We start from the raw sequence: 44,963 nt of genomic DNA, 5'->3' as shown, positions 1-44,963 counted from the left end.
CGCTCGTCGCGCTTGCCGCACGCAGGGAGCGCGCAGAGGGCGAGGAGGAGCAGGGCCGAGGCGTATGGAGCTCGAGGGGACGCGATGGCTGATCTTGGGTGCGGCCGACGGAGCTTGTCAACGCGCGTCGCCGCGGGCGTGGTGGGAGCGCTGGCCTGGGTCCTGGCCTGGGTCGGGTGCGCGACGCGTCCGGCGGAGGTGGCCGAGGAGGCTCCGGCCCTGCACCGCGCCGCCGCGCGCGGAGAGCTCGCCCCCCTGCGCGAGGCGGAGACGAGAGCGCTCGGCGCCGGCGGGCCGCACGGCTTCACCCCGCTCCACTACGCCGCGATCCACGGGCAGGCTGCCGTGGCGGACCTGCTGCTCCGACGGGGTGCGCCCCTCGAGGCGCGGGACGAGGCGGGCATGACGCCGCTCCACTGGGCGGCGCGCAAGGGGAGGCGCGAGGTGGTGTCGCTCCTCTTGTCGCGGGATGCGAGCGTGCAGGCGCGGAACCGGTTTCTCATGACGCCGCTCCACGAGGCGAGCACCGAGGCGGTGGCGGAGCTCCTGCTGCGTCGAGGGGCCCGACTCGACGCGCAGGACGTGGACGGGATGACGCCGCTCCACACCGCGCCGAACCGGATGGTGGCGCACTACTACATCAAGCGCGGGGCCCCCATCGAGGCGCGCGCGCGCGATGGGCGGACGCCGCTCTCCATGCCGCCGGCCGTCCGGCCGCGGACGAGGTGAGCGTGGGCGCGACACCCTCCTTCCTCGGTGGCCTCTTACTCGGCCTCGCCTCGGGACCGCACTGCTTCTGGTCCTGCGCGCTCGTGCTCGGCCCGTATCTCGTGACGACCGAGGGGGGGGCAGACGGCGCGCGTTTCGCGCAGCTCCCCGCGCGGGCGCGGACGCTCCTCTGGTACAACCTGGGGCGCTTTCTGGCCTACCTCGCCGCGGCGACGGTGGTCTCGGCGGCGGGTGCCGAGCTGCGGGCGCTCCCCGCCTCCGTCGGCGCCGCGACGCGCCTCGCCTCGGCCGCGCTGCTCCTCCTCTGCGTGCTCCGGCAGCCGGCACCGCTCTGCGGGGCGCGGGCGGGACGCTTCGGCGGGGCCTTCGGACTCGGACTGCTCCAGGGGCTCGTCCCCTGTCCCCCCTTCGTCAGCGCGGTGGGCCTGGCCCTCGCGGGGAGCTCGGTCCCGGGGAGCGCGCTCCTCTTCGCGGGGCTCTTTCTCGGCACGGCGCTCTACACGCTGCCGCTCGCCCTCCTCGAGCCGCTCGCCCGGTGGCCGTGGCTCAGCCGTCTTGGCCGCGTGGCGGGTCTGCTCGTCGCGCTCTACCTCGGGGCGACGGGAGCGGCGCTGCTCTGGAGCGCTCCCGTCGCCGCTCCGCGCGGGTGAGGGCGTAGGCCAGCAGCCCCACGCCGAGGAGGACGAGGGGCAAGGTCACGAAGAAGGCGCGGTTCGAGCTCTCCTGCGTGGCGCTCGTCTGCGAGGCCTCGGCCAGCTCCAGCGCGTGGAGCGTCCCGGCGTAGGAGCCGAAGTAGACGAGCGCTGTCCCGCCGAGCTCGGCCGCGATGGGGCTCGACCAGGTGCTGTCGCCGAGGAGGAGCGAGTCCCAGATCGGTCGGCCCATGAAGCGGCGGAAGCGAACCTTGCCGCTCGCCGCGGAGAGCGCGTGCAGGTGGTGGTCCCAGGCGGCGGCGAAGACGAGGGTCTCGCCGTGGTGCTGGAGGAGGGCGGGGCTGCCGTAGAAGCCCGCGGACGTGCGGTAGCGCCAGCGCTCGTGTCCGCTCTCGCCATCGAGGGCGTAGAGGTGGTTGTCGTACGAGCCGACGAGGACGAGGGGGCGTCCCTCGAGCCGCGCCACCGCGGGGCTTCCGTCCACCCAGTGGGCCGTCTTGAAGCGCCAGACGGGGCGTCCGGTGCGGGCGTCCAGCGCGCGCACGATCCCCTGCTTGGTGCCGAAGACCAGGCGCGGTCCATCGGCCGCACGATAGACGGCCGGAGCGCTCTTGATCGTAGCCGGTTCGGTGTGCGTCCAGAGTCGGGCTCCCGTCCGCGCGTCGAGGGCGTGGACGCTCCCGTTCTCGGAGGCCACGAAGACTCGCGGCGGCTCCCCGGGGTTCGTCGTCGCGGCGAGGACGGGGGCGGCGAGCTGGTTGTCCCCGAGCGAGACCTGCCAGAGGGCGCGGCCCGTCGTCGCGTCGAGCGCCGCCAGGCCGGCCGACTGGAGGTGGTGACCGACCGACTTGTCGAAGGCCCAGTGCGCGACGAAGACGCGGAGCTCGCTCCCCAGCCTGCCCACGGCCGGCGCCGCGAGGCGGGCACCCCCAAGGGTGGGTCGGTAGGGGACCACGCTGTGGCTCCAGAGCCGGCGTCCGTCGTGCGCGTCGAGCGCGTAGACCGACCGGTCGGTCGAAGCCACGTAGAGCACCTCGCGGTGGAGCGTCGGCGTGCCGTAGACCGGGCCCCCGGTGACGAAGCGCCAGCGCTTCTTCCCCGTCGCGGCCTCGAGCGCGTAGACCGACCGGTCGTAGCTCCCGATGAAAAGCAGCGCGTCGCCCCGCACCGCGCCGAGCGAGGGCGAGGACCAGACCGTCATCCCCGGCTCGTAGCTCCAGACCGTGCGGCTCGGACGGAAGTGCCACGACGAGGCGAGCGGGCCGCTCCCTCGGGGAAGCGCGGTGGCGGCGGTGTTCTCCGGGTCCCGACGGGCCTGGGGCCAGTCGTGGGGCTCGGCCCAGGCGGGGGTCGCGATGGGCGCGAGGAGAAGGGTCAGGGAGGCGAGAAGGGCGAGCGCTCGCGCGAGGCGAACGGGGGGGCGCGGGCCGCCACGCCCTTCGTTTCGCGGCCTCACCGCTTCTCGACGGAGAGCGGCGCGGCCGGGCACCAGGTGTCCGTGACCTGCATCGCGCCGCGCTGGCAAGCGTCCACGCAGGCGTAGCAGAACTGGCACTGGTCGAGGGCCACCTTCCCGAGCTCCGGACGCCCCGGCACGATCGTCACGGCCTCGACCCGGCAGGCGTCCACGCAGCGGCGGCACTGGGTGCAGCTCGCCGGGTCCACCTCGATGCGCTGCCGCGAAAAGCGATGCACGAGGCCCATCACCATCCCCCAGGGGCAGAGATACCGGCACCAGGCGCGGGCCACCACGAGCGACGCGCCCGCCAGCACCAGCGTCGTGATCGCCGAGGCGGGGTCCACGATGTCCATGAAGGCGAAGTGCATGGGGGAGGTGATCCCCACCTTGAAGACCACGCTGAAGAGGATCGCGCCGAGACTGAGCCAGCGCAGCGAACGCGCGGCCGAGTCCGTGGCCACGCGGGTCATCACGAGAAGGGGGAGAAAGAGACTCGCCGCCGCCCAGTAGAGGCTCGAGTCCTCGACGAAGAGCTTGCGCTCCTCGCTCACCGAGAAGACGAGGTAGAGAAACGCCGTGGCGAGGGGGGCGACCAGCAGCGCCGTCCTCGGGTCGACGGGGAGGCGGGGCCTGCGGGTCAGCGCCTCGCGCAGCAGGGCGAGGAGCTCCTGGATCGTGCCGGTGGGACAGATCCAGCCGCAGAAGAAGGGGCCGGTGATCAGGGTGAAGGCCAGCACGCAGACCGGGAGGCTCATCCAGAAGAAGGACTCGGTCTGCACCGTGCCGATGAGCGAGATGCCGTGGAAGGTGTTGCGGATCAGCCCGAAGACCCCGAGGCAGGAGAAGACCACGTAGAAGAAGACGAGGAGCGCCGAGACCTGCACCAGGTGCCGGACGAGCTGGCGGCGTTTCCGCACCGACATGACCACCAGCGTGCCGAGGAAGAGCAGGAGCAGCGAGAAGAGCTCCACGTGCGTGCCGTCGAGCGAGAAGATCGGCTGGTCGAGCGCCTTGGCCAGGGGGAGTGGGTTCTTCTTCAGCCCCTCGTCGGCGTGGGCGAGCCCCCCGAGCCCCGTGGCTCCGCCGAGGAGGACGAGGAGGACGACGAGCCAGCGCAGGAGGAGGGGGGCGGCGGGCGCGCATAAGAATCTAAACATTCTAGAATGTGACGACGCTTTTCCTTCGGCGCGGCGGCTCATCCCTCGGCCCTCCGACGGTCGCAGTGACCGGGGCGAGCGAGGCAGGCCTCGCCGCAATCCGAGGGGCTCGCGGGGCGCGCGCTCAGGCCGAGGAAGCGGGCCACGAAGGCGCAGTGGGGGGACTCGAGGAGCGCGTCGATGGGGCCCTCCTGCACGATGCGTCCGCCCAGCATCACGGCGCAGCGACCCCCGAGGGCGCGGGCTTCCTCCCGGTGGTGGGTGACGTGCAGCGCGGTGAAGCCGAGCAGCCCGTGCAGCCGGCGGAGCTCTTCCTGGAGCTCGAGGCGCGCGTTGTGGTCGAGGAGGCTCAGCGGCTCGTCGAGGAGCAGGACCCGGGGCTTCACCGCGAGCGCCCGCGCGAGAGCCACGCGCTGGGCCTCGCCTCCGGAGAGGGTGGTGGTCTGGCGATCGAGGAGCTCCCCGAGGCCGAAGGTCTCGACGAGCTCGTCGACGCGGGCGGCCACCTCCGGGCGGGGGACGCCGCGCACGCGGAGCCCGAAGGCGAGGTTCTCGCGCACCGAGAGGTGCGGAAAGAGCGAGCTGCGCTGGAAGACCAGCCCCACCTGGCGCCGCTCGGGAGGCCACGCGGTGACCTCCTCCCCGTCGAGCAGGATGCGTCCCGTGGCCGGGGCGTAAAGGCCGGCGACCGTGCCGAGGAGGAGCGACTTGCCGCAGCCGCTCGGTCCGAGGATCACGAGGTAGGCCCCCGTCTGCGCCTCCAGGTCCACCGAGAGGCGGAAGGAACCGAAGCGCTGCTCGACGGCAGCGAGGCGGATCACGGGGACCCCTCGCGGGAGACGGGGTCCCGCCGCAACGCGAGGGGCAGGACGGCCTGGCCGAACTGGAGCAGCACGAAGACCCAGAGGCAGACGAGGAGCAGGAGCGTGGCGATAGGACGGCTCTCGCTGACCCCGGCCTTCATGAATTCAGTATGCACGAGGACCGGGGCGGTGAGGGGGGAGCTGGCGAAGAGGACGATCGCGCCGAACTCGCTCACCGCGCGGGCCCACGAGAGGGCGGCTCCGGTGAGGAGGCCCCGCGAGGCCAGGGGGAGCGTCACGCGGCGGAAGGTGACGGCGGGCGAGGCGCCGAGGGTGCGCGCGGCGCTCTCGAGCTCGGTGGGGACGCCGTGGAAGGCCGTGCAGGCCGTCTTGATCAGAAAGGGGCAGGAGACGAAGACCTGGGCCAGGACGAGGCCCGAGAAGCGTCCGGCGACGGCGAGACCCAGGCGGTCTTCGAGGAAGGCTCCCGCGGGACTACCGGGCCCGAGGAGCGAGAGGAGCGCGATGCCGACCACGGACTGCGGCACGAGGATCGGTAGATCGACGAGCGTCTCGACCAGCCGGCGCCCCCGGAAGGGGAGGCGGGCGAGGGCGTAGGCGAGGGGGATGCCGAAGAGGGCCACGACGAAGGTGGCGACGGTGGCGCTCGAGAGAGAGACGAGGAGGGCCGAGCGCACGTCCGAGCGGTCGAGGAGCTGCCCGAAGGTGCGGGGAGAGTCCTGGATCGCGAGGTGCACCAGGGGAAAGAGCACGAGGAGGAGAAAGCCGAGCCCGGCAGCGAAGCAGCCGAGGAGGAAGCGCGAGGCCCCGGCGCGGTGCGCGCGGACGAGGAGCGCGTAGCCGAGCGCGGCCGGGATAAAGACCTCCGTGCCGTAGGGCTGCAGGACCACGAAGGAGAGCACGAAGAGGGCGAAGAATCCGAGGAGGTAGGGGACCGAGAAGACGCTCGCGTAGAAGACGGCGAGCAGGATGAAGAGGGCCTGCCGCTCGAGGAGCACCATCACGAGCGCGAAGAGGACGAAGTAGCCGAGGGCGAAGAGGCCCACCCGGCCGGGGGAGCCCCGTCGCGCCACGAGCTGCGCGGCGTAGAGGACGTAGAGGTTGGCGGCGTAGAAGACCGCATTCGTGGTGGGCGAGAGGACGCCTCCGAGGAGCGCGCCGAGTCCGAGGTGGGCGAGGCCGAGGGCCAGCGCCACCGCGAGCGCGCGGAGCGTGGTGCGAGTCCGGGCCGGAGCGGGGGGTGGAGCCGGGGACTCGCTCATGGCGCGGACGAGGGGTCGGCGCGGACCAGGCCGCGGAGGGGTTCGGGCAGGGGGTCGGCCGGGCGGACGCGCGCCGGCGAGAGCGGACGGAAGCCGCTCCGCTCGAGGAGCTTGTGCCCGCGGGGGCCGAGGAGCTCGCGCAAAAAGAGCGCGCCGAGGGCGGAGTGCGGCGCGTTCAGCGGGATGGTGACCGCGTAGGTGATCGGCGCCCCTGGAAGGCGAACGGTCGTTCCTTTTGGTCCGCGGAGGGTGGCCGCCACCCGGGCGTAGCGCGCGCTCTCCTCGGGGACCCCGAGGTTGTAGCGGCCGGGGAGCGCCACGGACTTCAGGTTGTGTTCCTCGGCGGCGCTCCGGTAGACGAAGGCGTAGTCGATGGCCCGGGCCTGGAGGAGCTTCAGGAGCTCGGCCTCGTGGGCCGCGACGTGCTCGGGGGCGCAGCGGGCCCGGAGGCGCGCAGAGAGGTCCGGGCCGGTACGAGCGCGACCGAGCTCGAGCTCCGCGAGCTGCCAGAGGAGGAGCGTGCGGTAGCCGAGCGGCGCGAGGTCGGGGCTGACCATGCCGAGCCGCACGTCGGAGCGGCTGAGGACCTCGGGCCAGTTCTGCGCGGTGAGCTCGTCGGTGTACCGGCTGTGCTCGAGGTGAGCCAGCACGAGCTCGTTGGCCGCGAAGTGCACCGCGAAGCGGGCGTGGCTCGGGCGGAGGAGCTCGTCGATGAGGCGGCCGTCGGCCACGGCCACGACGTCCACGCGCGCGCCGAGCTCGGCCACCTTGCGAACCGCGGTTTGCGAGCCGGCCACCTCGAGCTGCACGTCCAGACCCGGGTGGGACTGCTCGAGCTCCTCCTCGAGGCCGCCGAAGACGCGGGCCAGGCTGGCCGCCGACAGCACGAGGAGCTCTTGCGGGCGATTCTTGCAGCCGAGCGCGGGGAGCAGCGCCAGCATGGCGAGGAGGGACGAGCGCAGGGCCTCGGCGCGCCGCCGGGGGAGGAGGCGGCGGGTCGAAGGAGCCCCGAGCCGGGTCAGGGCAGGGCCTTGGCCAGCGCCTGCACGAACTCCAGCACGGAGGTCTTGAGGGCGTCCTTCTGGGCCACGTTGCCGAGGGAGGCGAAGACCTCGTAGATGAAGGGTCCCTTGTGTCCGAAGACCTTCCACTGGGGCTGATCGTAGGCGATCACGGCCGTGTCGGCTACCTGCGCGACGGGCTCGAAGATGAGCCCCGCGTTCGTCTCGGCGTCCTTCTTGTTGGCGTCGAACATCTTCTTCGCCCCGGCGGCGGTCTTCATCTGCCAGAGCTTGAGCAGGAGCTTGTGCCCGTCCTTCTTGTAGTCCTGCTTGGCGAAGCCCACCGTCCCTTCGGCGGCGTAAGGGGCGTTCTCCCCGTCGATGATCTTCTCGATGTCCACGTCGGTGTAGGCGGCCTCGACCCCCGCCTTGCCCGCGGCCGTGTCCTCCTCCCAGGCCGCGCCCGGAGCCGGGACGTAGTCCTCCACCTTCTTCGCCGCGGCGCCGTCGGCCTTCGCCGCCGCCACGTCGCCCTTCGTGCCGCCGTCCTTCGAGGGAGTCGAGGTGCTGCTGCCGCAGCTCGCGAGGAACAGGGTCGCCGCGAGGGCGAGGGCACCGCGCCCAGAGCTTCGTCTCATGGTAGGTCTCCAGTCCGTTAGTCGTTCAAGCGTCGCAAGCGTAGTAGACCGAGCAGGAGCAGGGCCAGAAGAAGCCCCGGTGGTGCCAGGGTGTCCGGCGTGACGGCGCAGCCGCCGCGGAGCTGCTCGCGGCCGTTCTTGGCGGGCGCGCCCCCGTCGAGGGTGGGGGTGACGAGCTGCGCGTCCACCAGGGGGACGCCCGCCTCCGAGCGGGGGAAGCCGTCGCCGAGCTGCACCGGGCCGGCCTCGGTCTGGATGAAGTAGGCATCCGTGCGCAGCGGCGGCGCGGCGTCCTGCGGTGGCGCCGCTCCGTCACGGGGTGGCGTCGTGCCGCGGTCTCTCGCGACGCCGGTGTCGCGCGGGGGCGTGACGCCGCTGTCGCGCGGAGGCGTGACGCCGCTATCGCGTGGCGCCGTTCCTCCGCTGTCCGGGTAGAAGGACACGCCCCCCGAGGCGGCCTGCCGCACGCCGGCCACGAGCGAGAGCATGTAGGCGAAGTAGAGCCCGTTGTACCCGTTGCTCTCGCCGTCGGTGGCGCCGGGCATGAGCACGCTCCGCACCGGTCCGTCGTTGCCGCGCAAGCCCTGGGCCGCGGCGCAGGCGGCCTGCGTGTGCGGCTGGGTCCCCGGGCAATCGCCCGTCAGCGCGGCGCCGGTGAGCACGTGCATGCCGGCGCTGCGGCACGCGGGGGGCACGGCGTTGTTCGCGTCGTTGAGCGCCGTGGTGAACGGATCGGTCGAGCTCGCCCCGACCCAGAGGTGCGCCCCCGCCACGGCGGCCATGCACTTGTGCGGCGCGCTCCCCTTGAGGGTGTTGCTTCCGTTGCCGGGCTTGAGCGCGTTCACCGCGGCCGCACGGGCGAAGTCCAGGTCCCCCTGGTTCAGGCGGCTCTTGCGGATCGCGAGCTCCGAACCGGCGCGCATACAGTTCTGCCCGAACTGATCGGTGTTGTCCCACGCCGCCCCTTCGGCGACGGCGCCGGGGCAGTCCTGCCCGGGGTTGCGCCAGGTGCCATTACCGGCATAGCAGAACCGATAGCCGAAGTAGTGCGCGGCCTGGCGGATCCCGCTGCGGCCGAAGGTCGGCTCCCCGCCGGGGAGCGCCGCCCCCTGGTTGCGGTCGAAGAGCGTGGCCGCGGCGAGCGACGCGCTCTGGTTCGGGCCGCAGTTGCCGCCGTTGCCGTTGCCGTAGACCGCGCGCTGCGCAAGCAGGCTGTCGGAGGCGTTCGGGTCCACGCGACAGTCCGAGCCGGCGAGCCAGCCGTAAGGGCTCGACGCCGACCGGAAGCGGACCTGCAGGTTCAGGTTCGTGACCGGGACGCTCCCGCCGGACCCGCCGCTCGAGCGGATGGAGAAGACGAACGGCACCTCCTGGCCGGGATAGATCGCCTGCGGGTTGCCCGCGGTGACCTGCACGGTGTAGCCCGACGCGGACCCCTGCATCTCCACGTTGACCAGCTTGTAAGGGAAGTTGTTGCGGACGTAGACGCGCAGGGTGGCGGCGTTGCTCCCGCTGATCACCACCGTCGAGGTTTCGGGCTTGACCACCATGCGGGCGGGGGCCGACCAGATGTTGTTGCACCAGTGCGCGTCGGCCGGGTGCGTGGCGAAGAGGGCGGCGGTTACGAGGCCGGCGAGGCCGGTGAGGCGTCCCGTGGTGCTCATGATGAACCCCTCGAGCGTAGCACAGCCTCGAGCGCAGCCCCGTTGACGGAGGTCAACCGTTGCGGGGCGCATGGGGCCTCAAGCCCCAGGGGGAATAGTGGCCACCGCCAGAGGTGCGAGGCGGCTAGAGCTGGGACGCGGCCTCGCTCACGCTGGGCACGCTCGCGGCGCGCTGCTTGAGCGCCGTGAAGCGCGCCGTCTGCTTGGCCGAGAGCATGGGGATGGAGTTCGCCGCCTTGGTCACGTTGGCGAGAGTGCCCCGCGCGACGGCGATGGCTTCCTCGCTGTTCGGCGCGCGGTCGAGGGCGGCGACGGCCGTCTCGGCGCGGCCGAGCGCGCGATTGAGGCGGCTGTTGAAGTACGCCTTGGGCAGCAGGTGCTCGACCACGGAGCCCACGACCCCCATTCCGGCGCTCCAGGCCAGCGCACCCGGCACGATCAGGTGCGCGTGCTCGGGCCCGAAGAGGGCCGTGTTGATCCCCAGATTGAAGACCAGGTTCGAGGCGAAGTAGCCCACCGCGCGATGCGCGAGGCCGAGGGTGCGCTGCTTGAAGGCCTCCTTGCGGTCGCCGCGCAGGACGGCCAGGTCGGCGAGCGCGTGGTGCTTGTCGGCCGGGCTCTGCAGCTTCTTGGTGGTGCTGAAGCGGAGGCCTTCGATTCCGATCATGGCAGACATGGCGCGCGGGGTGATGCCGAACTGCCCGCGCGTGACGACGTCCGCCGCGACCGCCGCTCCTCCGATCAGGATGGTGCGCGGGCGAGCCACGTTCTTCACGAGCGCCTTCAGGTAGCCGCCCACGCCGCCCCATCGCTCCTGCAGCACGGCGACGCGGTAGGCGGCGCTGGCGTTCTTCTTGGCCGAGGGGCTGACGCGCCGGGAAGCGGACTCCGCCGCGTGCGACGGGGCGCTGGAGATGGCCAGGGAAGCCGTCAGGACGGCGATTCCGAGAGAGCCGTGAAGGAGCCGGGTGGTGCGAAACATGGTGCAACTCCTGGTCAGAGGTTGTTTCGGTGTCGAGTGCGAACCTCGCATGAGCAAGAGTCCTGCCGAACGAGAGAGCCGGGTCGTGGCCGCTCGGGTCAATGGCTCGCGGCGTCCGGGGTGAAAGCCCCCCTAGCCGCTCGGGCGAGATCCCCTGGGTGGCTAGGTCGCTGAAATCATACGAGGCGACTGCCGACGCACCCGCCGCGCGTTGGCCTTCGACTGGCCCGTACGTTGCACAATGCAGCCTCGCACTTACGCGAGGAGTCGGTTCCCATGGCGCTCGGGGCTTCGCCTGATCAGCTCATCCGTCCGTCGGCGCGCCGCGCGCGGAGGCGCCGCGCCTTGGCCTGCGGAGCCCTGCTCGCGCTGCTCTGCAGCGGTCCGGCCCTCGCCCGTGCGGCGGAGGACGCCGCGAAGGAGCGCGTGCTTCGGCGGGCCGAGGCCTGGATCGCTCTGCGCGGCGGGAAGGAGCGCTGGCAGCTCCGACGGAGCGCGGTCGTGACGCCGAGCGGGAATCGACTGGTGACGGCGCACGCCCTCGTGAGCGGCTCGACGCGGAACGGGCTCGTCCAGCGTCTCTTCATCAACGAGGTCACCGGCAAGCTCGTCACCTCGCACCGGGTGCCGGTGCAGGTCGTATCGGGCGCCGAGCTCATGAAGCGCGTCGAAGGGGCGGGGAGCGCCTCTGCGCAGACGCTGCTCGCCTACCTGCGCGACAACGGCGAGGTCGGCGGGAGCATCAATGTGGAAGCCACGCTGCGCGCCATCTCGCAGCTCCCCAAGGAGAGCCTCCGGCTCTACAAGCGGCGGCTCGTGCAGACCGCCCGCCGGGCCGCCGAGCTGCAGCAGCGCAACCAGCAGGAGCGCGACCTGGCCGACTGGAACCAGCTCCTCGTGCGGCTCGGAGCGGCGCCCGTCGCGCCGTGACGGTCGCGGCCGTCAGTACCTCACCCGCGCGAGCAGGTGCGGCGTGAGAAGGAACTTGTCCTGGCAGAGCGCCCCCGACGCCGGCCGGATGCAGTCGTAGTAGCTCCCCGTCAGGTCCAGGTCGATGAAGAGGTTCTCGGCGTGCACCCAGACGGCGCCGACGGAGAGCGAGTAGGTCTGACTCGTCTCCGAACCGTTCGCGAGGCAGGGGTCGCCGGGCCGGCACTCCCGCGAGTCGATGCGCGAGCGCAGGCCGGAGCCCCACTGCAGCTTGTAGGTGGCGCGGGCGTAGGGGCGCACGCTGAAGCGCCCTTGCGGGTCCTCGAAGCGGCGACGCACCTCCAGGCTCGGCTTGAGCGCCCATTGGTCGTAGTCGCGACGCTCGAGGTCTCCCTTCTTGCCGAAGGCGTCCTCCACCGTGCGAATGTGGGGCAGGTCCCGGAACTGGTTCACCGACAGCGCGAGCTTGGCCCAGTGCCACCACCTCGGGGACCAGCGCCTGCGCCACTCGAGCGCCGGCTCGTAGACCGTCTGCATCGCCTCGATCGCCGGGAGGATGCCGTCGTATTGATCGGGACGCTTCATTTCGCGCACCAGGTCGAAGCGCGCGGTGATGGGCGAGGGATAGATCGGCCGCCACACGAGCTGGGAGCGGAGCTCCTGCCGCGTGCTGCGCAGCACTCGGTCCCGGTCCGAGAAGCCCCACCGCAGATCGCCGAAGAGCTCGACGAAGAGCTTGCCCGGCGTGTCCCACGAGAGGGTTCCGTAGCCGCGGTGGCTCTCGAGGCGGCTCGTACGCAAGAGGCACTGATCGGCCAGCGCGCAGTCGGGGTCGGCGCAGTCGGCCAGCCCGTCGCCGTCCTCGTCCCCGACCACGTCGCAGCGTTCGACGCCGCGCGCGACGGTGGCGCGGATGCGGCCCTGCGCGGCGGCCTGCCGCGTGTAGGTGTAGGCCCCGCTGAACTTGAGCGGGCCGAGGCGCTTCAGCCATTCGCCCGGGAAGAGGTCCAGGATCCCCGAGAGGCGCGAGTCCGCCTGCTGGTTGCGCTCCGGGTCTACGGGCGGGAGCGTGGCCGCGGCCGGCGCCCCGGGCTCGGTCGAGACGAGCGGCCGGTCGTCGCCGAACCAGAGGGTGCTGTCGAAGCGCAGGGCCAGCCCCCGCACGAACCCGCTCGAGGCCCCGGCGTCGAGCCGCCAGTAGGTGAGCTGATCTGCGAGCTCGCCGCTCGCGTCGAGCACGCCGCGCAGTCGGTGCAGGTCCACCGTCGCGTAGGCGTTCTCGGTGAGCGTGGGCGCGAGGCGCAGCTCGCCGACGGCGTGGTGCAAGACCTGGTGCCGGTCCCGCTCGTCGCCCGCGCTCCGCCGCCGCTCGTCGATGTCGGCCTGGCCGTGCTCGTAGAGGCCGCGCAGGAAGAGCTTCTTCAGCCGCAGCGCGCGCAGGTGCCCCGCGAGGTCCGCCTCGAGCGCCGAGGAGGCGCGCCACTCGAGCTGGCGGGCGAAGGGGTCGGCCCGGCGCAGGAGGTCGGCTCCGACGGAGAGTCGGGGCAGGCCCGCCCGGTCGAGCGTCACCTGCGCGCTCGCCACGTCGCGGCTCCCCTCGCCCGGGCCGCCGGCCGGGGCGTCGGCGTAGTCCTCGCCGAGGCGCGTGACCTGCCGCTGGTAGGCCAGCCGCACGGGCAGAAAGCTCGCCGGACGCACCGTGCTCTCGAGCCCTGCTTCGTAGTCGAGGTGGCTCGAGAAGGGGGCCACGCACTGGCGCGTGGCCGTGCGGCAGAACTCGGTCTGCCGTGCGACTCCGAGGCCCAGGTACTCGGGGGTGAACTTGCGCCCCGTCGCCGAGAGGACGAGGCGCGGGCCCGAGACGAGCAGTCGGCCGTCCACCGCCGCGCCGGAGACGTAGCCCTGCTGCCAGGCCTGACTCCCGGCCCCCTGCAGCCGTGCGTCCAGCCGGTAGCGCTTGCCGAGGGGGCGCACGTGCTGGGCGTGGGCCGAGAAGACGTCCCGCGCCAGCTCCTCGAGCTTCTCGCGCGCGCGGAGCTCCGGGTCGTCAAGGCTGCGCGTGCTGTAGTAGGCCAGCCCCACCTGGGTGCGATCGGTGAGCTTCAGATCGAGGGAGGCGCCGCCGATCAGGTCGCGGAGCTGGTCGGCCGAGGTGCCGCCCGAGGCCGAGAGCTTGCTCACGAGCCACCCGGCGATGGAGAGCAGCTCCTGTTCCTGGCTCGCCTGGTCGATGCTCACCTCCACGTAGAAGCTCCCCCGGACCAGCTTCACCGTCAGCCCCGCGGTCTGCTTCTCGACGAAGACGTCGTCCATCCCGGGGACCGGCTTGGCCTCGGGGAGCTTGCGCACGATGAAGATGGAGCCCGCGTTCTTGTCGTCCCCCATGTCGTAGATGCGTAGCGAGACGCCCGAGCTCCCCCACTCGAAGTCCTGCGAGAGCGTCTTGACCCAGCCGCGATTGATGAACTGGTCGGCGCCGCCGTCGATCTCGTCGAAGAGCCCCTGCTCGTCCTTGGCCCAGCGGGCGCGCCCCGTGCGCTTGAGCTGCCCGAGTGTGCCGTCGCGCGGCAAGAGGTCGGTCATGGCCACGGCGCCCACGTTCTTGCGCGGGATCTGCTCGTATTCGAGCTCTACTTCTACAACCCGGGTCGGGTGCAAGAGGTCCGTGTTGCGCAGCCAGAGCACACCGTTCTCGTGGTCCATGAAGTAATCGACGTTGCGTTCTAATTCGCGTCCGTCGAGGAGCACGCGCACGCTCTGCGGGATGACGTAGCGGAGCTCGCGCGGCGTGCCGTCGGGGCCCGGACGGCTCAGCTTGAGGCGCTTGACCTGGAGCGACTCCACGCTCGGACGCCGGAGCACCAGGCGGAGCGGCGTGCCGCGGCGTACGCCGGCGGTGGCCTGCAGCGTCGCGAAGCGCCCGCCGGCTCGCGGCGGTCCGGCGGAGAGGACCAGGCGTCCCCCCTCGAGCTCGGTGCGCTCGGTGAGGGGGCCCCCGCTCGGTTCCAGCCGCACCTGATGGCCGAAGAGCGCCTCGCGCACGAAGTCGCGCTCGAGGCCCAGGTAGCGCAGCTCGAGCTCGTAGCGCTGAAACGAGCGCAGCGTCGCCCCCTGGCCGAGAAAGAGCGGCGAGATGTCGCCCCAGTCGAGACTCCCGGAGAGGTCCACCTTGCGGCCGCTGGCGAAGGCGGCCCCGGCGCCGAGGCGCAGCGTGTTCACGAGCCAGTAGCCCTCGCGGTCGGTGCGCGGGGTGGCCGTCGGGCGGTAGGTGAGATCCTGCTTGAGCTCGGTGTCCAGCTCGGCGCTCACGCTGAGCTTGACGCGCGGGGGGGCAGTGGGCCTTGCCGGAGCCGAGCTGGGCGCGGACGCCGGCCCCGAGGTTGGCCCCGCCCCCCTCGGCTCTCCCGCCGTGCGGTCCGCCCCCGCGCCGAGCAGCCCCGTGCGCTCGAGCCACTCGTCCTTCTTGTGGTCGTAGCTGTCGAGCTCCCCCTTGCCGCCGAAGATGAGGAGCGCGCTGCCGGCCACCGTGAGCTCGCGCGCGTCGGTGGTGCTCAGCCCGTCCTCGGTCTTGTAGTAGGCCCAGACCTTCTTGGCCGGGTCGAAGCGGCTCAGGCCCTGCGAGGTGGCGAACCAGGCGTACCCCCCGGTGGCGGCCACCGCGCGGACCCGCGCGCCGAGGAGCCCCTTCTCGTGCCGGAAGGGGACCAGCACGTCGGCGCTCACGTCGTAGGTCACGAGCCCCTGCGCCGTGACCACGTACAGCGTGTTCTCGAGGCGCGCGAGGGCGAGGAGCGGTCCGCCCGGGAGCCCCTGCTTCGGGCCGAAGCCGGCGAAGGTGCGGCGCTGCAGGCTCATGCGCGCGAGGCCTCCGTCGCAGGTCAGCCAGAGGTCCTGCCCGAGCTCGTCCAGCTCGAGGACGCGGTCGCCGGGGAGACTGTGCTGCCTCGAGTAGAGCTTCGCGCTCCCGAGGGCGGGCTCGTACGCGGCGAGGCCCGCGTCGGTCGCGACCCAGACCGTGCGGCCGCGCGCGTGCACGTCGTGGACTTTCCCCGCGGGGAGGATCCCGTCGGGGACGCGCGACCAGCTGTTCGTGCGCACGTTGTAGTGGGCGAGCCCCTTCGCGGTGCCGACCCAGAGCTGGTCCGGTTCGCTCGGGTCGAACGACACAGAGGTGGTCTCCACGGACGGCAAGGGTGGCGCCGCGACGGTCTCCCAGCGCCGGGAGCCCTTGTCGAGCCGGGCGAGCCCCCGCGGGGTGGCTACCCAGACGGCACGAGGGGTGAGCTCCAGGTCGTTCACCACGGGGGAGGGGAGCCCCGACCGCTCGTCGGTGCGCTTCCAGAGCTCTCCCACACCGTGGAGCAGCCCCCGGCGCGTGCCGATCCAGGTGCCGCTCTCATCGGCCTTGGTGATCGGGTAGCGGCGCGCGTGCGCGGGGCCCGGGAGGGCGACGGCGAGCACGGCGACGGCGAAAAGAGCGCGGAAGAGCAGGGCGAGGCCTCTCGCGGGCGAAGGGAAAGGGGCTAGCGAAGCACGTCGTGGTGCGCGGCCAGAGCGTTCATCCTCACACGCGCTTCTTGATCACCTTGATGCGTGACAGGTCCGCTACCCCGACGCCGGCGGCCGCGGCCAGGCGCAGGTGCTCCACGTCCTTGGGCTCGAGGGTCTGCCCCCTCCACTTGGTGAGGCCGAGCGCGACGGCGTCGGTGGCCACGGGGTCTAGGCCGACCACGATGGTCTGCAGCTTCTCGACGGTTCCCGGCCCCTGCGGGCCGTTGTTCACCATCACGCGGGTGGCGTCGATCACGGTGAGGCGCGGAGTGAGCAGGGTCGAGAGGTCGGCGATCCCCTGGTGCAGGTTGATCAGCTCGTGGAAGTACTTCCTGTCCCACACCAGCCCCATCAGGTTCTTGAGGCCGAAGGAGACGCGCGACTCGTTGTGCTGTTTCGCGTTCGGGATGTTGATGAGCAGGTCGGCGTTCGCCACCACGCGCGGGACGTAGGTGCTCTTGAGCTGCTTGCCCTTCGGTACCGCGCGCTCCACGTAGTCGCTGCGCAGGTGCGCCGAGAGCACCTGCACGTGGCCCACCTTGGCCAGGGCTGGCCCCACGCCGCAGGCGGTGATCGACTGCGGGGAGCTCAGGATGTGGTCCACGGCGGTGATCTGCGCCGCCCCCCACTGCCGGCAGAGCTCCGCCACGGCGGCCGCCACCTCGGGGCTCGTGTTGTTGCCCCACGCGGCGGGGTTGCGGAAGGACATGTTGGGCTTCAGGGCCACCTTCTTCCCCTTCACCGCGCTCTCGAGCTCGGGGAAGACCTTGAGCGCCGCCTTGAGCATGGCCAGCGGGTCGGTGCCGCGCACCACCACCACGCGGGGCGTGGCGGCCTCTGCCGTCCCTTCCACGAACGGCCCGCCGAGGAGCCCCGCCCCGGCGGCCCCGGCCCCCATCGCCTTCAGAAAGGTTCGTCGGTCGAGCTTGCGCATGGTGCGTCTCCCTCCGTGCGGCGCCGCTTCGCTACGAAGCGGGTTCGAGCTTCACCTTGGGGCTACCGAGGCCCGCGCGCTCCGCGGCGGCGAGCCAGCCACTGCTGATCGTCTCGGTCGAGGGGCCGAGCCTCGGCCCCCGCGCCTCGTCGCGGAGCTGCCGTCCCCGCACGTCGAGCGCGACCGGGTCGAGGGCCGCGAGCAGGCGCGCCGGGGTGCAGTCGGGCGGGTCGCTCGTGTCCCCCTTGCAGACGCCGATCAGCGCGTCGAGCAGGTAGAGTCTGGTCTTGCCCCCCACCTCGGGCAGGGCGTTAATCGCCGGGATGGCCTCTTCGAAGCGGCGTTCTAGAACAGCCTCTCCACTTTTGCGGTCGTGAAAATCTCCGGGGTTGTCGATGAGACCGTAGACGTTCTTCAGCACCCCCGTGAAGCCCGCCGCCTTGTGGTTCTTCATCACGGCCAGGTTCACCAGGTGGTCCACGCGCCGGGTCACGATGTTGGAGAGGTGGGTCGAGCGTCCGCCGATGCAGGTGGCGCCGAGCTCGTAGCCGCGCCCCGCCCCCTTCCCCTCCGGGGTCTCCCAGGTCCCCTCCACCGTGGCGCCGAGGGCGCCGGGTCCGAGCTGGACCTGTCGGAGCTCGTCCAGGCGGCGGTCCCAGACGAGGAGCTGCTCGGGGGCGAGGCCGAGGCCGCTCCGCAGCGCGTCGACGAGGGCCTTGACCAGCGCGGGCTGCGTCGGAACGCGCGCGTTCAGCACGTTCACCTTGATCCCCACCACCTCGCCGGGCTTGTAGCTCGGGAAGAGGGCGCGGCAGGCGGCCCGCAGGTCGGCGGCGCGCGCCAGGGCCAGGAGCACGCGGGTGAGCGCCTCGCCGACGCGGCGGGCGTCCACGGCGGTCTCCGAGACGAGCGCCGGGTCGTGGAGCTCGACCACGCGCCCCGCGTTCGGGCCGAGGGCGGGGAGGGCGCGGGCCGGGCTCTCCCCGCAGGGAGCGACGGCCTCCCCCTTCCAGAGGCCGTCCACGTCGGGGAGGCAGCCGGTGAGCGCGGCGGCGCCGAGGGCCGCTCCCCCCTGCAGGAAGCGGCGGCGGGACGGGCCCCGGGAGGGGGACGAGCTCGGGGGCCTGCGGGAGGTCATGACGGTGCGCGCCTCCTCCTCAATAGGACCGGATCAGCATGCGGTTGTCGAGCGAGCGGCTCTCTCCGACGCTGCTCACCCGGATCGCCGCCTCGGTGCCCACCGGACAGCGATACTGACAGGTGCCGCAGCCGATGCAGCGCTCGGGGTCGAGGTGCGGGAGCTGCACCTTCACGGTGCTCCCGTCGCGACGCTTGACCTCGGCGTCCTCGAGCCAGATGGCCTTCGGCGAGGTGGGGCAGACCTCCTCGCAGACGATGCAGGGGGTGGCCATGGACCAGGGGAGGCAGCGCCCGCGGTCGTAGAAGGCGGTGCCGAGCTTGAGCGGCTCGCTGTAGGGGGGCTCTCCGCTGCGCTCGGCCGCGGTGACCGGGCGGATCGCCCCCGTCGGGCAGACCTGGCTGCAGAGCGTGCACTCGTGGCTGCAGAAGCCCTGGTCGTAGCGCAGGATGGGGCTCCAGAGCCCCTCGAGCCCCGCCTGCAGGCCCGCGGGCTGGAGCACGCTCGTCGGACAGGCGCGCATGCAGAGGCCGCACTTCACGCACTTCGCGGCAAAGTCCTCCTCGGAGAGCGAGCCCGGCGGACGGATCACGTCGTGCGCGGCGCCGCGGAGCACCCCGTTGCTCGTGCGCAGCACGGGCAGGAGCGCCACGCCGCTCGCGAGGGCCGCGGCGGTCTGCCGGCGCCCGAGGTCGGGCGAGGCGACCTCGGTGGGGGTCGGCGGCAGCAGGCCGTAGCGCATCCCGCCCGACTGGGGGCAGGCGCTGAAGCAGTTGAGGCACATCACGCAATCGGCGAAGCGCAGCTTGCCGTGCGGGTCGCAGGCCCCGTGGCAGGCCTCGTTGCACTTGTGGCAGTCGAGACAGACCTTCGGGTCGCGCCAGACGCGAAAGAGAGAGAAGCGCGCCACGAGCCCGAGGAGGCCGCCGAGGGGACAGAGGGCCCGGCACCAGAAGCGCATGATCAAACGGTTCGAGAAGAGGAGCAGCACGAAAAGGCCGCCAACGATCCAGCCGTGGAGGTAGCTCGGCTGCTCGGCGTAGAGCGGAACCCCGGCGAGCTGGAGCCCGGGCAGGAGCGTCACCGCGGCGGTGCGCACGGTGAGCGCGATCGGGTCGAGGAGGCCGACCTGCAGCACCCCCAGGGCCGCGCCGACGAGCAGCGCGAGCAGCACGTAGTACTTGAGCTGGTAGAGCGGTCGCCATTCGTTGGCCTTCTGGCGCTCGCTGCGCTTGAAGACCGAGGGGAGCGCGCTGACGGCGTGGTTCAGGATGCCGAGGGGGCAGATGAAGGAGCAGAAGACGCGGCCGAAGACGAGCGTGAGCAGCACGACCACCAGCGCCAGGATCGTGCCGCCGAAGACCACCTTGCCCCCGAGCGCGGCGCCGAGCGCGATCAGCGGGTCCGCCTCGAGAAAGAGCCCCACGGCGTGGCGGTGGTGCTCGAGGTAGGCGTTGCTGGCGAGCAGGAGCAGGAGCGCGAAGAGGCCGAGGAAGAAGACCTGATAGATGCGCCGGACGGCGATCCAGAGGGGCACGGTGCTCTTCTTCGGCTCCTTCATGCGCCTATCCGGTCGTCAGCTCGAGGGGGTTCAGGACCCGGTAGTCCACGCGCCCGAGCTTGCGCTCCTCGGCCAGCCGCAGCCAGGCGAGGGCCTGCGGGTCGGCCTCGAGCAGGCTCGCGGCCCACGCGTCGGCGGCCACCGGGTCGAGCGAGATGGCCAGCGCGTCCCCCCGCTTCACGTCGGCGAGGCTCCCCCCCGTGGGGCCGTTGCGCATCAGCAGGCGCGTGGCGTCCACGACGGTGAGGGTGGGCTTCATCAGCGCCGCGAGCTCCACGATCGACTCGTCGATGCGCTGGTGCAGCCGCGCGCGTCGCCCGCCCAGGATGCCGTACCAGTTCTTCAGCCCGCAGGTCACGCGCGTGAGCGAGTGGTGCTTGGCCACGGGCACGTTGATCACCTTGGTGGCGGTGGCGAAGGGCTCGAGCACCGGCCAGCGCCCGAGCTTGCCGGGGATGGTGACCATCACGTGGCGCGCGCGGCTGGGCGAGACGACCTGGGCCCCCTCGCGCGTGGCGGCCTCGAGGATCCCGCTCCGCCCGAAGCAGCTCTCGGGGTTGTTCACCGGACAGTCGGCGACGAGGACCTTCTTCGCGCCGGCCTCGCGACAGGCGCGGACCACCGCGGCGATCACGCGCGGGTCGGTGTTGGCCGCCTGCTCGGGAGTGCGGTCCCAGCCCGCGTTGGGCTTGACCAGCACGACATCCTCGCGCGTGACGAAGCGGCCCATCCCGCCGAGTCGCTCGAGCGCGGCGACGACGTTTCTGCCCGGGTCCTTCCCCCGGGCGATGACGAGGCGGGGGGTGCCGGCGGGAAGCTCCACGGCGTGGCTCGGCACGACGCGGTCCCGCTCGCGGTGCTCGCGCACCGGCTTGCGCCGGTCGTAGAAGGCCACGGCGCCGAGCGTGGCCGCCGTTCCGACGAGGAGCGCGCTGCCGATCCGGGTCAGCGCCTCGCGCCGCGTCGGGCCGAGGGGGGGCGCAGCGCCGTCCGGGGCATCGCGCGGCTCGCTCACTTGCGGCCCTTGCGGGCCCGGGCGGCGGACAGGGTGGCGGCGAGGTCCGCGCCGAGCCCCTCGAGCGCGGTCTCGGCCTCGGGGCCTTGCTGGTGCGCGGCCAGCTTCACGTAGTACCTGCCCGAGAGAAAGCTCAGGCCTCCCCCGGCGGCGTAGCCGTCCTCGCCGAGCTTCACCACCTTGAAGCCCGCGTAGCGCTCGGCGAGGTAGAGCGCCTTCGCCTGCGCGGGCGTGCCGAGAGCGAAGAGGTCCGCGGTGGCCGAGAGCTCCGCGCCCTTGCGGTACTCGGCGCCGAAGGAGAAGCGGAAGCCCGCCTCGAGGTAGGTCGGGGCCGCGCCGTTGATGCGGTCGAAGAGGGTCTTCGCGTCGTAGCGCTGCGCGGGGCTCGCCAGCCGCCAGCCGGAGCCGGTGGTCTTCGGGAGCGCGAGCTCGGCGGTGGCACCGCGCTCGGTCTTGGCCTTGCGCGCCGGCGGGGGGGGCGCGGGTCGACGGCTGGCCCACCCGACCAGCGCGGTGATGGCGAGGAGGGGGAGGAGCGCCAGGTACGGCAGGGCTCTCGACACGGACTTCATTATACAGGAGGGCGCCGGGCGGGCCCTGCGCCATGACTTGATGGTGGTCAACTCATCGGGTCGCTGCCCCGTGGAGCGTCAGCGGGAGGCCGCGACCGAGGTGTGTCTCGGCGCCCTTCCCGCCGCTATGGCGCGGGGGAGGCAGGCGTGAGCTGCCCGCGGAGCTCGCCGCCAGGGTTTGCCTGCGTGTGCACGTTGACGTAGGTCTTCCCCTCGACGATGGCACGCAGCGCTTCGGCGAAGGTCCCACCTCCGGAGAGGTCGGCAGCCTTGAGGGTCTTCGTGAGCGGACTCGCGAAGGAGGCCAGGGCCAGGGGGAAGAGCACGCCGCCGCTCGTCCCTTTCGCGCCCGCATGGATGTGGGCGGCCGTGATGTTGCTCAGCCCCGAAGCGGTCAGGGTCACCTCGATGCGACTATGGTCGGAGGGGACGAAGAGCGCGGCCGAGCCCAAGCCCGACGAGGTCACGGGCGGCACCTCCTCGGCTCCCGTGAGCGTGGCGGCCAGGTTGAGCGGGCCGCACTGCCCGCGGATCTCTCCGCCCGTATTGGTCTGGGTGTGCACGTTGACGTAGATGCGTCCCGTGAGGAGGGCGTCGATGACCTGCGGCATCGTGTACTCGCCCTGCAGGTCGCCCTGCTTGAAGGCCTTCTTGACGGGACTCGTGAAGGTCCCCGAGGAGATGGTGACCAGGACGGGGCCACTTACACCCAGACCACCAACGTGCAGGTGCGCGCCGGTGATGGTGCCGAGTCCCGTGACCGAGAGGCTCACCTCGAGCTGCGACCCGTCGTCGCTGACCGTGACTGTGGCCGACCCCGAGGCGGTGGTGGTGACCGGGGGCACCTCCTGGCCACCCGAGAGCTCCACTGTGAAGTTCAGCTTGCCGACCTGGGCGCGGAGGGCTCCCCCCGGCTTGGCCGTCGTATGGACGTTGATGTAGAGCCGCCCTTCGAGGAGCGCCGTGACGACGTCGGCGAAGGTGTTGATACCGGCGTTCGGCTGCGGCTTGAGGTCCGCGGCGACGAGCGACTTCTTCAGGCCCGTGGCAAGACTTCCGCTGGCCAGATCGAAGATCACCGCACCGTTCTCGCCGGCGGCGCCCACGTGCAGATGCGCCGCCGTGAAGCCCGTCACCCCCGACACGCCGGTGAACTCGACCTCGAGGCTCTTGCGGTCGGCGCCGAGCGTGATCTTGGCCGTGACGACTCCCGCGGCCCCGGAGGGAGGTACCTCCTGGCTCCCCGAGAGGCGCACCTGCCACACGAGGGGAGTGGTCGTCGCCCCGTCGGTACCAGAGGCTCCGTCGCGCCTGGCCGCACCGTCGGCCTTCACCCCCCCATCGCGTCCCCCGGCCCCGTCCGAGGGGGGCGTCCCGTCTCGGACGGTCGCTCCGTCCCCGCCGCCCGCTCCATCCCTGCTTGTCGCGCCGTCGATGACCGCGCCGTCCGAGGTCAGCCCCGCGTCTCGCGAGCTCGAGGTGCTGTCGCACCCTCCACCCCACAGCACCACGAGTCCTACCGCCCATACACGCCGCATGTTTGCTCCTTTCGTAAGGGTCAAGACAGTGCCGAGGGATAGCACGGCCCGGCGCGCTGGCAGGCTCCACGCGCGGCGCAAGACGCCTGACGAGCGAGAAAGATGGACGGTCAAGGACCTGCCCGGCGTGGCTCGCGCCCACGGTCAGGCGCGCCTCGGCCGAGCTTCAGGCGAGCTTCAGGCGAGCTTCAGTGGGCGGGTTCCTCGTGGACGGCGGCCGTCTCCTCGACGGCGGAACCCTTGCCACGCCGCCGCAGGCGCTCGGCCGCTCCCTCGATGAGCGAGTAGACGACGGGAACGACGACCAGCGTCAGCAGAGTGGAGGTGATGAGACCGCCGATCACGCATACCGCCATCGGCGCGCGCTGCTCGCCCCCCTGCGACTTGCCGAGAGCCACCGGGATCATGCCGGCGATCATCGCGGCGGTGGTCATGAGGATCGGTCGGAGCCGGATGGGGCCCGCCTGCAGGAGCGCGTCGAAGCGGTCCATCCCCTGCTGGCGCAGGTGGTTCGCGTAGTCCACGAGGAGGATCGCGTTCTTGGTGACGAGTCCCATGAGCATGATGATGCCGATCATGCTGAAGATGTTCATGCTCATGCGGGCCACGGCGAGCGCGCCGAGGGCCCCGACGAGAGAGAGCGGCAGCGAGAGCATGATCGTGAAGGGGTGGACGAAGCTCTCGAACTGCGCCGCGAGGATGAGATAGACCATCAGGATGGCCAGGATGAGGGCGGTGAGCATGTGGCCCACCGATTCCTTCATCACGTCTCCCATGCCGGTCCAGTCGGAGGTCAAGGTGCTCGGGAATTTCTCCTTCGCCGTGGTCTCGATCTCCTGCACCGCGTCGCCGAGCGCCTTGCCCTGCAGGTTGGCGAGCACCGTGACCTGGCGCTGCCGTCCCTGACGCTCGATGAGGGCCGGTCCCGTCCCGCGGCCGATGGTCACGAGGCTCGAGAGCGAGACGAGCTGACCGGTCACCGACCGGACCTTCAGGCCGAGGAGGGTCTCGGGGGCGCGGCGGAAGGAATCCTCGAGGCGCACGCGCACGTCGTAGCGGTCGCCTTCGGTGGCGAGCTCGGTCGCCTTCTGCCCCGCGATGAGGGCGTTGAGCGTCGCGGCCAGCGAGACGATCGGAACGCCGAGGTCCGCCGCCCGATCGCGATCGATGGTCACCGAGATCTCCGGCTTCCCTCCCCGGTAGGTGCTGTCCAGGTCCACGTAGCCGCTCCGCTTGCGCAGCTCGGCGGTGAGCGTCGAGGCGGCCTCGTTCAGCTCCTTGAAGTCCTTGCCGCGGATGTTGAACTGCACGACCTGGGCGCGGAAGCCGCCCCCGGACATGGGACTGATGCGGTCCACGGTGAAGACCACGCCGTCCTTCTGCGCCCCGAGCAAGCCGCGCACATGCGCCATCGCGTCGTCCTGGCTGAAGGCGCGCTTGGCCCGCGGCACCAGGTTGACCTGGATCTCCGCCTTGTTCACGTCGATGCCGACGGCGCCCGCCACGGTGGCGAAGGTGGCCGTCACGCCGGGGAGGCCGCGGAGCTTCTTCGACAGGCCTTCGACGTAGGCCGAGGTGGTCGAGAGGTCCGTGCCCGTGGGGAGCTCCACGCGGACCATGAAGTCGCCCCGGTCCTCGGGAGGCATGAACTCGAAGGGGACGAACTTCATCAGGCCGCAGCTACCGAAGAAGACCACCGTGGCGACGATCAGCGTGATGGCCCGGTGCCGGAGAGCCGCCTGCAGGATGCGGCGATAGGCGCGGTCGAGCAGGGCCAGTACCACCTCGATCCGCGACGCGATGGGCCCCTTCCCCTCGTGGGTCCTGAGCATGCGGGCTGAGAGCATGGGCGTGATGGTGAAGGCCACGAAGAGGGAGACCGAGACGGCGAAGGCCACGGTGAGGCCGAACTGGAGGAAGAAGCGACCGATCATACCCTGCATTACGGCCACCGGGACGAAGACGGCGACCACCGAAGCGGTGGTGGCCATGACCGCCAGACCGATCTCGCGGCAGGCGTCCGAGGCGGCCTGAAACGGCGACTTGCCCATCGAGACGTGCCGGTGGATGGCCTCGATGACCACGATGGCGTCGTCCACCAGGATGCCGATGGAGAGGGAGAGGGCCAGCATGGTCATGTTGTTGAAGGTGAAGCCCATGACGCGAATGAAGGCGAAAGTGGCGATGACCGAGGTGGGGATGGCCAGCGCCGAGATGAAGGTCGCGCGCCAGTCGTGCAGAAAGAGCAGGATGATCACCACGGCCAGGAGCGCGCCGAAGCCCAGGTCGAACTGGACCTCGGAGATGGCGTGCCGGATGTAGGTGGAGTTGTCGAGCGGGACGGTGACCTTCACCCCCTGCGGGAGGGTGGGCTGGATCTTGGCCAGGGCCTTCCTGACCGCGTCCGCGACCTGAACGGTGTTCGCGCCCGACTGCTTGCGCACGATCAGCGAGACGGCGGCCTGCCCGTCGAGGGAGGAATACGAGCGGGGCTCCTCCTCGCCGTCCTCGACGCGACCCACGTCGGCGACGCGGATCGCCGACCCACCGAAAGAGGTGATGGTGATCTGTCCCAGCTCGCGGGCCGTGTGAACCTGGCCGCGCGTCTTGACCATCAGCTCCTGCTGTCCGACGTTCAGCCGCCCCCCGGGGATCTCCACGTTCTGGCTGGCGAGGCCCTGAATCACGTCCTGCACCGAGAGGCCGCGCGCCTCGAGGCGCTGGGGATCGATCCAGACGTGGAACTCGCGCTGACGGCTCCCAACCAGGTCCACGCCCCCGACGCCCTGGATGGATTGCAGCCGCTGCTTGATCTGGGTGTCGGCGAGCTCGGTCAGGTCGCGGATCGAGCGGGGTCCCGAGAGGGCGAGCGCCAGGATCGGCGCGGCCCCGACGTCGAACTTGGCCACAACCGGTGGTTCGAGGTCTCTCGGCAGGTTGCGCACGGCGGTCGCCACCTTGTCGCGCACGTCCTGTACGGCCTGGTCGGCCTTGCGCTCGAGCTCGAACTGGACGACCACCTGCCCCACGTTTTCGAGGCTGGTCGAGCGCAGCACCTTGATGCCGTTGATCGTGCTGACGGCCTCCTCGAGCTTGTCGATGACCTTGCTCTCGATCGTCTCGGGGTCGGCGCCGGGGTAGACGGCGGTGATGGTCACCACCGGGAACTCCACGTCGGGGAAGAGGTCCACGCCGATGCGGGGGTAGGCCACGAGCCCGAAGACGAGCAGCGCTCCGACCATCACGGAGGCCAGCACGGGCCGGCGAATGGAGACGTCGGCGAGCTTCATCGCTTGGCTCCCTCGGCGGGCGCTCCGTCGCCGAGGAGCCGCACCTCGGCGAACATGCCGGAGCGCAGCGTGCCGTCGCCGTTCGGCAGCTCGGCGATGGCGGCGAAGCTGCGCGTGCGCGGGTCCACGGAGCGCACGACGCGCGAGATCTTGGCCTGGACCGTGCGCCCGATCGACGTGAAGCGGGCCTCGAGCGCCGTCCCCACCTGCACGCGAGAGAGGCCGTTCTCGGGGACCTGCACCTTGAGCTGGATGAGGTCCACCTCCTCGAGCGTCACGAGCCGAGCGGGGGGCATCATCGCGGCGTACTCACCCTCGTTGATCCAGACCATGGTGGCGATGCCGGCGTAGGGGGCCCGGACCACGCTGTTCGACTGATCGCGGCGCGCCATGTCCACGCCGACGTCGGCCTGGGCCAGCGCCGCCTTGGCCACGAGGAGCTGGGCGTCGAGGCGCTCGAACTGGCTGCGCGGAGCGGCCTGATCCTTGACCAGCCCGGCCAGCCGCTTCCACTCCACCTCGGCGGCACGCACGTTGGCGCGGGCGGTGCTCTGCGCGGCGAGCGCCATGCGCACCCGCAGCGCGAAGTCGGCCGGATCGAGGACCACCACCGCGGCCCCTCGCGCGACGCGGTCCCCCTCCTTGACGAGAACCTTGGCCACGGTGCCGCTCGTACGCGGCGTGAGCGTGCTGCGGCGGGCGGGTTCCGTGGTCCCCGTCAGGGCCAGGAGGCCGCCGGAGGTCCCTCCCGGGTCGGCCGCGGGTGAGGCGGTGCCCGGGGCGTCGGTCGGGGCCGACGCGGGGACCGTGCCGGTTCCGGCCGTGGGAGCGGTGGTGGGGGGAAGCTGCGCCAGGCCTTCGTTCTTCTGGCACGCCGCGACCCCGAGGGGAAGGAAAGCGAGCGCTACATATAGAATGGATGATCGCATTCGAGTCATGGGGCTACCCAGTCAGGAGTTAGAGGGCCGGCTCGCCCATGGCCTTCTTCAGCGCGGCGCGGGCGAGATACCAGCCGTAGAGGGCGTTGGTGCGCGCGAGCTGCGCGCGGGTCACCGAGAGTTGCGCGTCGAGGAGCTCGGTGGTGGTGATGGCCTGGCGGTTGTACTTCGCCTGCTCGATGCGGTAGGCCTCCTCGGCCTGGACCACGCTCGCCGCGGCGACGGTGAGGGCCTTGCCGGCCACCTGGAGGTCCAGGTAGGCCTGCTTGAGCTCGAGGTAGAGGCGGGCCTTGAGGATCGGCAACTCCTGCTCGGCCTGCCGGACCTTCGCCCGGGCCTCGTCGATCCCGTAGTAGCTCGCCCCCCACTCCCAGAAGGTCCACTTGAGCGATCCGCCCACGAAGACGGAGTCCTTGGGGAAGAAGAGGCCCTGCCCCTCGGTGTGCTGGTAGTTGGCGATGGCCACGACCTGCGGGAGCAGGTTCCACGTCGCCACCTGCTGGCCGGCGCGCGCGATCTGGACGCCGGTGTTCGCCAGCTTGAGCTCCGGGCGATTGCGCGCGGCGGTCGCCACGCAGGCGGCCAGGTCGAGGCCCAAGGGGGGCGGGGGATCGGCGAAGGGCTCCACGGGATCGACGATCGTGGCGGGATCGAGGCCCAGCATCACCGCTACCGCGCTCTGTGCGAGCGAGACGCCCGCCTCGGCGCGAATCACGGTCTCCTCCGCGCGGGCGAGCCCCACCTGCACCTTGAGGACGTCGTTCCGATCCACCACCCCCGCCCGCTGGAGCGCCTCCACCTGCTTGAGCTGCGCCTTGAGCTGGGTCACGGCGCTCCGCGCGATGGAGAGGCCGGTCTGCCCCTGCTTCAGGCCGATGTAGGCGCGCGAGGCCTCGAAGGCCAGAACCTGCCGCACCTGCTCCTTCCCGGTGCCGGAGGCCTGGCGGCCGAGAGCGGCCATGCGGTAGCCCTTGTAGGCCTGGTAGATGGCGGTGAGCGGCTGCGCGAGCGACACGTTGATCTGACCGGTCACCTGGTCGCGGATGCGCATGGGGGGGATCGCGCCCGCCGGAACGCCGGGGATCGAGAGCGCCGCGTCCTCGGCCTGGTTCCAGACGTAGACCGACATGTCCGTCGAGAGCTGGGGACCGAAGCGCCCGCGGGCGCTCTTGCGGCGGGCTTCGGCCTCCTCGATCCGGGCGTCGGCCTGCAGGGCCTGCGTGTTCTGCCGCAGCGCGAGGGCGATGGCCTCGCGCAGGTGGAGCGCGCGAGTATCGGCGCGCGCCGGGCGCGGTACGAGAAGCGCCACGCCTAGCCAGAGGGCCAGGCGGAGCAGGGTCACGGGGTGCGGCGTGCGGTATCTCGGGCGGTCAGGTTTCATCGGCGTCGTCGCTGGGGCTGCCCCAGGCCGTGGAGCAGCAGGTCCTTGAGGATGCCCACCTGGTCGGTGAGCGAGCCCGGCGCGTCGCCACCCAACCACCGAGAGACGACGGCGTTGATGGCTCCGCTCATGAAGTAGGCCATGGCGCGCGCGTCGCCGGGGCGGAAGGTGCCCTCGGCGATACCTTCGCTGACGAGCGCGGTGACGTGCTCAAGCATGCGCTGGTGACAGGCCTTCGCGATGCGCCCCGTGGGCGTGTTGGCTTCCCAGTCGAAGTGCCACCGGTCGGCCAGGAACCAGGCGAAGAGCTCGCGGCGGGCCTCGATGATGCCGAGCTGCTTGCGCATCAGGGTCTCGAAGCGCTGCTCGAAGGGGAGGCTCCGCAGCAGCGGGTCGTGATACGAGGCGTCGAAGTGCTCGGCCAGCCCCTCGAGGAGCCCCCGGTAGAGCTCCTCCTTGCCGGCGAAGTAGTTGTAGAGGGACCCCACGGAGAACCCCGCCTCGTGCGCCACGTCCTCCATGGTCGCGCGGTGGTAGCCCTTGCGCGTGAAGGCCCTCCCCGCGGCTTCGAGGATGTCCTGGCGAGTGCGAGCGATCGCCCGGGATTTTCGGTCGGGCGCCGAGGCTGGTGGGGTGGTGGCCTTCGACTTCGGCTTGCGGACGGTCGCCATGGTGAATGGATACTCTATGGCGGTGAACGCAGATTCAGTCAAGTGAAGATGGGTTCGGAAGAGTGTAAAGAAGTGTGAAGCGCGAGGTGGGTCGCACGCCGTACGGCCGGCAGAGAGCGTGGCTACCGTTTGTAGAACGCGACCAGCGGCACGCCGTCCAGCGTGAGGACCTTCTCCGGCCGTACAGTGCCGAAGGCGTTCCAGATCCAGTAGTCGTACTTGTTGAAGTGGAGCTCGTAGATCACGAGGGCGTGGGTCGAGGCCTCGATGGCCGGGAGCTCCATCCCCGAGTAGACGATGTCCGGGCGCAGGAGGCCGTCGCGGAGGTAGGCCCCGTAGCTGTCGTGGCTCAGGTCGTGGAAGTAGACGCGCGAGTTCCGGGGGAGCGTCTCGTTCATCCAGGGGAGGAGCTGGCGCGGCGCGTAGCCCCAGAATTGACGGTTGAGCCCGAGGTCCGCGCCGCCGGCCGGGCCGCCGGCGAGGGCGTTGTACTGCGAGAGACCGAAGGGGTGGGTGAGTGCCGTGCTCGTCGCGCCGGGGAGCGCGAGGAGGAGCGGGAGCGCGATGCCGGCCCAGCGCGCGCGCCCCTGATCGGCCAGCCAGCCGCACAGGCGCGCCACCGCGACGCCGGCGAGGAGCGCCAGAAAGGGGAAGGCGGGCATGAAGTGCTTCGTGCCGCCGAAGATCGGCACCTTCGGGTGGGCGATGAGCGCGAGGGGAAAGAGCGCATTCACGAAGAAGAGGAGCCCGGGGCGGGGATTGAGCCCGAGGCCGGGCCGGAGCCAGGTGCGCTTGGCCGGGAAGCGAAAGAGGTCCGGCTCGACGGGGGCGCGAAAGGCGGTGAAGCGCTCGAGCAGGGCGTAGAGCGGCGCGCGCGCGTAGATCAGCAGCCCCACCAGCCCGAGCGCCTGCAAGACGACCGGCGCCGTGAAGAGCGTCATGCCGAACGGGTAGCTCACGGGGAGCGGTGGGGGGCCCCAGTTCGTCCCGAGGTACTCCATGTTGTAGTAGGCGTGGTGCAGGTGGAATCCGAAGTATCCTTCTAGATGGGCCCGGGTTTCGAACCAGAGCCAGGGCCAGTGGGCGAAGAAGACCAGCGGCCCGAGGAGCGCCATGGCCAGGAAAGCGAGCGGCACGCGGGGGAGCCGGAGAGGGCGCAGCGAGAGGTCGGGGCGCACCACGGCCAGGTAGTGGAGGAGCAGCAGGGGCGGCAGGAACCAGGCGTTGTGCTTGGCGGCGAGCGCCACGCCGAAGAGCAGGCCGGCGTAGATGCCCCAGCGGGCGGCGGTAAGCGAACGTACGTACGCATACACCACCAGCAGCCAGCAGGTGGTCACGCCGCTGTCGAAGCAGGCCAGCTGGCCGTGGAAGAAGGCCTGCGGCAGGGTGGCGTAGAGGAGCGCCGCGGTCAGTCCGGCGGTGCGGTGCTCGAGCTGGACCCCGAGGAGGAAGACCAGCACCACCGCGAGGGCGTAGAAGAGCCAGCCGGGGAGGCGAAAGGCGCTGATCTCGGAGAGCCAGCCGAGCGTCTTGTGGGGCTTGTCGTAGGCCAGCGGGTGGTACTGGGCCCCCTTCTTGGTGCACTCGCAGCGGTGAAAGGCTCGCCAGGAGAAGGCGAAGAGCGTCTTGAAGAGGACGGGGTGCTCGTTGTTCGTCCCCCAGTAGCGGCCAATGGAGGCCGGGGTGAAGGAGGCCTTGAAGCGACCGGCCTTCAGGTTGTCCCCGAGCTCGGCGAACCAGCCCCAGTAGTGTTCGGCGGCCTGGAAGTAGGTCCCCTCGTCGCGCATCACGCCCTGGTCGCGCTGCGCCAGGCCGAGGGCCGAGAAGGTCCCGACGAAGAGCAGGAGTGCGAGCCAGCGATCCGTGCGGGTGAGACGGCTCTGCGTCATCAGTTGCGCGCCTCCGCGGTGAAACAGAAGGTTCGCGCGTACGCGAGGTCCGTCGTGACCTCGAAGCGGACGGGGTGGAGCGCCGCGCCCGAGGTTTCGCCGAAGCCGAGCTCGGTCCGTCGCCAGGGGCTGTCGCTGTCGTGGCGGATCTGGCCGACCCGGCGCTCTCCGACGAACACCTCGAGCGTCACGGGAGCCTTCGACTTCTTGCGGTTCTCGAAGTCGTCGAGGCCCGTATACACCACCAGCCGCCGGGAGCGGGGCACGTTCGGGAAGGTGACGCGCATCCGGTGCCCTTCGAAGGGGTGGGCGTAGATGCAGTGGTAGGGGCGATGGTTGACCTCCGCGAGGTGCTGGCCGACCCAGTTCCAGCTCGCGCGGTCGTCGCAGACGAAGCGGATGCGGGTCGCCCCGTAGGGGTGCGGCTGGCGCACGCAGCGCGCGGGTGTGGGGCCCGCTCGCTCGACCTGCGCCTCCCCGAGCCGGTGGTAGAAGCTGTAGGTCACCTTCTCGGCGGGCTTATCGTAGCGCGTGACGGTGACGCCGCCGAAGCGGTCGGTCGAGCTCGGGCGAAGGCCGGCGACGAAGGGGTGCACGCCGCCGCGTACGGAGACCTGATAGACGCGGCTGAAGCGGTCCACGTCCGAGAGCGAGGCGCTCTCCAGGGTCAGGAGGTCCCCGAGGTGCTGGCGTCCGAGCGGGTCGACCCACGCGGGCGCGAAGAGGAGCGCGTCCCCGTAGCGGCGCCAGTCGCGCCGTACGGCCTTGGAGGCGGCCTGCCAGTCGGTTTCGCTGGGGACGCGCAGGTGCTGGACGAGAGTGGCCCCGAGCTCGACGGCGAGGAGCGCCAGGAGCGCGGCGAGCAGGAGCCGCGGCCAGCGCGAGTGGGCGCGGCGCTCGGCGGCGGCGCTGGCTCCGAGGCGGGCCTCGGCCTCCTCGGTGCTCCCCATGGGCATCGTGTCGGCGTAGGCCTCGCTCGAGCGGTCGGTGGGAAGCACGGACCTACCTCGCGGTCACGGGGTCGTGCTCCGGGCGCGGCCGACGCGCCCGAGGAGAAACCAGCCGATCACCCCGAAGAGCGCGGCATAGACGAAGGTCACGATGGAGAAGCCGAAGCCCGAGGCCACGGCCACGTTCGCGGGGAGCCCCACCAGGGCGAAGCCGAGAGCCCATCCTGCCTCCAGGGTGCCGAAGCTCCCGATGCCACCGATGGGAAGGAACCCCGTGACGACTGCGGCCGTGCCACCGAGGACGGCCTGCGCGGGTCCCACGGAGATCGAAAACGCGCGCATGATGGCAAAGACGAACACGAAGTTCAATATCCACTGGGCCATGGTGCAGGCCGCGAGACCGAGGACGGTGCGAGTCGGAAGCGCCCGGTAGGTCGTGACGGTGCGGTCGATCTTGGTCAGGAAGGCGCCGATGCGGGGGTGCCGGTCCACGCGGACGAGCCGGAGGAGTCGGCTCGCCCCGGCGTGCGAGAGCCGCAGCAGCGGGCGAAAGAAGAGCACGCAGAGCAGCCCGAAGGTCCCGACGCCGCAGGTCGCGGCGAGGGTGATCGGCACGCTGGCCCGAAAGAGCCCGGGGTTCAGCGCCAGCGTCGCGGCGAAGAGAGCGACCACCGCGGTGGTATCCAGCAGGCGGAGGAGCAGCACGTCGATGAGGCTCTCGCCGAGGCCCGCGGTGCCGGCGCGCTTGACCAGGATGGCGTAGGAGAAGTCCCCGGTGCGCATGGGAAGAAGCCGCAGCAAGACGTTGTGCACGGCGGTGATGCACATCATGACGGGGAAGGGGGTGCGGGGGGCGAGGAGCCAGAAGCGGTAGCCGCGCACCAGGTAGAGCAGGAGGTAGATGCCCAGGCCGAGCGCCGCGTGGCGGGGGCCGACCCTGCGGAGGACGCCCCAGACCTCGGGCCAGTCCACGTAGCGGAAGAGGACCCAGACCAGGCCGACGGTGACCACGAGGCCGATCGCCCCGCGCACGAGCAGCCGCTTGGTCTGTTTTTTAGAATGCTCGTTCACTTTTGCGCCCCGGGGCCGGGGAGGGGGGCGCGCACGGGCACCTCCCCTTCGGCCGCCGGGCGGGAGCTCGGGTCGGGTGTCGGCTGAAGGCCGAGCGAGCGCGCCTCGCTCGTCGGCAGGCGGGGGCGCTCGATCCCGGCGCCGAGCTCGAGGCGTCGGAGGCGCATCAACGCATCCTCGAGGAGCTTGCGGTTCGCGGCGATGAGGTCGGCGAGCATCCCGGCCACGAAGACGATGAACGCGACGATGAGCAGCACGGCCGCCAGGATCAGGGACTGGACCTTGCCGGCGTTGGTCGGCGAGGTGAAGTGATAGTAGAGGAAGCGCAGGCCGAGCCCCGCACCGGCGAGAAAGAGCGCCGACGAGAGGTACGCGAAGGCCTTGAGCGGCTTGTACATGGCGTAGATGCGCAGGATCGTCGCGCCCGAGCGCCGCAGGTACTGCGGGATGCTGCGAAAGAGCCTGGACTCGCGCGTCTTCGGGTTGGTGCGGACCGGGACCCCTTCGACGGCCAGGTGGGCCTGCCCGGCCTGGATGATCGTCTCGAGCGTATAGCTGAAGTCCGAGGTGACGAACATGCGCAGGGCGGCCTCGCGGCTGATCGCGCGAAAGCCGCTCGTCGCGTCGGGGACGGTGGTGCCCGAGGCGAGGCGCACGAGCCAGCTCCCCAGCCGCTGGAGGCGCTTCTTGGTGGGCGAGAAGTGGGCGATGGTGTGGACCTGCCGGTCCCCCACCACGAGGTCCGCGCGCCCGTCGAGGATCGGGCGGATCAGCGCGGGGATGTCGTCGGCGTTGTACTGGTTGTCCGCGTCGGTGTTGACGATGATGTCCGCGCCGAGGCGCAGGGCGGCGTCGATCCCGGCGTTGAAGGCGCGCGCGAGGCCTCGATTCTGGCTGAAGCGTACGATGTGGTGCACGCCGGCGTCGCGGGCCACTTCGGAGGTGCCGTCGCGGCTCCCGTCGTCGATCACCAGGATCTCGATCGACGAGACGCCCGGGATCTCCCGCGGCAGCGCGGCCACGGCGAGGGGGAGCGTCTCGCGTTCGTTGAAGCAGGGGATCTGGATGATCAGCTTCATCGCGCCACCAAGGGGGGCTCTACTCCACCACCTTCGCCCCGTTGATCGTCACGTCGATCTGGGGGGCGTCGGTCTGAAACGGCCCCTTGGCGCCGGTCTGGACTGCCTTGATCTTGTCCACCACCTCCAGGCCGGCGACGACCTTGCCGAAGACGCAGTAGCCCCAGCCGCCGTCGGTCTTGTCCCGATGGTCGAGCGAGGCGTTGTCCTTCACGTTGATGAAGAACTGCGCCGTGGCGCTGTGCGGGTCGGGGGTCCGCGCCATGGCCACTGTGCCGCGCACGTTCTTCAGCCCGTTGTCGGCCTCGTTCTTCACCGGCGCCCGCGTGGGGCGCTCGCGGAAGGTGGGGTCGAAGCCGCCCCCCTGGATCATGAAGCCGTCGATCACGCGGTGGAAGATCGTGCCGTCGTAGTGCTTGGCGGAGACATACTGGAGGAAGTTCTCGGTGGTGGCGGGGGCCTTGTCACGAAAGAGCTCGAGTCGGATCTTCCCCAGGCTCGTGTCGAGCTCGACGAGCTTGCCCGCCGCCGAGCCCGGCGTCGCGGGGGCGCCGCTCCCCGGGGCGGTGCCGGTCGCAGCAGGCTCGGTCTTCTTGCAGCCGCCGGCGGCGATCGCGAAGGAGAGGCAGAGGACGCTCGGAGCGAGGTGGCGCATCAGAGCACCTTGGCGCTCTTGATGAGCACGTCGGTCTGCGGCGCGTCCTTGCCGAACGGGCCCTTGGCACCGGTCGGGACGGCCTTGATCTTGTCCACCACGTCCATCCCCTTCGTGACCTTGCCGAAGACGCAGTAGCCCCAGCCTTGCAGGTCCTTGCCGCGATGGTTCAAGGCCTCGTTGTCCGACACGTTGATGAAGAACTGCGCCGTGGCGCTGTGCGGGTTCGGGGTGCGCGCCATCGCGATGGTGCCGCGATCGTTCTTCAGGCCGTTGTCGGCCTCGTTCTGGATCGCGGGGCGACCGGGCTTCTGCTTGAAGCTGGCGTCGAAGCCGCCCCCCTGGACCATGAAGCCGTCGATCACGCGGTGGAAGATGGTGCCGGCGTAGTGGCCGTCCTTCACGTACTTGACGAAGTTCTCGACGGTCTTGGGGGCCTTGTCGGGGTAGAGCTCGAGGACGATCTTGCCCATCGAGGTGACGAGCTCCACCTTCACGGCCTTGGCGGCCTTCTTGGCCTCGGAGGTGGAGCCGAGGAGCGCGGTGAGGACGAGGGCGCCGAGCGCGAGGGTGAGACGTGGCTTCACGACGATTCTCCTTGAGTGGGGGCGCGCGAACGCCTTGGGGGCGCGGCGCTACTTGATGATCACCACGTTGGGGCCACGCGCCGAGCCGTTCGACGCGGCGAGCCGGCCGCGCGGATCGTAGGCCTCGATGTAGTAGTGGACGTAGCGGCCGCTCGTGGCGGCGGCCGGGATGGCCGCACGGAAGACGTTGGCCTCGCGCGACATGGGCAGGCCGACGAACTCCACCGTGCCCGCGGAGCGGTAGAAGAGCTGCACGCGGTGGGCCTGGACGTCGGTCCCCACGGCGGCCTTCACGGGGATCGGGTAGCCGCGCTTGGCCTCGTCGATCGCGGAGTGATCGAGGCCGCTGGCCTTGATCCGCGTGGCCGCAGCGGCGGCGGCGGCGGCGGCGGCCGGCTCGGTGATGTCGATGGTCGGAGGGGCCTTCACCACGGCGGCGGTGCGGCGCGCGCTCGCGAGCGCCTGCTCCAGCTCGGGGTTCGAGAGGCGCTTCGGGACCTGCGCCTTCGGGTCGAGTCGCAGGCCGGCCACGAAGGCGTGGAGCCCGCGGTAGAGGTCGCTCTGCCCGGCGATGGCGGCGACCCCGAGGAGGATGTGCGTGGCGGCGAGGCGCTTGTCCTTGGCCAGGCCGGCGCGCGCGGCGACGCCGAGAGCTTCCTGGAGCTTCGCGCGCCCCTTGCCGTAGCTGTAGGCCTCGAAGGCGGCGGCGGCCTCGGTGTTGAGCTGCTGGATCTGCGTCATGGCGTCCGGCGCGGGGGCCGGCGCGGCGTGCAGGGAGGCAGGGTGACCGAGGCCCAGCGCGCCCAGGAGCGCCGCGAGGATGGCGTGCCGATGAAACCGCATGGTGTGGCTCCTCGAAGGACGAACGGGGCGCACCGTACACCAGGGTCGCCCCGGTGGGAAGTCCGCTACCGAGGCGTGTCGGGGCGCTGGCGGGGCCTCCCGGGGCGGGACACCCCGGCGGAAGGGGTCCGGCGCGTGCGCATCCTTGATCTCCCGCAAGGCTGGGTGCTACGCGTCCGGGGTATGTGAGGAACCCATGTACCGCATCGTCCATCGCGCCCAGTTCTCCGAGCAGACCTTTCTATGGGACGTCTACGCCCCCGACGTGGCGCGCGCGGCGCAGCCCGGGCAGTTCGTCATGCTGCGCCTGAACGACAGCGGCGAGCGCATCCCGCTGACCATCGCCGACTTCGACCGCGAGTGGGGGACGGTCACGATGGTGATCCAGGCGGTGGGCAAGACCACGCAGGAGATGATGCGGGGCTTCAAGCAGGGGGACGAGTTCGCCGACTTCGTCGGCCCGCTCGGTTTGCCGAGTCACGTCGGCCAGCCGGGCCACGTGGTGGTCGTGGGCGGCGGCCTGGGCGTGGCCCCCATCTTTCCGCAGCTTCGCGCCTTCAAGGAGGCGGGCAATCGCACCACCGGGATCATCGGCTTTCGCAACAAGTCGCTCGTCTTCTGGGAGGACCGCTTCGCGCGCTACTGCGACGAGCTGATCGTCTGCACCGACGACGGCTCGTACGGTCGGCCCGGCTTCGTGACTGCCGCGCTGGACGAGGTGCTCGGGCGCGCGGAGAAGGCGAATCTGGTGGTGGCCATCGGTCCGCTGCCCATGATGCAGGCCTGCGCCGAGGTGAGCCGCCCGCACGGGGTCAAGACCATGGTCAGCCTGAACGCGATCATGGTGGACGGCACCGGCATGTGCGGCTCGTGCCGCGTCACCGTCTCGAACAAGGTGCAGTTCGCCTGCGTGGACGGCCCGGACTTCGACGGGCACCAGGTGGACTTCAAGGAGCTGATGCTCCGGCAGCAGCGCTTCCGGTCGCAGGAGGGGGACGCGCGGGCGCACTTCGAGCGCATCTGCAACGTGGAGGAGCAGCTCTTCGAGCTCGAGAAGCGCAACTACAAGAAGCTGAAGGACCTGCCCCCGCACGCGACGAAGATGCCCGAGCGGCCCGCGGACGAGCGGTCGCGGAACTTCCTCGAGGTGAACCTGGGTTACGGGATGGCGGACGCGCTCACCGAGGCGCAACGCTGCATCCAGTGCGTGAACCCGACCTGCATCGCCGGCTGTCCGGTGGCGATCGACATCCCGCGCTTCATCCGTCACCTGCTGGTGCAGGACCTCGGGGGCGCGCTCGAGGTGATCCAGGAGAGCAACCTCTTTCCGTCGATCTGCGGCCGCGTCTGCCCGCAGGAGATGCAGTGCGAGGCGCAGTGCATCCTGACGAAGAAGATGGAGTCGGTGTCGATCGGACGGCTCGAGCGCTTCGTCGGAGACCACGCGCCGCGCAGCGGGCTGCGCGTGACGGGCACGGAGAAGCTCGGCCGCGTGGCGATCGTGGGCTCCGGACCCGCGGGCCTCGCCTGCGCCGGGGACCTGGCGCGGGAGGGCGCGGAGGTCACGGTCTTCGAGGCGCTGCACGTCGTGGGCGGGGTCTTGCGCTACGGCATCCCGAGCTTCCGCCTGCCGCGCGAGATCATCGACCGCGAGGTGAAGGCGCTCGAGCAGCTCGGGGTTCGCATCGAGACCAACAAGGTCATCGGGCGAACCTTCACGATCCAGCAGCTCATGGGGGAGATGGGCTACGACGCCGTCTTCATCGGTACCGGGGCCGGCTTCCCGAGCTTCCTCGGCATCCCCGGCGAGTTCGCGGGGCAGGTCTACAGCGCGAACGAGTTTCTCACCCGCGTGAACCTGATGGGGGGCGACCGCTTCCCCTACGAGGACACGCCGGTGGCGATGGGAAAGCGGGTCGTGGTGCTCGGGGCGGGCAACACGGCGATGGATTGCCTGCGCGTCGCGCGACGGCTCGGGGCCGAGGAGGTGCACTGCATCTACCGGCGCACCGAGGCCGAGGCGCCGGCGCGCGCCGAGGAGCTACGGCACGCGCACGAGGAGGGGATCCGCTTCCACTGGCTGCGGGCGCCGCTCGAGATCCAGACCAACGAGAAGGGCAACGTCAGCGCGCTCGTCTGCCAGCAGATGGAGCTCGGGCCGCCGGACGCGTCGGGGCGCAGGCGTCCCGTGGCCGTCGAAGGCGAGAAAGAGCTCTTCCCGTGCGACACGGTGATCTACGCGCTCGGCACACGGGCGAACCCGATCATCGGGCAGGCCACGCCGGGGCTGCAGACGCGCGACGGGGGCTACATCGTGGCGGACGGCACGCTCCAGGCGACGAGCATGCCGGGGGTCTTCGCCGGTGGCGACATCGTGACCGGCGGGGCGACGGTGATCCTGGCGCTCGGCGCGGGGCGGCGGGCGGCCCGGGCCGTGGGGGCGTACCTCCGCGATCGCTCGGTCTGGCCTCCGGTGCTGCGCGAGGAGAAGGCCGTGGAGGGGGAGTTGGCCGTCGAGGCGCAGGGCGAGCAGCGCTGTCCGAAGTGCCACGGCCCCGTCGAGGGGAGCGAGGAGTACGTCTGCTGCGCGGAGCTCGAGCTGGCGTGGGCCTGCGGGAGCTGCCACAAGGTCTACGAGGGCTTCGCCTTCCCGTACGGCCTGTGCCCGTCGTGCGGCGGGCCGCTCGTGGCCGGGACGGCGAGCGAGGCGACCGACGAGGAGACGACGCGCGCGGTGCGACAGGCGCTGGAGATCGAGCTCGGCGGGATCGCGTTCTACGAGCAGGGGGCGGCGAGCGCCGCGAGCCCGGAGCTGGCCGAGCTCTTCCGGCGCCTCTCGGAGATGGAGAAGGAGCACCTCGCGACGCTCGTCCGGCGCTACCACGTGGCGCTCCCGAACGCGGCGGCTCCCGGGCTCACCCCGCCGCAGGTAGCCGTCTACGCCGGCGTCGAGGGAGCGGTGGACGACGCGCTCTCGCTCCTGCGCCTCGCCGTGGAGCTCGAGAAGCGGGCGCGGCGTTTCTTCCTCGAGGCCGGGCGTCGCTTCGACCACGGCTCGCAGGCCTGGCGGCTCTACCGAGAGCTCGAGGCCGAGGAGCGGGACCACGTGGACCTGCTCAGCACCGCGCTGGTCAGGCTGCGGGCGGGCAAGCCGCTCGTGGTCTGAGGCGCGCGACCTGACGCGCCTTCCCCTCCGGCGCCCCGCGCGCCGCGGGTCCCGGCCAGCGTCCGCCGGCGGCTTCGGTCGCCGGCAGCTCCACTGCGGCAGCCCCTCGCGCCCGCTTCGTGGGTCTGCATCGGCCACTTCGAACACGATGAAAATATTGCGATTCATCGGGTTATGGGGGCGCCGTGGCCCTGGCACGCGCGTTGCTCATCCTCCTAGCACACCGACCGATGGAGCGACCGATGCAAGCGCGTCAATGCCTGAGGCTCATGCTGGCCGGGGTCGCTTTCGTCGCGACGGCGACGGTCTGCGCTGCGAGCGCCCGGGCGGCCGGCGGGGGTCTCGACAAGCTCTCCGGCAAGCTCTCGAGCTTTCTCGGCGGGGCGGGCAAGTCGGCACCGCTCGACCCGTCCAGCTCGAGCTTCATCACCCTCGTGCGGAACGGCGTGGAGCTCGCCAATCGCGGCAGCGCTGGCCAGCGCGAGGTGGGCCTCGCCTTTCTCGATCGGGCCGTGCGCACCTTCAACCGCGGGGCCGACGACCTCGACGTGGGGGCGGTCGGCGAGCTGGCCGCAGAGCTCGGGCGGCTGAGCCCGAAGAACCGCGAACCCGGGCTGCGCCTCCTCGCGCGGGTCGCGCGCGCGAGCGGCAATGCGATCATCTTGCAGGATACCTTCTACAGCCTGATGCGGGCCTTCCAGCGCCTCGGAGGCACCCGGGAGGCGGTGGCGCAGGCCGGACGCATGTTCAACGACGAGAGCGCGGGCGAGTTCGAATGGGACCCGATGGGCTTCAACATCGCGCCGATGTTCGCCCGGGCGCTCAAGACGATTCGCACCGCGCCGGCAGGGATCCGGCGGCCGGCGATCACGGTCGACACGCTCGAGGCCCTCGTCCGGACCTTCTACAAGGCGAACGTGCGCGGTCCGCTCTACGGAGACCAGTGGACGGTGGGAGCCCTCAAGAAGGAGCTCGCCCACTGGACGGCCAAGGGAGGCAAGGCGCCGCTCAAGGTCCGCTTTCTCGACGGGCAGGCCGCGCTCGTGCGTCAGCCGGGCGTGCCGGGTCACACGCCCATCGCGCCGCTCGCTCCGGCGCGGTCCAAGAACTAGGAACACGCCCTGGCGACAGCCCCTAGCGACAGCTGAAGATCCCCGCGGGCGCCTGGCCGCAGCGGCCCCAGACGTTGCCCGGCAGGCAGAAGGCCCAGCCGGTGCAGTCGCACTGCTTGAAGAGGTAGCCGTCGGTGTAGCTGCAGCTCGCGCTGCGCGCGGTGCAGGTATAGGTCCCCTTGTAGGCCCGGCAATCGTGCGTCGCGAGGTCGCAGCCCGCGCAGCGGGTGGAAAACGGGCCGACGGGGTGAAGGCGGTCCGTCGAGGTTCCGTCCGAGAGCGTGCCTGCCTCGCGCGGGCCCGCGTCGCGCGGGGTGGCGTCACGCGGAGCGGCGTCGGCGACCCCACCGTCGTGCCACAGCGACGAAGGAAGCGCGGCGTTGAGCTTGGGGAAGACGCGCCGGTCGGAGAGCATCACGAAGCGAAACCCCTCCTGCTCGAGGCGCGTGAGCACGCTGTCCAGCTTGCGCACCGTGAAGGCCTGCGAGTCGTGCATGAGCAGGATCCCTCCGTCGAGGAGCGGCTTGCCGGAGGCGCCGAGCTTCTTCAGCTGGTACAGGATCCACCCCGCGAAATCGTGCCGGTAGGCCTCTCCGACGTGCCTGAAGGTGTTCGGGCTGCAGTAGTCCTCGGTCTCGGTGGAATCCACGCCGAAGCACCAGTCGGCCGAGTCTATGTGCCAGCCCGTGACGGCGTAACCGAGGGCGGTGACGCGCCGATTGGTGTCGCAGGTGGCGGCCCCCCCGGGATAGCGGAAGTAGTAGGGCCGGGTCGCGGTGGCCTCGCGCACGATGGATTCGGTCTCCTTGACCTCGCGCTCGAAGGCCTCGAGGCTGAGCTTGGTCGCGTTGGCGTGGTTCTGCGTGTGGTTGGCCACCTGGTGGCCCCGCGCGAGCATCTCCTGGAGCAGCGCGACGCGCGTCGGGGAGAGCTCGCCGTTGCGCTGGGGGAAGTGGCGACCGTTGATGAAGAAGGTGGCGCGGGTGCCGTGGGCCTCCACCACGTCCATGACCTTGCGCGTGCGCGCCACGTCGAGTGGCCCGTCGTCGAAGGTGAGGGCGATCTGCTTGCCGAAGGGACCGCGGTCTGGCGGCACGATTCCCGAGCAGCCCACGCCGTCGGCCTTGCCACGCGCGAGCTCCTCGTGGGCGCGGTTCATGAGCTCCGCGTGCTCGTCCTCGGAGAGGGGTGCGGGAGCGGGCGGCGCGCAGCCGGCGACGGCGAGCGTCGCGACGAGCAAGAGGGGGCTCCGGCGGCGGAGGCGCATGGCGGTTCCTCGCAACGGGGCGTGCTATCCCCGCGCTGCCGCAGAGCAAGCGATATGCCACGATCGTTGGAGCGCAGACTCAGAAGATCGTGGCGATGGTGCGCGCGTCGGTCTAGCGTTCCCGGAGCAGCTCATCGAAAACGAGGGAGGGCGTGCGGCATGCAGCGCGGGATGCGAGACGGCATCGAATACGACGTGGTGGAGGCCTCGAGGGCCGAAGAGGCGGTAGCCCTTTTCTGTCGCTGCTTCTCGGCGCGCGAGCCGGTGGCCCGGGCGCTCAGGGCCACCCCCGAGATGGTGGACGGGTTTCTTGGGGTCCACGCGCGGGCCGTGGCGCCGCAGGGTCTCTCCGTGCTCGCCCGCGAGGTCGGCACGCGGGAGGTCGTGGGGGTCCTCTTCGCCGAGGACCACGGGCTCGCGGCGGCCTCACCCCCGAGCCTCACGGAGAGCGCGCATCCGCTCCTCGCCGCCGTGGCCGAGTATCGCGCGCGGACGAGCGCGCTGAAGGCCGGGGCGCGCGTGCTCGCCCAGCCGCGCCGGCCGGGCGTGGTCCTGCATCAGGCCTACCTCGGCGTCGCGGAGTCAGCGACCGGCCGTGGGATCGGGCGGCGGCTGGTCGAGGAGGGACTCTCTCTCGCGCGCGACCACGGCTTCTCGCGCGCCTTCGTGGGCTGCTCGAGCCCGATCTCGGCTCGCATCTGGATCGACCGCCTCGGCTTTCAGGTCCTCGGTCGCGTGGTGTGGGACGAGATCCGCGTGCCCGACCCCGGCACCGGCGAGCTCGTCGCGCCCTTGCGCGGGATCGCCGACGGGTTCGAGGCCTATCTGCTCGCGTATCGAGAGCTGGACGTGGCCTGAGCTTCGACGTGGCGCCTCAGCGTTTCACGCGGGCCAGGATGCGGTCGACAAGCGGCTGGAAGGGTTGCTTGTCGAAGTCCATGGGCGTCGGGCAGGGCTCGAGGTGGAGCGTCTCGATGCTCGGGAGCGCGCGGGCCTTCACGCCGTCGAGGAAGGCCTTCATGCGCACGGTGGGGACGTTCTGCTTGCCGCAGTCGCTGACCGCCCGGCGGGCAGGCAAGATGGGCGGCCCGGGCACGAGCACCGGCTTCCGAAAGAGGCCCACCACGGCGAGGATCACGTGGCGCCCGGCGAGTAGCCGTGGGATCTGCTCCACGTAGCGCGAGACGGGATGCAACAGCCCGGGGGGTGGATCGTAGCAGCGCGCGTTCGGGGTGATCTTGTCCCACCAGGACCAGTCGGAGGTCCAGATCGTCGCGTCGGCCGTGCTGCAGTCCTCCCAGTCGGCGTAGAAGAGCACGACGGTGAGGCCGTCGCCGCGGAAGAAGTGTCGGTTACGGCCATCCAGCGCGCGGAGCCCCGCCTCGAGGAACTGCTCGATGTCCGTTTCAAAGGACGGGGCGTGGGTGACAAGGTAGCGGGCCACCGCCGGGAAATACGCGGGAGCGACGTAGGCCGTGTCGAGGCACCGCTTCTCTGGTGGCCAGCCTCCGATTGCCGCAGTCAGCTCCGGGGTCAGGCCGTCACCGGAGCGGGGAAGCATCAACGTGCCGTCGTTGGGCGGGATGTGAGGCGGCGGAGGAGCCTCGTCGCCGGGGCCCGGCGTGAGCGACGAAGAGACGATGCCGAAGCGCAGGTCGCGGATCGGGCGTTTGTCCGGCGGGTTCAGGAGCGCCTCGAGGGTGAGCTGCGTACGGTGCGCAAGGACGAGGATCGAGCCTGACTCGCCCCAGGTGGGGCGAATGACCACGAGGTCCACCCGCGTCGGTTGGCCGCGCGGAGCGACGTAGCTATCGGCGGCGCGCGCGTCCGGGGGCGGCGCCTCGGACGGCGGCGTCGTGCAGGCGAAAATGAACACGAGGCAGCCGGCGAACAGCGTCCGGCCGCGTCTCAGTTTGGCCCCGGGCATGGTCCCCCCTCCAAGGCGTGAGCTGATCCGAGGATGACCACAGGGTGCCCACGGGTCAATGCTTGGAGCGGTGCCGCGCGGTGGCGAGGGTCACCGTGGGCCCGGAGCGGGGCAGGCTCACGGCCTCCCGCGCGTATACTGACGCGATGATGCGACCGCGATCCGTTCTGCGCTGGGCGGTGTTCTCGCTTCTCTCGCTGCTCGCAGCGGCGCCGTACGTGGCCGCCGCCCCGCCCGAGGGGGCCGTCTATCTGCAGCCGCTCGGCGAGAGCCTGCCCGCGGAGGACGTGCTGCTCGTCGAGCGCGCGCTACGGGCCTTCTATGGTTGGGAGGTGAAGCGCTTGCCGCCGATGCCGCTCCCCGAGGCGGCCTATTACGCGCCGCGGAAGCGCTACCGGGCGGAGAAGCTCCTCGAGCACCTCGCGCAGCGGCTGCCCGCGGGGGGCAAGCGCATCCTGGGTCTCACGGCGGTGGACATCTCGACCACCAAAGGGTCGGTCGAGGACTGGGGGATCATGGGGCTCGCCACGCTCGACGGGCGCGTGGGGGTGATTTCGGCCTTTCGTGCGCGCAAGGGGGCGAAGAGCGCGCGCCACGCCCGCGAGCGGCTGGCCAAGGTGGCGGTGCACGAACTCGGTCACACGCTGGGGCTCGAGCACTGCCCCGTGCGCGGCTGCCTGATGGAGGACGCGCGCGGCAAGGTGGCGACCTGCGACCGCGAGCACGATCTGTGTCCGCGCTGCCGTGCGTTCCTCCGTCGGGCGAAGATCGGCATTCCCGAGCGCCCCGAGATCCCCTGGCCACGGCCGTGAGGTCCCTTGGTTCAGCGCTTCACGCGGGCCAGGATGCGATCCACGAGGGGCTGGAAGGGCTTCTCGCTATACGCCGTGGGTGTCGGGCAGGGCTCTAGGTGGAGCGTCTCGATGCCCGGGAGCGCGCGGGCCTTGACGCCGTCGAGGAAGGCCTTCATGCGCACGGTGGGGACGTTCTCCTGGCCGCAGTCCCTGACCGCCCGGAGGGCAGGTGAGTCCGGCCCGGACACGAGCACCGGCTTCCGAAAGAGGCCCACCACGGCGAGGATCACATGGCGCCCGGCGAGCAGCCGTGGGATCTCGTCGACGTAGCGCGAGACGGGATGGAGGAGCGCAGGGGGCGGGTTGTAGCAGCGCGCGTTCACGCTGATCTTCTTCCACCAGGACCCGTCGTCGCGCCAGAGAGAGGCGTCCGCCGTGCTGCAATCCTCCCAGTCGGCGTAGAAGAGCACGACGGTGAGACCGTCGCCACGGAAGAAGTGTCGGTTGCGGCCATCCAGCGCGCGAAGCCCCGCCTCGAGGAACTGCTCGACGTCCGTTTCGAAGGACGGGGCGTGGGTGACAAGGTAGCTTGCCACCGCCGGAAAATGCGCGGGAGGGATGTAGGCCGTGTCGAGGTACCGCTTCTTTGGCGGCCAGCCTCCGATCGCCGCAGTCAGCTCCGGGGTCAGGCCGTCACCGGAGGGGGGAAGCATCAACGTGCCGTCGTTGGGCGGT

36 protein-coding genes are annotated in these 44,963 nt (G+C 71.1%); 7 read left to right on the top strand and 29 right to left on the bottom strand.

What is annotated here, in order from left to right; all coding sequences use genetic code 11:
• Nucleotides 1–114 precede the first annotated feature (114 nt).
• On the top strand, nucleotides 115–729 hold the full coding sequence (locus tag IT371_06515; GenBank protein ID MCC6747293.1) for an ankyrin repeat domain-containing protein: 615 nt from the start codon (nucleotides 115–117) through the stop codon (nucleotides 727–729).
• A 2-nt stretch (nucleotides 730–731) separates the two neighbouring features.
• Complete coding sequence (locus tag IT371_06510; GenBank protein MCC6747292.1) at nucleotides 732–1,379, top strand: sulfite exporter TauE/SafE family protein; 648 nt, start codon at nucleotides 732–734, stop codon at nucleotides 1,377–1,379.
• On the opposite strand, the gene IT371_06505 is transcribed toward IT371_06510, so the two are convergent.
• From IT371_06505 to IT371_06470, 8 genes are all read right to left on the bottom strand, one after another.
• Nucleotides 1,276–2,838 carry a PQQ-binding-like beta-propeller repeat protein gene (locus IT371_06505; protein MCC6747291.1) on the bottom strand — a complete coding sequence of 521 codons (1,563 nt, stop codon included), beginning with the start codon at nucleotides 2,836–2,838 and terminating at the stop codon, nucleotides 1,276–1,278. The two genes, IT371_06510 and IT371_06505, sit on opposite strands and share 104 nt — an antisense overlap.
• Nucleotides 2,835–3,998 (bottom strand): 4Fe-4S binding protein, encoded by a 1,164-nt coding sequence (locus IT371_06500; GenBank protein MCC6747290.1) that lies wholly within the window; start codon nucleotides 3,996–3,998, stop codon nucleotides 2,835–2,837. Before IT371_06500 ends, IT371_06505 begins: the two co-directional genes overlap by 4 nt.
• A gap of 38 nt (nucleotides 3,999–4,036) precedes the next feature.
• Complete coding sequence (locus IT371_06495; protein MCC6747289.1) at nucleotides 4,037–4,819, bottom strand: ATP-binding cassette domain-containing protein; 783 nt, start codon at nucleotides 4,817–4,819, stop codon at nucleotides 4,037–4,039.
• Nucleotides 4,816–6,084, bottom strand: a complete 1,269-nt coding sequence (locus tag IT371_06490; protein MCC6747288.1) for an ABC transporter permease — start codon at nucleotides 6,082–6,084, stop codon at nucleotides 4,816–4,818. Before IT371_06490 ends, IT371_06495 begins: the two co-directional genes overlap by 4 nt.
• Nucleotides 6,081–7,025 (bottom strand): extracellular solute-binding protein, encoded by a 945-nt coding sequence (locus IT371_06485; GenBank protein ID MCC6747287.1) that lies wholly within the window; start codon nucleotides 7,023–7,025, stop codon nucleotides 6,081–6,083. Before IT371_06485 ends, IT371_06490 begins: the two co-directional genes overlap by 4 nt.
• Nucleotides 7,026–7,102: 77 nt before the next feature.
• A complete protein-coding gene (locus tag IT371_06480; protein MCC6747286.1) occupies nucleotides 7,103–7,723 on the bottom strand; it encodes a hypothetical protein in 621 nt (206 codons plus the stop codon).
• A gap of 17 nt (nucleotides 7,724–7,740) precedes the next feature.
• Nucleotides 7,741–9,387 carry a hypothetical protein gene (locus tag IT371_06475; GenBank protein ID MCC6747285.1) on the bottom strand — a complete coding sequence of 549 codons (1,647 nt, stop codon included), beginning with the start codon at nucleotides 9,385–9,387 and terminating at the stop codon, nucleotides 7,741–7,743.
• A gap of 124 nt (nucleotides 9,388–9,511) precedes the next feature.
• The gene (locus tag IT371_06470) at nucleotides 9,512–10,369 is read right to left on the bottom strand and encodes a hypothetical protein (protein ID MCC6747284.1); all 858 of its coding nucleotides are present in this window, start codon (nucleotides 10,367–10,369) and stop codon (nucleotides 9,512–9,514) included.
• Nucleotides 10,370–10,714: 345 nt separating this feature from the next.
• Between IT371_06470 and IT371_06465 the strand changes: the two genes are divergently transcribed.
• A complete protein-coding gene (locus IT371_06465) occupies nucleotides 10,715–11,299 on the top strand; it encodes a hypothetical protein (protein ID MCC6747283.1) in 585 nt (194 codons plus the stop codon).
• Between the two features lie 12 nt (nucleotides 11,300–11,311).
• On the opposite strand, the gene IT371_06460 is transcribed toward IT371_06465, so the two are convergent.
• From IT371_06460 to IT371_06375, 18 genes are all read right to left on the bottom strand, one after another.
• The gene (locus IT371_06460) at nucleotides 11,312–15,760 is read right to left on the bottom strand and encodes a hypothetical protein (GenBank protein ID MCC6747282.1); all 4,449 of its coding nucleotides are present in this window, start codon (nucleotides 15,758–15,760) and stop codon (nucleotides 11,312–11,314) included.
• Nucleotides 15,761–15,863: 103 nt separating this feature from the next.
• Complete coding sequence (locus tag IT371_06455; GenBank protein ID MCC6747281.1) at nucleotides 15,864–16,784, bottom strand: DUF362 domain-containing protein; 921 nt, start codon at nucleotides 16,782–16,784, stop codon at nucleotides 15,864–15,866.
• A 31-nt stretch (nucleotides 16,785–16,815) separates the two neighbouring features.
• A complete protein-coding gene (locus tag IT371_06450) occupies nucleotides 16,816–17,922 on the bottom strand; it encodes a DUF362 domain-containing protein (GenBank protein MCC6747280.1) in 1,107 nt (368 codons plus the stop codon).
• A 19-nt stretch (nucleotides 17,923–17,941) separates the two neighbouring features.
• Nucleotides 17,942–19,483 carry a 4Fe-4S dicluster domain-containing protein gene (locus IT371_06445; protein MCC6747279.1) on the bottom strand — a complete coding sequence of 514 codons (1,542 nt, stop codon included), beginning with the start codon at nucleotides 19,481–19,483 and terminating at the stop codon, nucleotides 17,942–17,944.
• 4 nt (nucleotides 19,484–19,487) lie between these two features.
• Entirely contained in the window at nucleotides 19,488–20,498 is a 1,011-nt protein-coding gene (locus tag IT371_06440; protein MCC6747278.1) for a DUF362 domain-containing protein, read from the bottom strand.
• Nucleotides 20,495–21,061, bottom strand: a complete 567-nt coding sequence (locus tag IT371_06435; protein MCC6747277.1) for a hypothetical protein — start codon at nucleotides 21,059–21,061, stop codon at nucleotides 20,495–20,497. Before IT371_06435 ends, IT371_06440 begins: the two co-directional genes overlap by 4 nt.
• 134 nt (nucleotides 21,062–21,195) lie before the next feature.
• A complete protein-coding gene (locus IT371_06430) occupies nucleotides 21,196–22,608 on the bottom strand; it encodes a CHRD domain-containing protein (protein ID MCC6747276.1) in 1,413 nt (470 codons plus the stop codon).
• A 188-nt stretch (nucleotides 22,609–22,796) separates the two neighbouring features.
• Nucleotides 22,797–25,898 carry an efflux RND transporter permease subunit gene (locus IT371_06425; GenBank protein ID MCC6747275.1) on the bottom strand — a complete coding sequence of 1,034 codons (3,102 nt, stop codon included), beginning with the start codon at nucleotides 25,896–25,898 and terminating at the stop codon, nucleotides 22,797–22,799.
• Nucleotides 25,895–26,827: an efflux RND transporter periplasmic adaptor subunit gene (locus IT371_06420; GenBank protein ID MCC6747274.1), complete on the bottom strand. Its 933-nt coding sequence runs from the start codon at nucleotides 26,825–26,827 to the stop codon at nucleotides 25,895–25,897. The genes IT371_06425 and IT371_06420 overlap by 4 nt, the downstream gene beginning before the upstream one ends.
• Before the next feature lie 28 nt (nucleotides 26,828–26,855).
• Nucleotides 26,856–28,217: a TolC family protein gene (locus tag IT371_06415; GenBank protein ID MCC6747273.1), complete on the bottom strand. Its 1,362-nt coding sequence runs from the start codon at nucleotides 28,215–28,217 to the stop codon at nucleotides 26,856–26,858.
• Complete coding sequence (locus IT371_06410) at nucleotides 28,214–28,888, bottom strand: TetR/AcrR family transcriptional regulator (GenBank protein MCC6747272.1); 675 nt, start codon at nucleotides 28,886–28,888, stop codon at nucleotides 28,214–28,216. The genes IT371_06415 and IT371_06410 overlap by 4 nt, the downstream gene beginning before the upstream one ends.
• 122 nt (nucleotides 28,889–29,010) lie before the next feature.
• Nucleotides 29,011–30,777, bottom strand: coding sequence for a glycosyltransferase family 39 protein (locus IT371_06405; protein ID MCC6747271.1), 1,767 nt, complete (start codon nucleotides 30,775–30,777; stop codon nucleotides 29,011–29,013).
• The gene (locus IT371_06400; GenBank protein MCC6747270.1) at nucleotides 30,777–31,775 is read right to left on the bottom strand and encodes a hypothetical protein; all 999 of its coding nucleotides are present in this window, start codon (nucleotides 31,773–31,775) and stop codon (nucleotides 30,777–30,779) included. Before IT371_06400 ends, IT371_06405 begins: the two co-directional genes overlap by 1 nt.
• Before the next feature lie 15 nt (nucleotides 31,776–31,790).
• Complete coding sequence (locus IT371_06395; protein ID MCC6747269.1) at nucleotides 31,791–32,798, bottom strand: flippase-like domain-containing protein; 1,008 nt, start codon at nucleotides 32,796–32,798, stop codon at nucleotides 31,791–31,793.
• Complete coding sequence (locus tag IT371_06390) at nucleotides 32,795–33,877, bottom strand: glycosyltransferase family 2 protein (GenBank protein MCC6747268.1); 1,083 nt, start codon at nucleotides 33,875–33,877, stop codon at nucleotides 32,795–32,797. Before IT371_06390 ends, IT371_06395 begins: the two co-directional genes overlap by 4 nt.
• A 19-nt stretch (nucleotides 33,878–33,896) precedes the next feature.
• Nucleotides 33,897–34,532: a peptidyl-prolyl cis-trans isomerase gene (locus tag IT371_06385; protein MCC6747267.1), complete on the bottom strand. Its 636-nt coding sequence runs from the start codon at nucleotides 34,530–34,532 to the stop codon at nucleotides 33,897–33,899.
• Complete coding sequence (locus IT371_06380; protein ID MCC6747266.1) at nucleotides 34,532–35,125, bottom strand: peptidyl-prolyl cis-trans isomerase; 594 nt, start codon at nucleotides 35,123–35,125, stop codon at nucleotides 34,532–34,534. Before IT371_06380 ends, IT371_06385 begins: the two co-directional genes overlap by 1 nt.
• 42 nt (nucleotides 35,126–35,167) lie before the next feature.
• Nucleotides 35,168–35,962 carry a hypothetical protein gene (locus tag IT371_06375; protein ID MCC6747265.1) on the bottom strand — a complete coding sequence of 265 codons (795 nt, stop codon included), beginning with the start codon at nucleotides 35,960–35,962 and terminating at the stop codon, nucleotides 35,168–35,170.
• Between the two features lie 196 nt (nucleotides 35,963–36,158).
• On the opposite strand from IT371_06375, the gene gltA reads away from it, so the two are divergent.
• Nucleotides 36,159–39,128, top strand: coding sequence for an NADPH-dependent glutamate synthase (gltA, locus tag IT371_06370; protein ID MCC6747264.1), 2,970 nt, complete (start codon nucleotides 36,159–36,161; stop codon nucleotides 39,126–39,128).
• 242 nt (nucleotides 39,129–39,370) lie between these two features.
• Complete coding sequence (locus IT371_06365; protein MCC6747263.1) at nucleotides 39,371–40,240, top strand: hypothetical protein; 870 nt, start codon at nucleotides 39,371–39,373, stop codon at nucleotides 40,238–40,240.
• A 22-nt stretch (nucleotides 40,241–40,262) separates the two neighbouring features.
• Here the strand turns inward: IT371_06365 and IT371_06360 are convergent, their stop codons facing one another.
• Nucleotides 40,263–41,507: a polysaccharide deacetylase family protein gene (locus tag IT371_06360; GenBank protein MCC6747262.1), complete on the bottom strand. Its 1,245-nt coding sequence runs from the start codon at nucleotides 41,505–41,507 to the stop codon at nucleotides 40,263–40,265.
• 159 nt (nucleotides 41,508–41,666) lie between these two features.
• Between IT371_06360 and IT371_06355 the strand changes: the two genes are divergently transcribed.
• Nucleotides 41,667–42,365 (top strand): GNAT family N-acetyltransferase, encoded by a 699-nt coding sequence (locus IT371_06355; GenBank protein MCC6747261.1) that lies wholly within the window; start codon nucleotides 41,667–41,669, stop codon nucleotides 42,363–42,365.
• Between the two features lie 16 nt (nucleotides 42,366–42,381).
• Here the strand turns inward: IT371_06355 and IT371_06350 are convergent, their stop codons facing one another.
• A complete protein-coding gene (locus tag IT371_06350) occupies nucleotides 42,382–43,434 on the bottom strand; it encodes a hypothetical protein (GenBank protein ID MCC6747260.1) in 1,053 nt (350 codons plus the stop codon).
• Between the two features lie 146 nt (nucleotides 43,435–43,580).
• Here IT371_06350 and IT371_06345 point away from each other — a divergent pair, with 146 nt between their 5' ends.
• A complete protein-coding gene (locus IT371_06345) occupies nucleotides 43,581–44,246 on the top strand; it encodes a matrixin family metalloprotease (GenBank protein MCC6747259.1) in 666 nt (221 codons plus the stop codon).
• A gap of 11 nt (nucleotides 44,247–44,257) precedes the next feature.
• Here the strand turns inward: IT371_06345 and IT371_06340 are convergent, their stop codons facing one another.
• On the bottom strand, nucleotides 44,258–44,941 hold the full coding sequence (locus IT371_06340; GenBank protein MCC6747258.1) for a hypothetical protein: 684 nt from the start codon (nucleotides 44,939–44,941) through the stop codon (nucleotides 44,258–44,260).
• Nucleotides 44,942–44,963: the final 22 nt, after the last annotated feature.

The sequence above is a fragment of the Deltaproteobacteria bacterium genome (assembly GCA_020848905.1).
Lineage (GTDB): Bacteria > Myxococcota_A > Polyangia.
The sequence above is the reverse complement of the archived record's forward strand: the minus strand, read 5'-3'. Positions and strand labels throughout refer to the sequence as shown.

Bases quoted from the DNA above. Each gene is read 5' to 3' on its own strand.
- IT371_06410 (MCC6747272.1), bottom strand. From the start codon at position 28,888: ATGGCGACCGTCCGCAAGCCGAAGTCGAAGGCCACCACCCCACCAGCC.
- gltA (MCC6747264.1), top strand. From the start codon at position 36,159: ATGTACCGCATCGTCCATCGCGCCCAGTTCTCCGAGCAGACCTTTCTA.
- IT371_06340 (MCC6747258.1), bottom strand. From the start codon at position 44,941: ATGCTTCCCCCCTCCGGTGACGGCCTGACCCCGGAGCTGACTGCGGCG.
- IT371_06500 (MCC6747290.1), bottom strand. From the start codon at position 3,998: ATGTTTAGATTCTTATGCGCGCCCGCCGCCCCCCTCCTCCTGCGCTGG.
- IT371_06445 (MCC6747279.1), bottom strand. From the start codon at position 19,483: ATGAAGGAGCCGAAGAAGAGCACCGTGCCCCTCTGGATCGCCGTCCGG.
- IT371_06355 (MCC6747261.1), top strand. From the start codon at position 41,667: ATGCAGCGCGGGATGCGAGACGGCATCGAATACGACGTGGTGGAGGCC.
- IT371_06365 (MCC6747263.1), top strand. From the start codon at position 39,371: ATGCAAGCGCGTCAATGCCTGAGGCTCATGCTGGCCGGGGTCGCTTTC.
- IT371_06490 (MCC6747288.1), bottom strand. From the start codon at position 6,084: ATGAGCGAGTCCCCGGCTCCACCCCCCGCTCCGGCCCGGACTCGCACC.
- IT371_06375 (MCC6747265.1), bottom strand. From the start codon at position 35,962: ATGCGGTTTCATCGGCACGCCATCCTCGCGGCGCTCCTGGGCGCGCTG.
- IT371_06390 (MCC6747268.1), bottom strand. From the start codon at position 33,877: ATGAAGCTGATCATCCAGATCCCCTGCTTCAACGAACGCGAGACGCTC.
- IT371_06360 (MCC6747262.1), bottom strand. From the start codon at position 41,507: ATGCGCCTCCGCCGCCGGAGCCCCCTCTTGCTCGTCGCGACGCTCGCC.
- IT371_06425 (MCC6747275.1), bottom strand. From the start codon at position 25,898: ATGAAGCTCGCCGACGTCTCCATTCGCCGGCCCGTGCTGGCCTCCGTG.
- IT371_06345 (MCC6747259.1), top strand. From the start codon at position 43,581: ATGATGCGACCGCGATCCGTTCTGCGCTGGGCGGTGTTCTCGCTTCTC.
- IT371_06350 (MCC6747260.1), bottom strand. From the start codon at position 43,434: ATGCCCGGGGCCAAACTGAGACGCGGCCGGACGCTGTTCGCCGGCTGC.
- IT371_06420 (MCC6747274.1), bottom strand. From the start codon at position 26,827: ATGCGATCATCCATTCTATATGTAGCGCTCGCTTTCCTTCCCCTCGGG.
- IT371_06485 (MCC6747287.1), bottom strand. From the start codon at position 7,025: ATGCTGGCGCTGCTCCCCGCGCTCGGCTGCAAGAATCGCCCGCAAGAG.
- IT371_06430 (MCC6747276.1), bottom strand. From the start codon at position 22,608: ATGCGGCGTGTATGGGCGGTAGGACTCGTGGTGCTGTGGGGTGGAGGG.
- IT371_06415 (MCC6747273.1), bottom strand. From the start codon at position 28,217: ATGAAACCTGACCGCCCGAGATACCGCACGCCGCACCCCGTGACCCTG.
- IT371_06455 (MCC6747281.1), bottom strand. From the start codon at position 16,784: ATGCGCAAGCTCGACCGACGAACCTTTCTGAAGGCGATGGGGGCCGGG.
- IT371_06470 (MCC6747284.1), bottom strand. From the start codon at position 10,369: ATGTTTCGCACCACCCGGCTCCTTCACGGCTCTCTCGGAATCGCCGTC.
- IT371_06475 (MCC6747285.1), bottom strand. From the start codon at position 9,387: ATGAGCACCACGGGACGCCTCACCGGCCTCGCCGGCCTCGTAACCGCC.
- IT371_06405 (MCC6747271.1), bottom strand. From the start codon at position 30,777: ATGACGCAGAGCCGTCTCACCCGCACGGATCGCTGGCTCGCACTCCTG.
- IT371_06385 (MCC6747267.1), bottom strand. From the start codon at position 34,532: ATGCGCCACCTCGCTCCGAGCGTCCTCTGCCTCTCCTTCGCGATCGCC.
- IT371_06480 (MCC6747286.1), bottom strand. From the start codon at position 7,723: ATGAGACGAAGCTCTGGGCGCGGTGCCCTCGCCCTCGCGGCGACCCTG.
- IT371_06450 (MCC6747280.1), bottom strand. From the start codon at position 17,922: ATGACCTCCCGCAGGCCCCCGAGCTCGTCCCCCTCCCGGGGCCCGTCC.